50 protein-coding genes (2 of these 50 only partly in view) are annotated in these 57671 nt (G+C 63.0%); 33 read left to right on the plus strand and 17 right to left on the minus strand.

What is annotated here, in order from left to right:
• The 8 genes from ptsN to kdsD form a co-directional block, all read right to left on the minus strand.
• Positions 1 to 291, minus strand: the 5' portion of a protein-coding gene (ptsN, locus tag NCR37_RS01410; RefSeq protein ID WP_350029039.1) for a PTS IIA-like nitrogen regulatory protein PtsN. 201 nt of this gene lie to the left of the window's left edge; 291 of the gene's 492 nt are visible here — the first part of the coding sequence; it begins with the start codon at positions 289 to 291; its stop codon lies beyond the left edge, outside the window.
• Positions 292 to 638: 347 nt separating this feature from the next.
• Positions 639 to 998: a ribosome hibernation-promoting factor, HPF/YfiA family gene (gene hpf, locus NCR37_RS01415; protein WP_159835157.1), complete on the minus strand. Its 360-nt coding sequence runs from the start codon at positions 996 to 998 to the stop codon at positions 639 to 641.
• A gap of 182 nt (positions 999 to 1180) precedes the next feature.
• Positions 1181 to 2698, minus strand: a complete 1518-nt coding sequence (locus tag NCR37_RS01420) for an RNA polymerase factor sigma-54 (protein ID WP_250471176.1) — start codon at positions 2696 to 2698, stop codon at positions 1181 to 1183.
• Positions 2699 to 2870: 172 nt separating this feature from the next.
• Entirely contained in the window at positions 2871 to 3638 is a 768-nt protein-coding gene (gene lptB / locus NCR37_RS01425; RefSeq protein ID WP_250471177.1) for an LPS export ABC transporter ATP-binding protein, read from the minus strand.
• A gap of 11 nt (positions 3639 to 3649) precedes the next feature.
• Entirely contained in the window at positions 3650 to 4360 is a 711-nt protein-coding gene (gene lptA / locus NCR37_RS01430; protein WP_250471178.1) for a lipopolysaccharide transport periplasmic protein LptA, read from the minus strand.
• A gap of 29 nt (positions 4361 to 4389) precedes the next feature.
• Entirely contained in the window at positions 4390 to 4992 is a 603-nt protein-coding gene (lptC, locus tag NCR37_RS01435; RefSeq protein WP_175939336.1) for an LPS export ABC transporter periplasmic protein LptC, read from the minus strand.
• 4 nt (positions 4993 to 4996) lie between these two features.
• On the minus strand, positions 4997 to 5533 hold the full coding sequence (locus NCR37_RS01440; protein WP_250471179.1) for a KdsC family phosphatase: 537 nt from the start codon (positions 5531 to 5533) through the stop codon (positions 4997 to 4999).
• Complete coding sequence (gene kdsD / locus NCR37_RS01445) at positions 5533 to 6516, minus strand: arabinose 5-phosphate isomerase KdsD (protein WP_175939340.1); 984 nt, start codon at positions 6514 to 6516, stop codon at positions 5533 to 5535. The genes NCR37_RS01440 and kdsD overlap by 1 nt, the downstream gene beginning before the upstream one ends.
• 163 nt (positions 6517 to 6679) lie before the next feature.
• Here kdsD and NCR37_RS01450 point away from each other — a divergent pair, with 163 nt between their 5' ends.
• The 5 genes from NCR37_RS01450 (at position 6680) to purU (ending at position 11737) form a co-directional block, all read left to right on the plus strand.
• Positions 6680 to 8674 carry a monovalent cation:proton antiporter family protein gene (locus NCR37_RS01450; protein WP_250471180.1) on the plus strand — a complete coding sequence of 665 codons (1995 nt, stop codon included), beginning with the start codon at positions 6680 to 6682 and terminating at the stop codon, positions 8672 to 8674.
• Positions 8675 to 8727: 53 nt separating this feature from the next.
• Positions 8728 to 9303, plus strand: coding sequence for an adenine phosphoribosyltransferase (locus NCR37_RS01455; protein WP_284506747.1), 576 nt, complete (start codon positions 8728 to 8730; stop codon positions 9301 to 9303).
• Positions 9303 to 9917 (plus strand): LysE family translocator, encoded by a 615-nt coding sequence (locus NCR37_RS01460; RefSeq protein ID WP_250471181.1) that lies wholly within the window; start codon positions 9303 to 9305, stop codon positions 9915 to 9917. The genes NCR37_RS01455 and NCR37_RS01460 overlap by 1 nt, the downstream gene beginning before the upstream one ends.
• A 64-nt stretch (positions 9918 to 9981) precedes the next feature.
• The gene (locus tag NCR37_RS01465; RefSeq protein ID WP_250471182.1) at positions 9982 to 10827 is read left to right on the plus strand and encodes an NUDIX hydrolase; all 846 of its coding nucleotides are present in this window, start codon (positions 9982 to 9984) and stop codon (positions 10825 to 10827) included.
• 40 nt (positions 10828 to 10867) lie between these two features.
• A complete protein-coding gene (purU, locus tag NCR37_RS01470; protein ID WP_250471183.1) occupies positions 10868 to 11737 on the plus strand; it encodes a formyltetrahydrofolate deformylase in 870 nt (289 codons plus the stop codon).
• A 77-nt stretch (positions 11738 to 11814) separates the two neighbouring features.
• Here the strand turns inward: purU and NCR37_RS01475 are convergent, their stop codons facing one another.
• Both NCR37_RS01475 and uvrA read right to left on the minus strand, forming a co-directional pair.
• A complete protein-coding gene (locus tag NCR37_RS01475) occupies positions 11815 to 12903 on the minus strand; it encodes an AI-2E family transporter (protein ID WP_250471184.1) in 1089 nt (362 codons plus the stop codon).
• 63 nt (positions 12904 to 12966) lie between these two features.
• On the minus strand, positions 12967 to 15840 hold the full coding sequence (gene uvrA / locus NCR37_RS01480) for an excinuclease ABC subunit UvrA (RefSeq protein ID WP_250471185.1): 2874 nt from the start codon (positions 15838 to 15840) through the stop codon (positions 12967 to 12969).
• A 273-nt stretch (positions 15841 to 16113) separates the two neighbouring features.
• On the opposite strand from uvrA, the gene NCR37_RS01485 reads away from it, so the two are divergent.
• From NCR37_RS01485 to NCR37_RS01510, 6 genes are all read left to right on the plus strand, one after another.
• Positions 16114 to 17316 carry an MFS transporter gene (locus NCR37_RS01485; protein ID WP_250471186.1) on the plus strand — a complete coding sequence of 401 codons (1203 nt, stop codon included), beginning with the start codon at positions 16114 to 16116 and terminating at the stop codon, positions 17314 to 17316.
• A 117-nt stretch (positions 17317 to 17433) separates the two neighbouring features.
• On the plus strand, positions 17434 to 17958 hold the full coding sequence (locus NCR37_RS01490) for a single-stranded DNA-binding protein (RefSeq protein WP_250471187.1): 525 nt from the start codon (positions 17434 to 17436) through the stop codon (positions 17956 to 17958).
• Between the two features lie 327 nt (positions 17959 to 18285).
• The gene (locus tag NCR37_RS01495) at positions 18286 to 19044 is read left to right on the plus strand and encodes a response regulator (RefSeq protein WP_250471188.1); all 759 of its coding nucleotides are present in this window, start codon (positions 18286 to 18288) and stop codon (positions 19042 to 19044) included.
• A 171-nt stretch (positions 19045 to 19215) separates the two neighbouring features.
• Positions 19216 to 19845: a response regulator gene (locus tag NCR37_RS01500; RefSeq protein WP_350029037.1), complete on the plus strand. Its 630-nt coding sequence runs from the start codon at positions 19216 to 19218 to the stop codon at positions 19843 to 19845.
• A 96-nt stretch (positions 19846 to 19941) separates the two neighbouring features.
• Entirely contained in the window at positions 19942 to 20592 is a 651-nt protein-coding gene (locus tag NCR37_RS01505; protein ID WP_250471190.1) for a response regulator, read from the plus strand.
• A gap of 165 nt (positions 20593 to 20757) precedes the next feature.
• Positions 20758 to 23706: an ATP-binding protein gene (locus NCR37_RS01510; protein WP_502800466.1), complete on the plus strand. Its 2949-nt coding sequence runs from the start codon at positions 20758 to 20760 to the stop codon at positions 23704 to 23706.
• 6 nt (positions 23707 to 23712) lie between these two features.
• On the opposite strand, the gene NCR37_RS01515 is transcribed toward NCR37_RS01510, so the two are convergent.
• Positions 23713 to 24648, minus strand: coding sequence for a LysR family transcriptional regulator (locus NCR37_RS01515; RefSeq protein WP_250471192.1), 936 nt, complete (start codon positions 24646 to 24648; stop codon positions 23713 to 23715).
• A gap of 433 nt (positions 24649 to 25081) precedes the next feature.
• On the opposite strand from NCR37_RS01515, the gene NCR37_RS01520 reads away from it, so the two are divergent.
• From NCR37_RS01520 to NCR37_RS01530, 3 genes are all read left to right on the plus strand, one after another.
• Entirely contained in the window at positions 25082 to 26233 is a 1152-nt protein-coding gene (locus tag NCR37_RS01520; protein ID WP_250471193.1) for a porin, read from the plus strand.
• Between the two features lie 220 nt (positions 26234 to 26453).
• Positions 26454 to 26846 carry a CHRD domain-containing protein gene (locus tag NCR37_RS01525; RefSeq protein ID WP_502800468.1) on the plus strand — a complete coding sequence of 131 codons (393 nt, stop codon included), beginning with the start codon at positions 26454 to 26456 and terminating at the stop codon, positions 26844 to 26846.
• Between the two features lie 36 nt (positions 26847 to 26882).
• Positions 26883 to 27803, plus strand: coding sequence for an alpha/beta hydrolase (locus tag NCR37_RS01530; RefSeq protein ID WP_250471195.1), 921 nt, complete (start codon positions 26883 to 26885; stop codon positions 27801 to 27803).
• Here NCR37_RS01530 and NCR37_RS01535 read toward each other — a convergent pair.
• Entirely contained in the window at positions 27773 to 28621 is an 849-nt protein-coding gene (locus NCR37_RS01535) for an EcsC family protein (protein WP_250471196.1), read from the minus strand. The two genes, NCR37_RS01530 and NCR37_RS01535, sit on opposite strands and share 31 nt — an antisense overlap.
• A 107-nt stretch (positions 28622 to 28728) precedes the next feature.
• On the opposite strand from NCR37_RS01535, the gene NCR37_RS01540 reads away from it, so the two are divergent.
• Complete coding sequence (locus NCR37_RS01540) at positions 28729 to 30324, plus strand: MFS transporter (protein WP_250471197.1); 1596 nt, start codon at positions 28729 to 28731, stop codon at positions 30322 to 30324.
• Positions 30325 to 30344: 20 nt separating this feature from the next.
• A complete protein-coding gene (locus NCR37_RS01545; RefSeq protein ID WP_250471198.1) occupies positions 30345 to 30809 on the plus strand; it encodes a MarR family winged helix-turn-helix transcriptional regulator in 465 nt (154 codons plus the stop codon).
• Here NCR37_RS01545 and NCR37_RS01550 read toward each other — a convergent pair.
• Entirely contained in the window at positions 30806 to 32080 is a 1275-nt protein-coding gene (locus tag NCR37_RS01550; RefSeq protein WP_250471199.1) for an amino acid deaminase, read from the minus strand. The genes NCR37_RS01545 and NCR37_RS01550 overlap by 4 nt on opposite strands.
• A 141-nt stretch (positions 32081 to 32221) precedes the next feature.
• On the opposite strand from NCR37_RS01550, the gene NCR37_RS01555 reads away from it, so the two are divergent.
• The 5 genes from NCR37_RS01555 to NCR37_RS01575 all read left to right on the plus strand — a co-directional run bounded on the left by NCR37_RS01555 (position 32222) and on the right by NCR37_RS01575 (position 40297).
• Positions 32222 to 33109 carry a MurR/RpiR family transcriptional regulator gene (locus tag NCR37_RS01555; protein ID WP_250471200.1) on the plus strand — a complete coding sequence of 296 codons (888 nt, stop codon included), beginning with the start codon at positions 32222 to 32224 and terminating at the stop codon, positions 33107 to 33109.
• A 2-nt stretch (positions 33110 to 33111) separates the two neighbouring features.
• The gene (locus NCR37_RS01560) at positions 33112 to 34590 is read left to right on the plus strand and encodes an N-acyl-D-amino-acid deacylase family protein (protein ID WP_250471201.1); all 1479 of its coding nucleotides are present in this window, start codon (positions 33112 to 33114) and stop codon (positions 34588 to 34590) included.
• 30 nt (positions 34591 to 34620) lie between these two features.
• Positions 34621 to 35007, plus strand: a complete 387-nt coding sequence (locus NCR37_RS01565; protein WP_250471202.1) for a RidA family protein — start codon at positions 34621 to 34623, stop codon at positions 35005 to 35007.
• 567 nt (positions 35008 to 35574) lie between these two features.
• The gene (locus NCR37_RS01570) at positions 35575 to 39456 is read left to right on the plus strand and encodes a type VI secretion system Vgr family protein (protein ID WP_250471203.1); all 3882 of its coding nucleotides are present in this window, start codon (positions 35575 to 35577) and stop codon (positions 39454 to 39456) included.
• A 175-nt stretch (positions 39457 to 39631) separates the two neighbouring features.
• Positions 39632 to 40297 (plus strand): hypothetical protein, encoded by a 666-nt coding sequence (locus NCR37_RS01575; protein ID WP_250471204.1) that lies wholly within the window; start codon positions 39632 to 39634, stop codon positions 40295 to 40297.
• A 148-nt stretch (positions 40298 to 40445) separates the two neighbouring features.
• Here NCR37_RS01575 and queF read toward each other — a convergent pair whose 3' ends face one another.
• Genes queF through NCR37_RS01595 form a run of 4 tightly spaced genes read right to left on the minus strand, consistent with a single transcriptional unit; the run spans position 40446 to position 44045 of the window.
• Positions 40446 to 41270: an NADPH-dependent 7-cyano-7-deazaguanine reductase QueF gene (gene queF, locus NCR37_RS01580; RefSeq protein WP_250471205.1), complete on the minus strand. Its 825-nt coding sequence runs from the start codon at positions 41268 to 41270 to the stop codon at positions 40446 to 40448.
• Positions 41267 to 42178 carry a 5'-nucleotidase gene (locus NCR37_RS01585; RefSeq protein ID WP_250471206.1) on the minus strand — a complete coding sequence of 304 codons (912 nt, stop codon included), beginning with the start codon at positions 42176 to 42178 and terminating at the stop codon, positions 41267 to 41269. Before NCR37_RS01585 ends, queF begins: the two co-directional genes overlap by 4 nt.
• A 13-nt stretch (positions 42179 to 42191) precedes the next feature.
• Positions 42192 to 43715, minus strand: a complete 1524-nt coding sequence (gene ilvA / locus NCR37_RS01590; protein ID WP_250471207.1) for a threonine ammonia-lyase, biosynthetic — start codon at positions 43713 to 43715, stop codon at positions 42192 to 42194.
• 12 nt (positions 43716 to 43727) lie between these two features.
• Positions 43728 to 44045 (minus strand): hypothetical protein, encoded by a 318-nt coding sequence (locus tag NCR37_RS01595; RefSeq protein WP_250471208.1) that lies wholly within the window; start codon positions 44043 to 44045, stop codon positions 43728 to 43730.
• A 195-nt stretch (positions 44046 to 44240) separates the two neighbouring features.
• On the opposite strand from NCR37_RS01595, the gene NCR37_RS01600 reads away from it, so the two are divergent.
• From NCR37_RS01600 to nudB, 12 genes are all read left to right on the plus strand, one after another.
• On the plus strand, positions 44241 to 48335 hold the full coding sequence (locus tag NCR37_RS01600; RefSeq protein WP_250471209.1) for a DUF3683 domain-containing protein: 4095 nt from the start codon (positions 44241 to 44243) through the stop codon (positions 48333 to 48335).
• A gap of 36 nt (positions 48336 to 48371) precedes the next feature.
• The gene (locus NCR37_RS01605) at positions 48372 to 48806 is read left to right on the plus strand and encodes an HIT family protein (protein ID WP_250471210.1); all 435 of its coding nucleotides are present in this window, start codon (positions 48372 to 48374) and stop codon (positions 48804 to 48806) included.
• 20 nt (positions 48807 to 48826) lie between these two features.
• On the plus strand, positions 48827 to 49237 hold the full coding sequence (locus NCR37_RS01610; RefSeq protein WP_250471211.1) for a gamma-butyrobetaine hydroxylase family protein: 411 nt from the start codon (positions 48827 to 48829) through the stop codon (positions 49235 to 49237).
• 82 nt (positions 49238 to 49319) lie between these two features.
• Complete coding sequence (gene ubiE / locus NCR37_RS01615; protein ID WP_250471212.1) at positions 49320 to 50051, plus strand: bifunctional demethylmenaquinone methyltransferase/2-methoxy-6-polyprenyl-1,4-benzoquinol methylase UbiE; 732 nt, start codon at positions 49320 to 49322, stop codon at positions 50049 to 50051.
• A gap of 25 nt (positions 50052 to 50076) precedes the next feature.
• A complete protein-coding gene (locus tag NCR37_RS01620) occupies positions 50077 to 51066 on the plus strand; it encodes a Tim44 domain-containing protein (RefSeq protein WP_250471213.1) in 990 nt (329 codons plus the stop codon).
• Positions 51067 to 51220: 154 nt separating this feature from the next.
• Complete coding sequence (locus tag NCR37_RS01625) at positions 51221 to 51913, plus strand: ubiquinone biosynthesis accessory factor UbiJ (protein WP_250471214.1); 693 nt, start codon at positions 51221 to 51223, stop codon at positions 51911 to 51913.
• Positions 51914 to 51935: 22 nt separating this feature from the next.
• Complete coding sequence (gene ubiB / locus NCR37_RS01630) at positions 51936 to 53510, plus strand: ubiquinone biosynthesis regulatory protein kinase UbiB (RefSeq protein WP_250471215.1); 1575 nt, start codon at positions 51936 to 51938, stop codon at positions 53508 to 53510.
• Positions 53511 to 53565: 55 nt separating this feature from the next.
• Complete coding sequence (locus tag NCR37_RS01635; RefSeq protein ID WP_250471216.1) at positions 53566 to 54192, plus strand: methyltransferase domain-containing protein; 627 nt, start codon at positions 53566 to 53568, stop codon at positions 54190 to 54192.
• 134 nt (positions 54193 to 54326) lie between these two features.
• Complete coding sequence (locus tag NCR37_RS01640) at positions 54327 to 54692, plus strand: FmdB family zinc ribbon protein (protein ID WP_250471217.1); 366 nt, start codon at positions 54327 to 54329, stop codon at positions 54690 to 54692.
• A gap of 133 nt (positions 54693 to 54825) precedes the next feature.
• A complete protein-coding gene (locus tag NCR37_RS01645; protein ID WP_159835203.1) occupies positions 54826 to 55488 on the plus strand; it encodes a DUF502 domain-containing protein in 663 nt (220 codons plus the stop codon).
• A gap of 88 nt (positions 55489 to 55576) precedes the next feature.
• Positions 55577 to 57379, plus strand: a complete 1803-nt coding sequence (gene aspS, locus NCR37_RS01650; protein WP_250471218.1) for an aspartate--tRNA ligase — start codon at positions 55577 to 55579, stop codon at positions 57377 to 57379.
• A gap of 102 nt (positions 57380 to 57481) precedes the next feature.
• Positions 57482 to 57671 carry the 5' portion of a dihydroneopterin triphosphate diphosphatase gene (gene nudB / locus NCR37_RS01655; protein WP_175940585.1) on the plus strand. The gene runs 287 nt beyond the window's last position, so only the first 190 of its 477 coding nucleotides appear in the window; it begins with the start codon at positions 57482 to 57484; the stop codon falls past the right edge of the window.

Consider the following 57671-nt stretch of genomic DNA (forward strand, 5'->3'; position numbering starts at 1 on the left):
CTCGGCCAGGCGCACGAAGGCGGCGAGCGGTTGCTTCAGCCCCTTGATGCGGCCGTGCGGAATGGCGACGCCTTCGCCGAGCCCGGTCGAACCCAGGCGCTCGCGGGCGAAAAGGTTGTCGGTGACGATGCTGCGGGCGATGCCGTTCTGGTTCTCGAAAATCAGGCCCGCTTGCTCGAATACACGCTTCTTGCTGGTGACGGACAGTCCGAGAACCACGTTCTCGATGGGAAGAAATTTGGCTAAACGATTCATGTTGGCAGGCTGATGCGTGGCCTGATAGCTCCTCATCGTGGCTGCTGTCTGAAAGCGCTCACGGCGATGGTAATACGGAAGATGCGCTTGCGGCGTTCCCTGCGGCGTTCCTGTACTGCGGACCCCGATCATAACCGGTTCATTATAGAACAGGGGAAGCACGATGGTGCGGCGCGCCATTGCAGTAGCCGCAATCGAATGTGCAGTACAAAGCCCGAAAAATCAATGCTTTGTGCCACGCCGACATGCACTATGCAACAAAAACGCCGCCAATGGGCGGCGTTTGTCGGAAGCGGGCGTTTCTGTGGCGCTTTTCGATTCGAGGAATGCCTCGAATCGCGCCCGCCGATGGCCGGCGGGCTGCGTCGTATCGCGCGCGCCGCTCAGGGCGAGGGTGCTTCCAGTCCGTGCGCTTCTTCGCGGTACTTCGCGGCTTCGTGCGCGTGACCCTGGATCTTGTCCTTGTGGCGAATGACCTGGCGATCCAGTTTGTCGACCATCAGGTCGATGGCCGCGTACATATCAGCGTCACAACTCTCGATGAAAATGTCCTTGCCCTTCAGGTGCAGATTGATTTCCGCCTTGTTGCGCTTGTCCTTGTCCCTATGAGTGTCGACCGAGAGGACAACGTTGCCATCCATCACCTGATCAAAATGACGGAGCACTCTGTCCAGCTTCGTGATCACAAACTCGCGCAACGCAGGCGTCAATTCGAGGTGGTGTCCACTGATCTTCAGATTCATAGTTGCTCTCCAAGCTAAGGGCCGTTGAACCACGGCGGCTCGTCCGATACCGGTCGGCTACGCGTCCCGCCGTGCACGATGTTTGTACGCGCAAGGAACGGGCCGCTTGGCCGGCTCGTCCGCGCTTTCGCGATGCGGCCGGTAAAAGTCCACCGCGGTATGCGGTGAACCACAGAGACGGGTCAAAGAGACTTGCGCAGATTGACTGCGGGGATTTTCAGCGCCTCGCGGTATTTGGCGACGGTGCGCCGCGCAACCACGAAGCCTTGTTCCGCCAGCAGTTCGGCGATGCGGCTGTCTGAAAGAGGAGTTTTGGGGTCTTCCGCTCCTATCAGTTGCTTGATGAGGGCCCGGATCGCCGTGGACGATGCGGCGCCGCCCGTGTCGGTGGAAACGTGCGATCCAAAGAAGTACTTGAATTCAAGCGTCCCGAATGGGGTGAGCATGTACTTCCCGGTAGTCACACGAGAAACCGTCGATTCGTGTAAACCCAGCGTATCAGCAATCTCCCGCAAAACCAAGGGCCGCATGGCGATTTCACCATGCGCAAAAAAGTTCTTCTGACGCTCGACGATCGCCTGCGCGACGCGCAGAATCGTCTCGAAACGCTGCTGGATATTCTTGATCAGCCAGCGTGCTTCCTGAAGCTGTTGACGCAATGAACCACTGCCCGGATCGCCACGGTTGTTGCGCAGAATGTTCGCGTACAGATGGTTGATCCGCAGCCGCGGCACGATTTCCGGGTTCAGTTCCGCAGTCCATCCGCTCGCGGATTTGCGCACCAGAATGTCCGGCACCACGTAGTCCGCTTCGCTCTTGCCGTACGCGGCGCCGGGAAACGGCTCCAGCGACCGGATCAGCACATGCGCGTCCCGCAGCGCGTCGTCGCTTGCCTTCAGCTGCTTGCGCAAGCGCGTGAAGTCGCGCGCGGCGAGCAGTTCCAGATGGTTCGTGACGATTTCGAGTGCAAGCGTGCGCGTGGCCGACGGACCGAGCCGCAGCAATTGCAGCTTCAGACACTCCGACGCCGACCGGCCGCCGACACCCGGCGGGTCGAAGCTCTGGAGCAAGGCCAATGCCGCGCTGAGTTCGTCGACATCAACTTCGAGTTCGTCCGGTAAATCGGCCTGAATTTCTTCCAGCGACGACGTGAGATACCCGTCCTCGTCCAGCGATTCGATCAGGAACGTGATAAGCGCGCGGTCGCGCTGATTTGCCTGCGTCATGCGCAGTTGCGCGGTGAGATGGTCGCGCAGCGTCGTCGTCGATTCGTGGATTTGCAGCGGCGGCAGGTCGTCGTCGTCGGAGGCGTTGTTCGAGCGGCCGTAGTCTTCGAGATTCCAGTTGCTGGAATCGGTGCCGCCGTCGGACGCCATGCCGTTGTACTCGTCGACGCCCTGCGGCTCGCTGCTTTCCGATCGTTCGGAACTCGACGAGCTGGATGTGGAGCCGTTGCTCATCATCGGCTCCGGCGCGGCACTGCTCGCGCCGGCCGTGGCAATCAGCGAGCCGTCCGCGGCCACGCGAAGCGGGCTCGCGATCCAGTCGTCGTCGTTTTCCAGCAGCGGGTTTTGCGCGACGGCCATCGCCACTTCCTGCTGCAGTTCGAGCGTCGACAACTGCAGCAGCCGGATGGACTGCTGTAGTTGCGGGGTGAGCGCAAGATGCTGCGATAGGCGAAGTTGGAGGCTGGCTTTCATGGCAAGGTTTTATTTCATTGTAGAGAGTTTGCCACGCGCGCGAAACCTCGCGGCCAATCCAAAATTAGCGTAAAAAAGCGCGTGCCGCCTCGAGGGCGGCACGTAAGTTTTGCTGTTCTCGCCCGACGAAGCGCGGTAAATCAACGCATGCGCCGTGCGCCTCGCGTAGCCGCTACATGCGGAAATGCTCGCCGAGATACACGCGTCGCACGTTCTCATTCTCGATGATCTCGCTCGGCGCGCCGGCCGCGAGCACGCTGCCGTCGCTGATGATGTAAGCGTGATCGCAAATGCCGAGCGTCTCGCGCACGTTGTGGTCCGTGATCAGCACGCCGATGTTGCGCTGCTTCAGGAACTTCACGATCTTCTGGATTTCGAGCACGGCGATCGGATCGACGCCCGCGAAGGGTTCGTCGAGCAGAATGAAGCTGGGATTCGTCGCGAGCGCCCGAGCGATTTCCACGCGCCGCCGCTCGCCGCCCGAGAGCGACAGCGCCGGATTTTCACGCAAGTGCGCAATCTGCAGTTCGTCCAGCAGGGCCTCGGCGCGCTGCGTGATGCCGTCCTTCGACAGCCGCTTGCCCGATTCGTCCGTTTGCAGTTCCAGCACGGCGCGAATGTTCTGCTCGACGGTCAGCTTGCGGAACACGGACGCTTCCTGCGGAAGATACGACAGCCCGAGATGCGCCCGCTGGTGGATCGGCAGCAGGCTGATCGACTTGCCGTCGAGATCGATCTCGCCGGCGTCGAGCGGCACGAGGCCGACGATCATGTAGAACGACGTGGTCTTGCCCGCGCCGTTCGGGCCGAGCAGACCGACGACTTCGCCGCTCTTCACGTCGAGCGAGACGTCCTTCACGACGGTGCGCGAACCGTACCGCTTCTTCAGATTGCGGACGACGAGCGAACTCGTCTTGCCGTCCGGCTTGCTGGGGGACATGGCGGGCGAACTCACTGCTGCGGCGTCCCTTGGATGGTGTTCGACGGCGCGAGGGTCGCGGGCGAGCCGTTGAGCGGCGCCGCGCCGCCGGAGCGGGGCGCGAGCATCGCGCGAACGCGGCCGCTCGGGTTGCCGGGGCCCGCCACGTCCTTGCCGGCGCTGGCCGTGTAGAAGTCCTTCTGCCCGTCGTACGTGATGACGCTGCCGCGCACTTCGTCCTGCACCGTGGTCAGACCTTGCAGGCGGCGCACCACGGCGCGCGTCGTGAGCTTGGTGAAGTCGCTCTTGCCGTCATAGTCGATGCGCACGGCATTGCCTTCGATGTATTCGTCGACGCCGTCGCGCTTCTGGCGGAAATACGAGAGGTTGCTGCCGGTGGACGTGCCGGTCGCGTACTGATAGCCCTGCGGATCTTGCGTGACATCCACGCGATCCGCCTTGATGACGATGGTGCCCTTGGTCGCGACGACGTGACCGGTGAAGACGTTCTTCTGGTTCAGGTCGTCGTAGGACATGTTGTCCGCTTCGATGTTGAGCGGCTTGTCGCGGTCGGCTTTTTCGGCGTGCGCGGCGGGCGCGAAGCCCGCGAGCGGCAGCGCGACCAACGCGGCGGCGGCTGCGGCCAGCGCGGCCCGCATCACACGCCTCGCGCGCGCGGTGGTGCGATGCGCGAACGTTGCGCCCGCGGGGCCGCCATCGGGACGAGGGAAGCTGTGGTTCATGCAGTCAAGATCAGGATGGAATCCCGGGTTCACTTGGAGGAGCCGCCATTGATATCCGTGGCCGCGATCGCGCCGCGCACGTTACCGAAGAGCTTCATTTCCCGGGTGACGTTGTTGTAGTTCATGCCGTTGGCGGTCATCACCGACGGACCGCGCTGAAGTTTAACCGGCTTTTCCGTTTCGATGACATCGTCGTTCACCAGCACGCGAAAATGCTGCGAATCCGCCTGCATCTGCGGATCGCCGTAACCGGCTGCGCGCAGGATGCGGGCGTTGTCGTAAAGATCGACGATGGACACGTCGCCATTCACCGTGCCGCGCTGCGCCGTGGCCGTCACGATCGGCTTTTGCGGCTGGAACATGCGCACCGCGGGCAGCGTCAGGTCGCTGTTCTCGTCGTCCTCGTAATGGACCATGGATTTGGCCGTCAGCCGGTATTGCGTCGTGCCGGTGGAATCCAGTTCGGAGACGGAGAAGTTATCGGCGAAGTAGTCGGGCGTGTGGCGCTTGGGTTGCTCGGGCGCTTGCGGCGCGGAAGGCAGCGTAGCCTGCAACAGCCAGTACGTGATGCCCGCGAGCGCCGCCATGGCCAGAAGCGGCAACAGCGAGGCGAGGCGTCGGGTGGGCGGCATGGCGTCAGTCTCCGAGCGCCGCCGCGAGCAGCGCGTCATAGCCATTCTGCGCGCGCAGGATCGCATCGCACACTTCGCGCACGGCGCCGTGTCCGCCGCGTGCTTCGGTTACCCAATGCACGCGCTCTTTCACTTCCGCATGCGCGTTGGCCGGCGCGGCGGCGAATCCGCAGCGGCGCATCACGGCGAGATCGGGCCAGTCGTCGCCCATGTAGCCGCATTCGGCGGCGGAGATGCCCGTCGCGTCGAGCAATTGCGCGAGCGCCACCGTCTTGTCCGCAACGCCCTGATATAGATGCGTGATGCCCAGTTCTTTCGCCCGCGCCGCGACGATTCGCGACTGCCGTCCGGTGATGATCGCCGTCTGCACGCCGATACGTTCGAGCAGCTTCACGCCCTGGCCGTCGAGCGAATTAAACGACTTCATGGTGTCGCCTTCGGCGCTGAAGTACAGGCTGCCGTCGGTGAAAACGCCGTCGACGTCGAACACCATCAGCTTGATGCGGCTCGCGCGCTCGGCGGGGAAAGGCTTCTGCGCCATCAGATTACCTTCTTGGAGAAGAGGTCGTGCATGTTCAGTGCGCCGATCAGCGTCGCATCGGCGTCGACGACCAGCATCTGATTGATGCGATGTCGCTCCATCAGTTCCACGGCTTCGACCGCGAGATGGTCCGGACCGATGGTGCGCGGATTGCGCGTCATCACGTCCGCGAGCTTGAGCGAGCGAAAGTCGCCGTCGCGCTGAAGAATGCGGCGCAGGTCGCCGTCCGTAAAGATCCCTTCGACGTGACGATTGCCGTTGATGACCGCCGTCATGCCCATGCGCTTGGCGGTGATCTGGAAGAGGGCGTCTGAAACGGTCGCGTCGAGCGGCACGACGGGAACCTCGTCGCCCACGCGCATCACGTCGCGCACGTAAGTCAACAAACGCCGGCCGAGCGCGCCGCCGGGATGCGAGCGGGCGAAATCGTCGGGACCGAAGCCGCGTGCGTCGAGGACCGCGACGGCGAGCGCGTCGCCGAGCGCCAACGCGGCGGTCGTGCTGGCGGTCGGCGCGAGGTTCATCGGGCAGGCTTCTTTTTCGACGCGTGCGTTCAGGTGCATGTCCGCGAGTTGCGCGAGGCTCGACTCCGGACGGCCGGTAATGGCGATGAGTTTCGCGCCGAGGCGCTTGATGAGCGGGAGAATGGCGACGAGTTCTTCGGTCTCGCCGGAGTTCGACAGCGCGATAAAAATGTCGTCGGCAGTGACCATGCCGAGATCGCCGTGACTGGCTTCAGCGGGATGCACGAAAAACGCCGGCGTGCCGGTGGAGGCGAGCGTGGCGGCGAACTTGCGCGCGACGTGTCCCGACTTGCCGATACCCGACACGACCACGCGGCCGCGACAGCCGAGCAGGGCTTCGACTGCGTTCGTGAAGTTGTCGTCGAGAAGGTCCGAGAGACCGCGAACCGCGTCCGCTTCGATCTGGATTACGCTGCGAGCCAGCGCCAGTGCCCGGTCGCCATTGATTTTCGCTATCATTCGCGGAAGTATAGCAAAGGCGTTTCTTCGCCGCGCCTTACGGTGCGCGGCGCGCCGCCGCTTGATCCGCCCCCGCGAGCCCTGGCATCAGGGGCTTCCCACGACACCGAAAACGCCGCGCCGGACACGTATCGGCACGCTGACGAACGAGGACGCTGGACGGATGACTTCTCCGCTCGAAATGACGCTGTTGTTGCTGCTGTGTTCGGTGGCGGGCGTCGTCGTATTTCGTTTTTTTAATCTGCCGCCGATGCTCGGATATCTGGCGGTCGGCATCATCGTCGGTCCGCACGCGGCCGGTATCGCACCGGATACCGAGCGCGCGCAGCACCTCGCCGAATTCGGCGTCGTGTTCCTGATGTTCTCCATCGGTCTGGAATTCTCGCTCGCGAAGCTGCGCTCGATGCGGCGCATCGTCTTCGGGCTCGGCGCGAGCCAGGTCGGCGCGACGATCGTGTTCGCGCTCGTCGTCGGGTGGATCGCGCATTTCTGGACGAGCATCTCGTGGCAGGCGAGCTTCGCGCTCGGCGGCGCGCTTTCCATGTCTTCCACAGCCATCGTCAGCAAGCTGCTCGCGGAGCGGCTCGAACTGGAAGCAGAGCACGGCCGCAATATCTTCGGCGTGCTGTTGTTTCAGGATCTCGCGGTCGTGCCGCTTCTCATCATCATCGCGGCGTTCGCGAACGGCAATTCGTCGCAACTGGCGATGTGGCTCGGCATCGCGGCGGTAAAGATCGTCGTCGCGCTGACGGTTTTGCTGTTCGTCGGCCAGAAGTTCATGACGCGCTGGTTCGATCTGGTCGCGCGGCGGCGCTCGCAAGAGCTGTTCATGCTGAACCTGCTGCTGGTGACGCTCGGCGCCGCGTTCATTACGGACAAGTTCGGGCTGTCGCTCGCGCTCGGCGCGTTCATCGCGGGCATGCTGATCGCGGAAACGCCGTACCGGCATCAGGTGGAAGAAGACATCAAGCCGTTTCGCGACGTGCTGCTCGGCGTCTTTTTCGTGACGACGGGCATGCTGCTCAATCCGCGCGTGATCTGGGAGCACCCGTTTCTCGTGCTCGCGTTCTTCGTCGTGCCGATTCTATTGAAAGCCGTGATGATCACCGGCCTCGCGCGCCTGTTCGGCTCGCCGCCCGGCGTCGCCATGCGCACCGGGCTCGGGCTTGCGCAGGCGGGCGAATTCGGCTTCGTGCTCCTGAACCTCATTCTGGATTCGCATCTGGTCGATGCCACCATTCTCCAGGCGCTCCTTTCTGCGATGCTGCTCTCGATGCTCGCCGCGCCGTTCATCATCCAGAACGCGGACCGGATCGTGCTGCGCCTTTCTTCGACGGAGTGGATGCTGCAATCGCTGCAAATGACGAAGATCGCGACGCAAAGCCTCAAGCAAAGCGGCCACGTCATTATTTGTGGATACGGCCGCGCCGGGCAGAACCTCGCGCGCATGCTGGAGCAGGAAGGCATTTCGTATGTGGCGCTCGATCTCGACCCGGATCGCGTGGCGGCGGCCGCGGCGGCGGGCGAATCGGTCGTGTTCGGCGATGCCGGGCGGCGCGAATCGCTCGTGGCTGCCGGGCTGAATCGCGCGGCGACGGTCGCGATCACGTACGCGAACACGCCGTCCGCCATGCGCGTGCTGCACAACATCCACGAACTCGCGCCGACGCTGCCGGTGATCGTGCGCACGGTGGACGACGCCGATCTCGAAAAGCTGACCGCCGCCGGCGCGACGGAAGTGATTCCGGAGATCGTCGAAGGCAGTCTGATGCTCGCGTCACATACGCTCGTCCTGATGGGCGTGCCGATGCGCCGCGTCGTGCGGCGCGTAGAGGAAATGCGCGATGCGCGCTACAGCCTGTTGCGCGGCTATTTTCACGGCGCGGACGATCTCGACGACGACGATGGCCACGAGCAGGTGCGGCTACAATCCGTACCGATCGACGAACATTCGGAGGCGGTCGGGCATTCGCTCGACGATCTCGGGCTCGTCGGCAACGGTGTCGAAGTGACCGCTATTCGCCGTCACGGCATCCGGGGCGTCCAGCCGGACCCCGAAACCAGGCTCCGCGCGAACGACATCGTCGTATTGCGCGGCCTGCCCGAAGTGCTCGCGCAGGCCGAGGAACGGCTTTCGCGCAATCGCCGGGCAGCCTAACGTTCTCTTCATCAGGTGAGCGCGGCCTCACAGCGCGGATTTCCGGAGAAGTCATGTCCACCATTTCATCGAGCGCTTCGTCTGCATCGTCAGATGCGGCGCGGTTCATCAAGGAGCGCGTGCGCACGGTCGAAGACTGGCCGCAAGCCGGCGTCCAGTTTCGCGACATCACGCCCGTTCTGCAGGACCGCCGCGCGTTGCGCACGCTCATCGACCTGTTCGTGCAGCGTTATATCGACGCGAACCTGAACGTCATCGCGGGCATGGATGCGCGCGGGTTCATCATCGGGCCGATTCTCGCGTACGAGCTGAGTCTGGGTTTCGTGCCCATTCGCAAGAAGGGCAAGCTGCCGTACAAGACGCTCTCGCAGTCATACGAACTGGAGTACGGCAGCGCGACGGTCGAAATTCACGAGGACGCGTGCCAGCCGGGCGACCGCGTCGTGATCGTCGACGATCTGGTGGCGACCGGCGGCACGATGATGGCCGGCAAGATCCTGCTGGAGCGGCTCGGCGCGCAGGTCGTCGAAGCGGCGGCGATCATCGACTTGCCCGATCTCGGCGGCTCCAGGCTGCTGCGCGACGGCGGCTTGCCGCTCTACACGGTCTGCGAGTTCGGAGGCCATTGATGCCGAACATACTTTTGTTTCTGGCGACATCGGTCGCAATCACCATCGCGCCGGGGCCCGACAATCTTCAGGTGCTCGCCCGCGGCATTTCGCAAGGCAGGCTCGCGGGCGTGGTCGCGGCGCTGGGCTTCGCGTGCGGCGTGATCTTTCATACGACGCTCGCCGCCTTAGGCGTCGCGGCGCTCTTGCGCTCGTCGCCGCTCGCGTTTCAGGCGGTGAAGCTCGCGGGCGCGGCGTATCTCGTGTGGATCGGCATCAAGGCGCTGCGCAGCCACGGCCTCGCGACGGCGCATGCGCGCCCGAGCCAGCCGCTGTCGAGCGTGTTTCGGCAGAGCGTGCTCGGCAACATGCTGAATCCGAAAGTGACGCTGTTCTTCATCGTGTTCCTGCCGCAGTTCGTCGATCCGCACGGCACGCAAAGCGTGATGCTGCAAATGTTCGAGCTGGGCGGCGTGTTCATGCTGCAAACGGTCGCCGTGTTCTCGCTCTTCGGCATCGGAGCAGGAATGATCGGCGCGTGGCTCAAGCGCCGTCCGCGCGTGGGCGTCTGGCTCGACCGGCTTGCGGGCTTGACATTTATCGCGCTCGGCATTCGCGTGGCGCTGCGCGACTGACTTCGCTTTTGCCGCACCGCGCCTGCGCGCGTCGTTCGTTCATCACGGTCTCGCCGGAGCCTTCATGACTTTGCCTTGCCTCGTCGCCGCTCGCCGTTTCGACGCCGCCGCGCACGCGCCGTTCTTTATCGGCGATGAACGCGTCGGCTGGATTCGCAAGACCGATGTCGCCTTGCTCGCGCGCTGGCCAGAAACGTTCGTGGTCGACGACGACGCCGTGCGTCTGAATCCGTCGCTCGACGAGACTGACGCGCGCAGCGCGGCGCTCGCCGCCGTCATCGCTGTGCTGCACGCGGACGGCAGCATCCCCGGCTGGCGCGACGAGACGTATGCGATCCGCAATCACTTCGACGCCGCGCCGCTCGCGTTCATCGAGCGAGCGGCCTCGCGCTTCTTCGGCACCATCACTTACGCGGTGCACGTGAACGGCATCGTAAAATATCGGGATAGCGCGCCGCGGCTCTGGATCGCGCGGCGCAGCCACACCAAGTCGACCGATCCCGGCATGCTGGACAACATGGTGGCGGGCGGCATCGGCTGGGGCTACGGGCTCATGCCGACGCTCGCCAAAGAATGCTGGGAAGAAGCGGGCATGCCTGAAGTACTGGCCATGACCGCGACGCCCGGCGGCACGTTTCACGTTCTGCAGTCGGCGCCGGAAGGCACGCAGGCCGAGCAGATCTTCGTGTATGACATCGCGCTGCCGCCGGACTTCACGCCGCGCAATCAGGACGGCGAAGTCGCCGAGCATCGCGAGGCGAGCATCGACGAAGTCGCGCGCTGGATCGAAGAAGGCGAGATGACCGTCGATGCGAGCCTCGCCACGCTCGACTGCCTGCTGCGCCATCGCTGGATCGACGAAGACGCCTGCCAGGGCATCGAGGCGCTTTACGCGCCGCCGCCCGTTTGAACATCGAGCATCAACGCATTGAGGAAGGAGTAACCGGTTCATGTCGACCGAACATAGTTTCATCCTGAAGTTGTCGTGCCCGGACCGGCCGGGAATCGTGCATGCGGTCTCCGGTTTTCTGTTCGATCTCGGCGCGAACATCCTGGATTCGGCGCAATTCGGCGACAGCCGCACCGGCGAATTCTTCATGCGGGTGCATTTTCAGGAAGTGGGCGGCGATCCCGGTCTCGACGCGCTGCGCAAGTCGTTCGCCACGCTCGCCGATGAGTTCGGCATGCGCTGGGAATTGCACGATGCGCTCGCGAAACCGCGCGTCGTCATCATGGTGTCGAAGATCGGCCATTGCCTGAACGACCTGCTGTTCCGCTATCGCACGGGACAATTGCAAATCGAGATTCCGGCAATCGTCTCGAACCACAAGGATTTTTATCAGCTCGCCGCGAGCTACGACATTCCGTTCCATCACTTGCCGCTCAACGGCGGCACCGCGCAGGCGAAGGCCGCGCAGGAAGCGCGCATGATGGAAATCATCGACCAGCACGACACCGATCTCGTCGTGCTCGCGCGCTACATGCAGATTCTGTCGCCCGACATGTGCGACAAGCTCGCGGGCCGCGCGATCAACATTCACCACTCGTTCCTGCCGAGCTTCAAGGGCGCGAAGCCGTACTATCAGGCGTTCGACCGCGGCGTGAAGCTGATCGGCGCAACTGCGCACTATGTGACGACGGATCTGGACGAAGGCCCGATCATCGAGCAGGAAGTGGAGCGCGTGGACCACAGCATGACGCCGGATCAACTGACGGCGATCGGCCGCGATGTCGAGTGCGTGACACTCGCGCGTGCGGTGAAATGGCATGTGGAGCATCGCATCGTGCTGAACGGAAGCAAGACGGTCGTGTTCCGCTAGACGCTGCCAGACGCCAAGAGCAAGAATGCCCGCTGATCTTCGGATCGAGCGGGCTTTTTGCTTCTGGGCGGCTGTGGTCAGACGAGCCGCAGATAGATCAGCTCGCGCTTGATGTACGCGTAGAAAATCGGCGCGGCGATGACGCCCGGCAAGCCGAACGCGGCTTCCATCGCCAGCATGGCAAGCAGCAGTTCCCACGCGCGCGCCTCGATCTGCCCGCCGATGATCCGCGCGTTCAGGAAGTATTCGAGCTTGTGAATGACGATCAGGAACCCGAGCGACGCGACCGCCGTGCCGAAGGACACCGAAAACGAGATCGCGACAATGATGGTGTTCGAGATCAGATTGCCGATGACGGGCAAGAGGCCGAGGATGAACGTGATCAACACGAGCGTCTTGGAGAGCGGCAGGCGCTCGTGAAAGAGCGGCAGCGCGACGAGAAGATAGAGCGCGGTGAACGCGGCGTTGATCCCCGAAATCTTGATCTGCGCGAACACGATGCGGCGGAAGGCGTCGGCAAAACGCGAAACGCGCGTGACGAGCGCCGTCGAAAGCGGCAGCCGATGCGTCTGCTTCGGCGCGCCCACCGCGACGATCGCGCCGATGATCATGCCGATCAGAATGTGCCCGAAGCCGCGCGCCATGTCGCGGCCGCCTTCCTGCAATTGCTCCGAGTGCTTGCGCATGAGCTCGGCGGCGCGCTCCTTCATCTGGCCGGCGTCGACCGGCAGATAATTGGCGATCCAGTCCGGCACGCGCAGCCGCGCGTGCGACGTGACGCTCACCAATTGGTCCAGCAGCCGCTGGAGGCTCGGGACGTCGTGCTCGAAATGCTCGATCGTCGCGATGGTGAGGCCGGTCAGCCCGCCGATGATGATCGCCGAGATCAGCACGACCGCGATCAGCCGCGCGCCCTTGCTCATCACGTGTCGCTCGATGACGGGCGCGATCATGTGCACCAGCTGGAACACAAGCATGCCGGCCAGCAGCGCGCCCAGCAGCTTGAGATGCAGCACGAGGAACATGGCGAGGAACGCCGCGATGTAACTGCCAATCTCCACGGCCGGGAGCTTTGGCAGGCTCATGTCGCTCGTCAGCCTGACGGGGCGCGCCGGCAAGTCCCGTACGCGTCGCTCCTCGTTGGCCGCTTCGTTGCGCTTCGCCATGACTGCGTATCCTTTTTGCTGCTGCCTACCACGGTTGTTCTTGCCGCCGGGCTGCGGCGGTTGTCAGGCGGCCGACTTCGGACGCTGGAGCAGCGGCGCAAGGTAGCGGCCCGTGAAGCTCGACTTCGACTTCGCAACCTGCTCCGGCGTCCCCTGCGCGATGATCTGCCCGCCGCCCGCGCCGCCTTCCGGACCGAGGTCGATCACCCAGTCGGCGGTTTTGATCACGTCCAGATTATGCTCGATGATGACGACCGTGTTGCCCTGATCTCGCAACCGGTGGATCACTTCGAGCAAGAGCGCGATGTCGTGAAAATGCAGGCCGGTCGTCGGTTCGTCAAGGATATATAGCGTCCGACCGGTATCGCGCTTGCTCAGTTCCAGCGAAAGCTTCACCCGCTGCGCTTCGCCGCCCGAAAGCGTGGTCGCCGACTGGCCGAGGCGGATGTAGCCGAGGCCCACCTCGAGCAGCGTCTTCAGCTTGCGCGCGACGACCGGCACCGCCTTGAAGAACTCGTGCGCGGCTTCCACCGTGAGGTCGAGCACTTCGCTGATGTTCTTGCCTTTGTACTGGATGTCGAGCGTCTCGCGGTTGTAACGCTTGCCGTGGCATACGTCGCAAGGCACATAAACGTCCGGCAGAAAGTGCATCTCCACCTTCAGCACGCCGTCGCCCTGACAGGCTTCGCAGCGTCCGCCCTTGACGTTGAACGAGAAGCGGCCCGCTTCGTAGCCGCGCTCCTTAGCGGCCGGCACGCCCGCGAACAGTTCGCGGATAGGCGTGAACAAGCCGGTATAAGTCGCCGGATTCGAGCGCGGCGTGCGGCCGATCGGCGATTGATCGACGGCGATCACCTTGTCGAAGTGCTCCAGACCTTCGATGGATTCGTACGGCGCAGGCTCCGTCGACGAGCCATACAAATGCTGGGCGACCGCGTGCTGAAGCGTGTCGTTGATGAGCGTCGACTTGCCCGAACCCGAGACGCCTGTCACGCATGTCAACAGGCCGACCGGAAGATCGAGCGTCACGTGCTTGAGGTTATTGCCGTGCGCCTCGACGATGCGCAGTCGCCGCTCGTCCGGCGCGTTGCGCTTGTCCGGATAGCTGATCGTGCGCTTGCCGGACAAATATTGTCCCGTGATGGAGTTCGGGTCTTTCTGCACCTGAAGCGGCGTGCCCTCCGCGACGATCACGCCGCCATGTTCGCCCGCGCCCGGTCCCATGTCGACCACGTAATCGGCCATGCGGATCATGTCTTCGTCGTGCTCGACGACGATCACCGAATTGCCGATATCGCGCAGATGCTTGAGCGTGTCGATCAGGCGGTCGTTGTCGCGCTGATGCAGGCCGATGGACGGCTCGTCCAGCACGTACATCACGCCTGTCAGCCCCGAGCCGATCTGCGACGCGAGCCGGATGCGTTGCGCCTCGCCGCCGGAGAGCGTCTCCGCGCTGCGTTCCAGCGACAGGTAATCCAGTCCGACGTTATTCAGGAACGACAGCCGCGCGACGATTTCCTTGATGACCTTGTCGGCGATTTCGCCCTTCGCGCCGTCCAGACGCAGCGTCTGAAAGTAGCCGAGCGTGTCGCGCAGCGGCCAGCCGCTCACTTCGTAGATGCCGCGCGCCTGATCGCCCGAACCGACCTTGACGAAGCGTGCCTCGCGCCGCAGACGCGTGCCTTCGCACGCCGGGCACGGCTGATTGTTCTGGTATTTCGCCAGTTCTTCGCGCACGGCGGTGGAATCCGTCTCGCGGTAGCGCCGCTCGAGGTTCGGGATGATGCCTTCGAATGCATGCTCGCGCACCGAAGCGCGACCGCGCTCGTTAATGTACGAAAACGGAATGGCCTGCTTGCCCGAGCCGAAGAGCAGCGTCTTGCGCACCTTCTCCGCCAGTTCCTCGAACGGCGCGTCGATATCGAATTCGTAGAACGCGGCGAGGCTTTGCAGCATCTGGAAATAGAACTGATTGCGCCGGTCCCAGCCCTTCACCGCGCCCGCCGCCAGCGACAGCGACGGATGCGCGACCACGCGCTTCGGATCGAAAAACGTGATCTGGCCGAGGCCGTCGCATTCGGGACACGCGCCCATCGGGTTGTTGAACGAGAAAAGACGCGGCTCGAGTTCCTGCAGCGAGTAGGAGCAGATCGGGCACGCGAACTTCGAGCTGAAGAGCTTCTCGTGGTCCGTGTCCATTTCGAGCGCGATGGCGCGGCCGTCGGCGAGGCGCAGCGCGGTCTCGAACGATTCCGCGAGACGCTGCTTCATGTCGGGGCGCACTTTCAGCCGGTCGATCACCACGTCGATCGTGTGCTTGTCATTCTTCTTGAGCTTCGGCAGCGAATCGACTTCATAGATTTTCGCGACGCCTTCGTTCGCCGTGCCGCCGCCCGAGCGAATCCGAAAGCGGATGAAGCCCTGCGCCTGCATTTCCTCGAATAACTCGACGTGCTCGCCTTTGCGGTCCGCGACCACGGGCGCGAGAATCATCAGCTTGGTTTCTTCGGGCAGCGCGAGTGCCGCGTCCACCATTTGCGAGACGCTTTGCGCTTCCAGCGGAATCAGATGGTCGGGACAATATGGCGTGCCGACGCGCGCATATAGAAGACGCAGATAATCGTGAATTTCCGTGACCGTGCCGACCGTCGAGCGCGGATTATGCGACGTGGCTTTCTGCTCGATCGAAATGGCCGGCGACAAACCTTCGATCAGATCGACGTCCGGCTTTTCCATGAGCTGTAGAAATTGCCGCGCGTAGGCCGAGAGACTTTCCACGTAACGGCGCTGGCCTTCGGCGTAAAGCGTATCGAACGCGAGCGACGACTTGCCCGACCCGGACAACCCCGTAATCACGATCAGCTTGTGACGCGGCAAGTCGAGACTGACGTTCTTCAGATTGTGGGTGCGCGCCCCACGAATACGAATTTCTTCCACGAGTTTGTTCCGGCGACGAGCGGGGAATGAGGGGGGCCAAACCTGCTACTATAACGACTTTTGCAGGGCGCGGCGCCCGCGCACCCCGTGCCGCGGACGGGCCCAGGCCGCTTGCCGCGGGCCTTGCGGCGGTCTTGCCGGCGCAGCGAGCAGCGGCCATGCGCGCCGAGTCGTCCGCTGCATATGGTGCCGTTTCGAGCAAGAACAAGGCGGCCGCGCCTGACGTCGCAACAGGCCGGGCCAGACGCGACCCTCATTCATTTCCCGTCTCTGATGTCCAATCCGTCTGCCACGTCCGCACGTCTCTCCGCGCCGGAATTGCGCGCGACCGTGTCGCTTGCCGCCATCTTCGCGCTGCGCATGCTCGGTCTCTTCATGATCATGCCGGTGTTCTCCATCTACGCGAGAACGATTCCCGGCGGCGACAACGTGCTGCTCGTCGGCATTGCGCTTGGCGCTTACGGCGTCACGCAGTCGATGCTCTATATCTTCTACGGCTGGATCTCCGACAAGCTCGGTCGCAAGCCGGTCATCGCGTTCGGGCTGCTGGTCTTCGCAATCGGCAGCTTCGTGGCGGCCGTCGGGCATTCCATGGCGTGGATCATCGCCGGACGCGTGATCCAGGGCATGGGCGCGGTGTCGTCGGCGGTGATCGCGTTCATCGCGGATCTGACGCACGAGGAAAACCGCACCAAGGCCATGGCGATGGTGGGCGGCAGCATCGGCGTGTCGTTCGCGGTGGCGATCGTCGGCGCGCCGATCCTCTTCCACTGGATCGGCATGAGCGGGCTTTTCACGGTGATCGGCGCGCTGTCCATCGTGGCGGTCGGCGTCGTGCTCTGGATCGTCCCCGATCCGCCGGCGCGCCCGGTGCACGTCAAGGCGCCCTTCAGCGAAGTGCTGCATAACGTCGAACTGTTGCGCCTCAATTTCGGCGTGCTCGTCCTGCACGCGACGCAGACGGCGCTCTTTCTCGTCGTCCCGCGCATTCTGGAGGCCGGCGGACTGCCCGTGGCGTCGCACTGGAAAATCTACCTGCCGGTCATGGGGCTCGCTTTCGTCATGATGGTGCCGGCGATCATCGCGGCCGAGAAGCGCGGCAAGATGAAGGCCGTCATGCTCGGCGCAATCGGGCTTATCCTGTTCGGACAGTTGTTATTGGGCGCGGCTCCCCATACGCTATGGTCCGTGGCCGCGATTCTGTTCGTGTATTTCCTGGGCTTCAACGTGCTGGAGGCGTCGCAGCCGTCGCTCGTGTCCAAGCTCGCGCCGGGCACGCGAAAGGGCGCGGCAGCGGGCGTCTACAACACGACGCAGTCCATCGGCCTTGCCCTGGGCGGAGTGGTCGGCGGCTGGCTCCTGAAGCTGGACGGACCGAGCGCGGTGTTCTACTCGTGCTCGGCGCTCGTGCTCGCGTGGCTTGTCGTTGCAATGTGGATGAAGCCGCCGCCGCGCAAAGCCGGGCGCGCGGCTTGAAGAGACGTTTAATCATTTGAATCCAGTCAGTCGTGCTGTCCGGCTTCGCACGGGAGCGACGCCTGCGCGAACAGCGCCGCACGTCTGACAGTAGGCAAAGAATCAACCGGAGAAATCATGGCATCTGTCAACAAGGTCATTCTCGTAGGCAATCTGGGCGCGGACCCGGAAACGCGCTACCTTCCGAGCGGCGACGCCGTGGCCAACATTCGTCTCGCGACGACCGACCGCTACAAGGACAAGGCGTCCGGCGAGATGAAAGAGCTCACCGAGTGGCACCGTGTCGCGTTCTTCGGGCGGCTCGCCGAAATCGTCAACGAATATCTGAAGAAGGGCTCGTCGGTGTACATCGAGGGCCGCATCCGCACGCGCAAATGGACCGATCAATCAGGACAGGAACGCTATTCGACCGAAATCGTCGCTGACCAGATGCAAATGCTGGGCGGACGCGGCGGCGCGGGCGGCGGCGACGATGGCGGCTACAGCCGCAGCGCGCCGATGGAGCGCTCCGGCGGCGGTGGAGGCCGGGCGCCTTCGGGCTCGGGCGGCGGACGCGCGGGCGGTCCCGGTGGCGGCGCGAGCCGTCCGAGCGCGCCCGCCGGCGGCGGCTTCGACGACATGGACGACGACATTCCGTTCTGATAACGCTCCGGCACGCGACGCATCGACGAAACGGGCCTCCTGCTTCTGGCAGGAGGCCCGTTTTTTATTTCTCTCAGTGTATTTTGGCAAGTTCCTACGTGCATTCGCTATTTATCGGCGGCGATTGGAAGGCTGCCGGTTTAATCGCTGTCATTCGGCATGAATTCAAATCAGGCGTAATCGGACTAGTCCGATGGTTTCGACTTAGCGCACAAATTATTTTGATGGAAAATATTTTGAAATGCTGAGAGAGCTATGTCTGCGGTCTGTCATCAAATGGCGGGAACGCAATGCAGCGAGTACCTAAAACTGAATAACGCTGCTTGAATGCGTGTTCGGATTTTACGTGCGCGTCAGCGCGTTAATCCGCGCTTCGCGGCGTTGCGACGTCGCGAGCGTCGAAAAGCGCCACTAAACATAGAAATAGCCGAGGGCCTATTGATGCTTCGTGTAGTGTTGGCCGACGACCATCCTTTCGTAGTCCTTGGAATGAGGGCGCTTATCAATGCGGACGACGGATTGTTCGTCACGGGCGAAGCCAAAAATACCAGTACTTTGCTTGCTGAACTCCAAAAGGCACCATGCGATGTGCTCGTCACCGATTTCGCCATGCCCGAGCCGGGGCGCGACGCACAGGACGGGCTTTTCCTGATCCGCAAGGTCAGGCAGGATTGGCCAGGCATCAGCATTGTCGTGCTGACCAGCGTCAGCAATGTTGCCATTCTTCGCTCCATTCTTAATGCCGGCGCAATGGGCCTCGTCGACAAGGCCGAACCCATTGAACTTGTCCCGACCGCCGTGAAGCAAGCGAGCGTCGGCCGCCGCTACGTGAGTGCATCGTTTCGCGCGGCGCTCGCCGAGGCTGGCGCCGAAACGCATTCCTCGCCCGATGCGCCGCGCCTCTCCCCGAGGGAAATCGAAGTGGTGAAGCTATTCGCGAAAGGCCGTTCCATCACCGAGATCGCGAGAGAGTTGCAGCGGGACGTGCGCACCATCAGCCGACAAAAACGCGATGCAATGAACAAGCTCGGAGTGAAGAACGATCCCGGTCTCTTCGCGTTCGTGCGGGCACGCGGACTATGCTGATCTGCGCAGGACCGCATTTCCAATTCAGATGCATCTTATGTCTTTTAGGGGGTTGGTGCCCGATGCTTATATTCGGGATCAGGTCCGCGTGTCGGACTTCATAACTAAGGGTTTGTGTCGATGGAATTCGGGAATGGTAGCGAGGTCTTCTCGCGTGCGCGGCGTATAAGGTTGGCAATTGCGGACGACCATCCGCTCGTCATTCTGGCAATTGAGCGGCTAGCGGCGAACTTTCCCAACGTGGAAGTCGTCAGCCGAAGCGCCAATTCCACGCAATTGGATGATTCGCTGACACGCGGCGATTGCGATGTCGCTCTTGTTGATTTTTATATGCCGGGCGGCCGATATGGCGACGGCATACAGCTCATTCAGCACATTGCGCATTGTTATCCGGACGTTCGCATTATCGTTCTGTCGCGCAACGACAATGCGGCACTCGTCAGGCAAGCATTGGACGCCGGCGCGCACGCGTTCCTGAGCAAGGAAGACCGGCTCGATCTGGTGTACGTCGCCATCGTATCGGCCATCGCCAACGAAACGTATCTGGGCCCGGCGGTCCGTCGAACCATGTCGGTAGCCAATGTCGAAAGCCGCGCGCGCTTCATCCGGCAGCGCCTGACAACGCGGGAACTCGAAGTCATCGAGCGTTATGCGCGAGGCGCGAACGTAACGGAAATCGCAAAAGAACTGGACCGCAGCGTGAAGACCATTAGCGCTCAGAAGTGTGCAGCCATGCGCAAACTGGAGCTATCGACTGACGCCGATCTTTACCGGTTCATTGCCGACAGCGATCTGCTCTGAGAGCAAGCAGTAACCGCCCCGAAATAAAAGCGAGTGCGGGGAGCGCAACGCGCCGTCCAACGGACGGTTACTCGCTATTAGACCAATAAGATGCAAATGAGAGAACATTCGCCGCTGAGGGCCATCGTTGCAGACGATCATCCCGCAGTCGTCAAGGGGATTACGACGTACCTGGAGCGGGACGGCGTCATTCGAGTGGTCGCCACTGCGCAAAACTCGTCGCAATTGGCCGAAGCGGTCGCATCCGTGCCGTGCGATTACATCTTCGCCGATATCGGCATGCAAGGCATCGAAGGGGAAAGCAATTCGATCGCGTTTCTCAAACGTTTCTTGTGGCAGAAAACCCGGCCCCGCGTGATCGTCGTCACCATGATGTCGCATAACCGCATGTTGGCCGGTCTGATTCAAATGGGAATCGACGGCATCGTCGACAAGCGCGATTCCCTCGAGTGTCTTCTGGAAGCCATATCCGCCACGCGGGAAGGTCGCTGCTTCCTCTCCCCTTCAGTGGACCAAGCGGTCGCCCGGCTACCCGGCACGGCGCCGGCGCTGGCCGGGGTACTGAGCAAGCGCGAGTGGGAAGTCTTCCGGTTGTACGCAAGCGGTCTGCTAGTGCATGAAATCGCCAGGCGCTTCGGCAGAAGCAGCAAGACCATCGCCACGCAGAAGCGCAGCGGAATGCGCAAGCTCGGGCTCGAGTCGGAAGGCGAACTCGTCGAATACTTGCGTCAAGTCGGGCTCGTCTGAGCGACATCCCGCATTTTTCGGAGCGTCATAAGAAGTATTTCGGACGCCTCTGATTTTACTCTGTTACACGCACGATCAGACTCTGAAGTTGGTCATCGCGATTGCTCGATGCAGTCCGCGCCATAAGGCAGCGCATCGGAACGCGCATCTTCTGAGAGAGTCGAATTGAGATCGTTGCTCGCACGCTGTTGGTTCGTTGTCAGCCTCCTTGTCTCACCGCTATGCTTCGCGTCCGGCGCGGCGCAGTCGCGGCCTGCAAGCGCGCCGCTTGCGGCGGTCTGGGACATCAGCGCGCTTCGTTTGCTGCCGGTGTTGATCGGCGTCGCGGCCGTGCTGGCGGTCACGCTGCGGGCGTTGATTCTCCTCCAGCGGGAAATGAACCGTCGCATCGAGACGGAGCAGCGTCTCGCGACCCAGTTGAGCTTTCAGCAGACGATGATGGAAGTGGTTCCGTTTCCGCTCGTCGCGAAGGACATGGAGAACCGATACATCGCGGTGAACCACGCGTTCGAAGCGGCGCTCGGCGTGCGGCGCGAGGACGTCATCGGGCGCACGAGCATCGAAGCGGGCGCGTGGGGCGAGAAACACAGCCGGCTCGTGAACGAGATATCCGCCGCCACGCTGCAGTCAGGGCAGGGACAGGAGGTCGAGGCGGAATTCGTCGATAAGCGCGGCCGCTCGCGTTACGGACTCTTCTGGACGGGCGCGTTCTCGGCGTCCAACGGTGAGCGCATGGGCGTCGTCGGGACGATGATCGACATCACCGACATTCGCGACGCCGAAATGCACGCCCGTCAGACCGAGCAGCGCCTTCACGACGTGACCCGATCCCTGCCGGCGGTCGTTTTCCAGTTGCGCCGCACGAGCAGCGGCAAATACAGCCTCCCGTACATCGACGGTGACACGCGGCAACTGCTCGGCCTCGATCTCGCGGCCCTCGCCGCCGATCCAACCACAATTCTCCAGCACGTCGACGCCGAAGACAGCGGGCGGCTCTTCCTCGAGATCGAAGCGTCGTCGCGCACGCTGGACCCCGTGCACACCGAATTCCGTTCCACCGTGAAGGGCGTCACGCGCTGGATACGCGCCGATCTGGTCGCGCATCGCGAAGACGACGACTCGGTCGTCTGGAGCGGCTATTGGGCCGATGCCAGCGTCGAGCACGCGCGTGCCGAGGAGCTTGCCCGTGCGCGAGATGCGGCCGAAGCCGCCTCGCGCGCGAAGGACGATTTCCTCGCGATGATGAGCCACGAGATCCGCACGCCGATGAACGGCGTGCTGGGACTCGTCGAGGTCATCGAGAACACGCCGCTCAATCCTGACCAGTCGCAAATGCTCGGCATGATTCAGGATTCGGCGAGCGCGCTGCTGCAGATCCTCGACGACCTGCTCGACTACACGAAGATCGAGGCCGGGCGCCTGGTCATCGAATCCACGCCGATCGACTTGCGCGAACTCGTCGACAGTGCAGTCGGCTTGCTCGCCGGGCGCGCGCACGAGAAGGGCTTGAGGGTGCGCGTGGACGTCGCGCCGGATGTGGCGGCGTCCGTTCGCAGCGACAGCGTGCGCCTGCGTCAGATTCTCTTCAATCTGATGAGCAACGCGATCAAGTTCACGATCCAGGGCGAAGTCTCGCTCCACGTAAGAGCGGTCGAGCAGCGTCCGACAGAACAGGTCATCGAACTGAGCGTGAGCGATACAGGCATCGGCATTCATCCCACAGCGCAGGCACGGCTCTTCGAACCTTTCGTGCAGGCCGAAACTTCTACCACGCGCCGCTTCGGCGGCACAGGGCTCGGACTGACCATCTGCCACCGGCTCGTCGACCTCATGGGCGGCACGCTCACGCTGCAAAGCGAAGTGGGCGCCGGCACGTCGATGACCGTTCGCCTCAAGATGCCGGTCGAGACTCGGCAATATCAAATGGAAGGCCTGCGCGGGAGGCGTGGCATCGTCGCGATCGACGACTCGCGCGTCGCGGCGGCGCTGCTCGGGCACGGTCAGGCGCTCGGACTCGAGCTCGAACGCATGGAACCTGACGATCCTCGCTTGCGCCGGCTTCAAACGTTCGATGGCGTCGATCTCGTCTTTTTCAGCGATACGCGCAAGGACACGCTGCCGCTCGGCTCGCGCGTGATCCATGTGACCGAGAAGCCGAAGCCCACGGGCTATCGCATTCTGGAAGACGACATTCGCGTCAGCGTGAATCCGCTATCGTGGCGCGGCCTCGGCGCGGCGTGCGTGGCGGCGCTCACCGGCATGCCGCAAGTCGCGGCGCACGGCACGCTCGGCCAGGAGGCGCGCATGGAAGCGCCCGGCCGCGAAGACGCGCTGCACAACGGCAAGCTCGTGCTCGTCGCGGAAGACCATCCCGTGAATCAGGAATTGATCCGGCATCAGCTTTCGCTGCTCGGATTTGCGTGCGATGTCGTGCAGGACGGCGCTGAAGCGCTGGCCGCCCTCGAGACGACGCGTTACGGCTTCCTGATTACCGATTGCCACATGCCGAACATGACCGGCTACGAGTTGGCGCGGCGCGTGCGGGCGAAAGAACGGGGCACGTCGCATCACTTGCCGATTCTCGCCATCACCGCGAGCACATGTTCGAGCGAGGCGACGCGATGCCGCGAAGCCGGCATGGACGATTTCCTCATCAAACCGACGCGGCTCGCCACATTGCGCGAGCATCTGAACCGCTGGAAGGCGTCGGGGCGTCGGGAGCGCAGACACGAAACGCGAAAGCAACGCGCGGTGGACGCAACGCCCGACCGCGACGCCGAAATAGACCTGAGCGGCATGGCGCAACTCTGGGGCAGCGAGGCCACCGTGAAGGCATTGCTCGATGCCTTCGTCACCTCGTTCCGCGACGACCTCAAGGCGCTGGAGCCGCTGCTGGAGCGCGGCACCGTCGAGCATCTGCGCGAATGGCATCACCGGGTGCTGGGCGCGGCGAGCGTGCTGCAATACAGGCCGTTGCTGGATGCGCTCGAAGCATTCCGGCGCGATTTGCCGAACAAGAGCCGTGAAGTCAGGCGGCGCGAAGGGCTCGAGCTGATCGCGCGATGCACCGAACTGCTCGGGCGCATCGAGGTGCAGAGCGCCGCAATCCAATAAGTACGCTCACTCCGATGACGGGACGAGGCCCGCGTCGACAGGCGCGCGGTCCCGGAAGTACGACAACGCGAAGTCCACGAATGACCGCGTCTTCGCCGAGACGTGCCTGCGGCCCGGATAGACGATGGATACTTCCTTGTCGGCATCCTTGAGCCGGTAGCCGGCGAGAAGCCGCACAAGCGCGCCGGCCTGGATATCGCGTTCCACGTAGCTTTCGGGGAGCACGGCGATGCCGATGCCGGACATCGCCGCCTGACGCAACATCGGCGAGCTGTTCACGGTGTATGCCGGATCCAGTGAGACCTCTTCCGACACGCCCGAAGGACCGGTGAAGGTCCACGTCGAGCCGTGTATGTCCGCTGACGGCGCAAGGAAATCGTGCTTGGCGAGCGATGCCGGCCGCGCGGGCGTGCCGTGGCGCTCCAGATATTCCGGCGAGGCGACGACCGCCGCCGCGACCTTGAAGAGCGGTCGGCTGATGAGCGTGCCGCTGTTGACGAGATGCGGCACGACAATGCCGGCGTCGAAGCCTTCATCGACGAGATCGACCGGACGGTGCAGCAGCGTCAGACGCAGCTTCACGCTCGGATAGCGGTCTCTAAAGGCGCGCAGCATTGGCGTGAGCTCCAGCAACGAGAACGATGCCGAAGCCACAAGCTTCAATGTCCCCGAAGGATCGACGGAACTGTTCGCAACCGATGCCTCGATTGTTTCCACCTGTTCGATGACAGCGCGACAACCGTCGGCGTAGCTCTTTCCGGCTTCAGTCAGCGACACGCTGCGCGTCGTGCGGTTGAGCAGGCGCGTATTGAGATGCGCTTCGAGCAGCGAAACATAGCGCGTGACGACCGCATTGGAAAGATCGAGCGCCGCCGCCGCGCGCCCGAACGACTCGGTTTCGGCGACTTTGAGGAAGACGCGCATCGCTTGCAGTTGATTCATGGTGAGACGAAGTGCCGAGCGATGCGGGACGCTCTTTCCCTGATGGACACGAGCGGAGAATGCGCCGCCCTCGCGTGCGCGATATTAGTGGGACGGGAAATAGAAAGTAATCAGAGGAGTCCGACTGTTTGCGTGTGTGGTGTTCGGGCCACTGTCGCATGTCCGCAACTGAACACACTGACCGGCGCGCGCGGCAAGATTTCAGTGCATTGGTAAGTGCAAGAAGCCTAAGCGTTAACTCATATTGAAATTCCATTTTTTGAATTGTTCGAAAAGATTTTTGTGTGTCCTTGGGCTGGTCGCCGCAAAGGCGAGCCATACACTTTGGGCTGCCGAATATCGGTGAAAGGCATAAGGCGGGACACCCTCCCGAGATGTCGAGACGCCGCGAGCAACCCTATCGAGTCATACGACTCTTTCTAAGGAACACACAATGAAGAAGACTCTGATTGTTGCGGCCGTCGCCGCATCGTTCGCAACTGCCGCGAGCGCGCAGAGCAGCGTTACGCTGTATGGTCTGGTCGATGCTGGTTTCACGTTCGTGAACAACGTGCAAGCACCGCGAAGCGCCGACAACTACAAGACCAACTCGTGGAGCATGCAAAGCGGCAACGTCCAGATGAGCCGTTGGGGCCTGCGCGGCGCCGAGGATCTGGGCGGCGGCATGAAGGCGATCTTCACGCTGGAGAATGGTTTCAACGTTGCTAACGGTAACGGCGTGGATAGCCGCATGTTCAGCCGCCAGGCATATGTTGGTTTGTCGACGCAAGCCGGCACCGTGACGCTCGGCCGTCAGACCGACGCAGTCGCCGACTACCTCGGCCCGCTGAGCGCAACGGGCTCGTGGGGCGGCACGTACTTCGCTCACCCGGATGATCTGGACAACCTCGACGGCAACGCGTTCCGTGTCAACAACTCCGTCAAGTTCGTGAGCGCGAACTACGCTGGCTTGTCGTTCGCAGGCGCCTATGCGTTCTCGAACGGCGCGGGCAGCTTCGCGGACAACCGCGCATACAGCCTGGGTGCTGGCTATGCAAATGGCCCGTTCAAGGTCGGCGCAGCGTACACGCAAGCGAATGGCTTCAATGCGAACAACAACGGCGCCATCACCGAAAACGTTGTCGCAGCCAATGCATTCTCGCCGGTGCAAGATACCGCTCGTCTGCGCACGTTCGGCGCGGGCGGCAGCTTCTCGGCCGGCGCGATGACGTTCGGCCTGCTGTGGACGCAAACGCGTGAAGACAACAACTCGATCGAGAGCTACTCCAGCATCGTCAATAACTACGAGGTCAACGGTCGCTATGCGCTGACGCCGGCGCTCTCGCTCGGTGCTGCGTACACGTTCACGAACGCGAAGACCAACTTCGCGGGCGACACGGGCCGTGCGCGCTTCCACCAGTTCGGTCTGCAGACGGACTACGCTCTGTCGAAGCGCACCGACATCTACGCTGAAGGCGTGGTGCAAATCGCTAGCAGCCAGGACAAGGAAGTCTATCCGTTCGCAGGCATCAACGGCGCGCCGGGTGGCCCGTCTTCGAGCAGCCGTCAGGTTCTCGTGACGACGGGTATCCGTCACCGCTTCTAAGCAGTCTCGGCAGTATCGAACTGTAGCTAGCTAGCAGAGAAGGGCGCCGCGAGGCGCCCTTTTCGCGTTTGCGGGTGGTTCGTCCGCTGCCAACTGCGTCCCGACTCCGAATGCACTACCATGAAGACGCGGCCGACGCGCCGCCATGAAAACGGAGAACCGGGAAATGATCTCGACACGCACGCCGCATGTGCTCTACTGCGCAGCCATCGCCGCCGCGATGCTCGCATCGACGATCGCCCATGCCGACACGGTCGCGCTGAAAGCGAATCTTCAGCCGTCGAGCGAAGTGCCGCCGCGCGTGAGCAAAGGCCACGGCGCACTCGACGCCACTTTCGACACGAATACCAGGCAACTCACCTGGACCGCGACGTACGCCGACCTCTCCGGCCCCGTCACGATGGCGCACTTCCACGGGCCCGCGCCCGTCGGGCAGAACGCGAAAGTGCAGGTTCCCGTCGATAAGCGCGCACTCGCCAGTCCGATGACGGGGCAGGCGACGCTCACGGAACAGCAGGTTTCCGATCTGATGGCCGGGCAGTGGTACTTCAACGTTCACACACAAGAGAACCCGACCGGGGAGATTCGCGGTCAGGTCATGCCGTCGAACTGACGTGAGCGACATGACCGGCCGTCCGGAGCGCGCGCGATGAGTTGGCAAAGCGCATTCGCGTGCTGGGTCTTGCGGCGCCGGATGCGTCCGGAGACCGCGAAGCCCGTGCTCGATGTCGGACGCGCCCGCGCGTACACGTCGCGCCGGCTATGGTCGCCGCCGGTGCCGAAGGGCTGGCAACTCGAAGTCGGCGCGAACGGAGAATGGCTGCGCTCGGCGGCGTCGCGCAGAACGATTCTGTATCTGCACGGCGGCGGCTATTACTTCTGCTCACCGCGCAGTCATCGCGCGATCAGTTTCGGGCTCGCCGTGCGCGCGCAGGCCAATGTGTTTTCGCTGGATTACCGGCTCGCGCCCGAGCACCGCTTTCCCGCCGCAGTGAATGACGCCGTCGCGGCGTATCGCGCGTTGCTCGCCGATGCCGCGCCGCAAACAATTGTGATCGCTGGCGACTCCGCCGGCGGCGGTCTCGCGCTCGCGACGCTGCTCGCCTTGCGCGATGCCGGCGACGCGCTTCCGGCGGGCGCCGTCCTGTTTTCGCCGTGGGCGGACTTGACGGGCAGCGGCGCGTCGATGACGAGCAACGAGGGCCGCGATCCGATGTTCCACGCCGCCGTCTTCCCGAAGGTCGCCGCGCAATATCTGGGCGACGCCGACGCCGCGCATCCTTATGCGTCTCCGCTTTTCGGCGATTACGACGGCTTGCCGCCGTTGCTGATTCAGGCCGCCGACACGGAACTCCTGCTCGACGATTCCACGCGCGTCGCGAAGAAAGCGCGAGCGGCGGGCGTTCGCGTCGATCTGGAGATCTGGCGCAACGTGCCGCATATCTTCCCGATCTGGGCGCCGTTCATGCCCGAAGCGCGGCAGGCGCTCGCGCACGGCGCCCGGTTCATCGACGACGTGACCGGCGCGCCCGCGCCGCATCATCGGCTGCCCATGACCTCGATCGTCTGATACGCGCGTTCGACCGCCGCGGTGCCGTATTGCCGCTCCAGCCGCCGCACGGTGAAGTGGCCGTGCGCCATCTGCTGAAAGTGATCGATGAAGACGGTGTTGACCATCGCGCCGAGCACCGCGCCGATAGCCGGGATCGACTTCGCCGCCACCTGCTCGCTGACCTGCACGGAGAACCGCGAGGCGATCGTCTGTAGAAATTTGAGCAGCGCCGTCGATCCGTGGCCGCTGAGTCCCTTCGCGGTGATCTCGCTCGTCGCCCGCGAGACGGACTGCGCCAGCGCGCCGCGCACGATGAAATAACCGAGATCGGCGTTGTCGTCGTCCTTACGCGTGCCGCCCATGCCGAGCACCATCAGGCATTGCAACTGCGTTTCCACGCGATGCACGTCCTCGCCCTCGCTGCGGGCAATATCGCAGATGGAGCGGAACATGAGCGTGGTCGTGACCGGCAACTCGACCGGCAGCGCGAAGAGGCCGAATGCGCCGCCCGCCGCGCCGGTCGTCGCCACTGCGAGCTTGTGGAGCAGGTTGTTCGGCTTGTCGGGCGGCGGCGCGAGCAGCGAGCCGGCGGGCGCGCTCTTGCCGAGCGTTCGCAGCGCGAGTTGCAGGCATTTCTTCAGCGCGAGTTGCGTCGCTTCGTCGACTTTTTCCTGCGCGGCGCCGGGCAGGCGGCCCATCAGCTTCTCGATGGGCGCGCCGATCACGCTGGCCAGTTTCATCGTGAGCGACGGACTTTCGAGCGCTTCCTTGGCGCGGGAGAGGGCGGCGAAGTCCTCCGGCGTGAGCGGGGAGGTGATGATGGGCGTCGGTTCCATGCGTCGTTTCTTTGATCCGAAAAGGGTGATTGACCACGCAGCTTAGAGCGCGGCACCGTGCTATGATTCCATTTAAGTTGACTAGTCAATCATTGCTCTTACAAAAAATGGCCGTTCATACAGCCGCGCATCATTCGACCGGGCAGGTCCTCCCGTTTCGCGAATCCCTCATGGCGATGCTGGGCATCTCCTTCGTGACGATGCTCGTCGCGCTCGACCAGACGGTCGTCGGCACCGCGCTGCCGACCATCGTCGCGGAGCTTAGGGGCTTCGAGCTCTACGCGTGGGTCGCGACTTCCTATCTCCTGACATCCGTCATCACCGTGCCGATTTTCGGACGGCTCGGCGACTACTACGGCCGAAAGCCGTTCGTGATCGCGTCGATCGTCGTGTTCACGGTGGCGTCCGTGCTGTGCGGGCTCGCCAACAGCATGATGTTCCTCGTGCTCGCTCGCGGCTTGCAGGGCATCGGCGGCGGCATGCTCGTCGGGACGGCGTTCGCGTGCATCGCGGATCTCTTTCCCGACAACGTCGTGCGCCTGCGCTGGCAAGTGCTGATGAGCTCGGCGTTCGGCATCGCGAACGCGGTCGGGCCGTCGCTCGGCGGGTTCCTCACGCAGTACTACGGCTGGCGCTCCGTTTTCTATGTGAATCTTCCGGTCGGCGTGCTCTCGCTGTTCTTCGTGTGGCGCTTCCTGCCGCATCTTCGGCATGTCGCGCATAAGGGCAAGATGCGGCTCGACTGGCCCGGCGCGGTGCTCATCGCCGTTGCGCTCGGCGCGTTGCAATTGTTCGTCGAACTGTTGCCCAAGCATGGCGTGAGCCTGGAGACGGCGACGCTGCTCGTGGCGAGCGCCGCGGCGGGCTTCGTGCTCTGGAAATGGGAGATGCGCTGCGATTACGCGATTCTTCCCATCGACATGTTTCGGAACCAGAGTCTCGCGGCGCTCTTCACGCTGGCGATTCTCGGCGGTTTCACGATGTTTTCGCTGCTCTTTTACGCGCCGCTCCTGTTTCAGGGCGGGTTCGGCATGTCGCCGCAGGGCGCGGGCATGATGATCACGCCGCTCGTGGTGTTCATCACCATCGGCAGCATTTTGAACGGGCGTATCGTCACGCGGCTGTCGAATCCGAACCGCATGCTGTATATCGGCTTCGGATGCCTCGCGGTGTCGTGCCTCGGCGTGGTCGTCGCGACGCACACCATGCCGCGCGCGCTGCTGCTCGTCTTCATGCTGCTCGGCGGTCTCGGCCTCGGGTTCGTGATGCCGAACCTGACCGTGTTCGCGCAACAGACGGCGGGCCGCCAGCATCTCGGCATCGCCACCGCGCTCTTGCAATCGCTGCGCATGATCGGCGGGATGATCGGCACGGCGCTGACCGGCACGCTCGTGAGCCATTTGTACGCGAGCGGCGTGAGCCTCGCGCTGGAGCGGGATCACGCGATGCGTTGGTTCGCCGACCTCTCGGACCCGCAGATTCTCATCAACCACGAAGGACAGCAGACGCTGCTCGCGCAACTCTCGGCGGCGGGCCACAACGGCGCGATGCTGCTCGAAGCGGCGCGCGAGGCGCTGGTCGCGGCGATTCACATCGGTCTCGCGGTCGCGGCGGTGGTGGCGGTGGTGTCGGTGTGGCAATCGCGCCGCGTGCCGCTCGTGCGCTTGAAACGCCAGTCTGAACCGGTCATCCTCGCCGAATGACGATTGAGGGAAGCACAAGCATGAACGAACAGGATCGGATCGCCGTGGTGCAACAGTTCGGGCGCACTTATCGCGCATTCATGTCGGCGTTCGAGCTGGCGGTCGGCCAGCCGATGCCGCGCTGGCGCATTCTGCTCGCGCTGCACGAGCATGCCGGCGTCCTGTCGCAGAAGGCGCTGGTTGAGCGGTTGCGCGTCGATCCCGGCGCGCTCACGCGACAGTTGAAGACGCTGGAATCGCTCGGCTGGATCGTGCGCAGCGTCGATGCGCGCGACAATCGGGTATCGAATGTCGCTTTGACGGCGCAGGGCCGCGCCGCCACGGAAGAAGGCCTGCCGCGCCGCAACGCGTTTCTGCACGACACCATGGCCGCGATGCCCGACGACGCGATTGAGGCATTGTCGGGCGCCCTTCAGATGCTCGAATCGCGCATACAGGAAGTGGCCGCGGCGAGCGCGGCAGCCACCGCCGACGACAAGGCTTAGAAGAACGTTTCGATCACTTCGGTCACGCGATACTTCCGGTCGACGACGAGCACTTGCCGCCATTTGTCGAACGTCAGGCACGGGTGCGAGATGTCGAACGCGATCATGTCGCCGACCTTCACATCGTCGCCGGGCTTGATCCGCATGTACGCGTGCTGATCCATCAGGCCGAAAACCTCCCAGCCTTCCTCCGCTGACACATCGCGCGGCGCGTCCGCGCCCGGACGATAGTGCTTCGCGGGCTCCGGCATGCCGGCATCGAACGCCGAGTCGCGCTTGCCGAGCCCGATGATCGCGCGGTCCGGCTCCGGAATCGACTGTACGTAGGCCCACAACTGCAGCGCGGGTTTTAGCCCCTGTCCCATGCTCTTGGCGATGGGATTGCGCGCGAAAATCTCGTTCTGCGCTTTCTTGTAGATGCCCACGTCGTGCGTCAGATAGCAGCCGGGGCGCAACACCACTTCGATAGCGTCGCTGTTCGCTTTCGCGAATTCGTCTGCGACCACGTCATACCACGCCGATCCCGCGCCGGACAGAATCGCCGGCTTGCGCGCGATCTTTCCCTCGTCGATCAGCTTGCGCGTGACATCGACGGCGCTCTTCAGGAACTCGCGCACTTTCGACTCGTCCTGCAACACGCCTTCGTAAAGTTCGACGCCCGCCAGTTCGATCACGCCCGGCCAGCGCGCAATCGCGGCGAGCACGGCTTCGCGCTGCGCGTCGTCGCGCACGCCGGTGCGGCCGCCCGGCACGCCCATTTCGATCAGCACGTTCAGCTTCTTGCGCACGTCTGTGAAGAATGCGCCGAGTTGATCCACGCCATCGGCTGAATCCACGAGGCAGAAGAATTCGAAGCTCGGATCGGTGAGCAACTCCGCGATCATGCCCATGTTGCGCTTGCCGACCAGTTGATTGGCCATCAACACGCGATGCACGCCGCCGCGATACGCCGCGCGCACCTGATGCGCGGTCGCCAGCGTGATGCCCCACGCGCCGGTATCGAGCTGACGGCGAAAGAGTTGCGGCGCCATCGTGGTCTTGCCGTGCGGCGCGAGCTTGACGCCGTATTGCTCGACGAACGCCTGCATCCACTTCAGGTTGTGCTCGATGCGCTCGGCATACAGCACGGCGGCGGGCAGGCTCACGTCTTCTTCGAGCAGATTCCATTGCAGACGCCCGGCTTCGCCCAACTGGATGCTCGTGCCGGGCACCATGCCGAGACCCTTGCCGAACGGGTCGATCGTCGCGCTCTGATAGTTTGTAACTTTCATGTGCTGCTGCTCCATCGGTCCGAATAGATGCGTTTGTGTACGCGCTTAAAATCCTTCACGGTTGACGGCACTATGGTACCCAAAGTAGGATCGGCGTTGAATTGTTATTTAGTAACACGCGCTCCGAGTAAACCCGACACCATGAACGGCCCAGCCGACCCGCAGAGCTTCGACATCGTCGCGCGCATCGCCGAGCGCGCGCCCCTGCTTCGCAGCGCGGAGCGCAAGGTCGCCGCGCTGATTCTCGACGATCTCACGGGCGCGTCGCGGGCGAGCATCGGCGCGCTCGCCGAGCAGGCGAATGTGAGCATTGCCACGGTCACGCGCTTCGCGAAAGCGGTCGGCTGCGAGGACGTGCGCGAACTGAAGCTGCGGCTCGCTCAAGCGGCGGCGGTCGGCCAGCGGTTCTTGAAGCGCGAGCCGGACGCGTTGCCGGATTCGCTCGCCGCGCGCATCTTCGAGGAGGTGCAGACGACGCTCGCGCAGAATCAGGGCGCGCTGCGCGCCGCGCCGGTCGCCGAAGCAGCCGATGCCCTCGCCGCCGCGTCGATGATCTACGTGTTCGGCATGGGCGGCGGATCGACCGCGCTCGCCGACGAAATGCGCTTTCGGCTCGTCCGCCTCGGGCGGCCCGTCGCGTCTTATCAGGACGGGCTCTTGCAGCGCATGGTGGCGTCGACGTTGTCGAGAGAGCATGTCGTCGTCGCGCTTTCGGTGACGGGGCAGACGCCCGAGATGGTGGAGAGCTGCCGGCTCGCTCGCGAATACGGCGCGCGCGTCATCGCGCTGACCGCGCCCGCTTCGCCGCTCGGCACGCTCGCGGACTGGCTCATTCCCGTCATCGCGATCGAGACGGATTTCATCTACAAGCCGTCGTCGTCGCGCTACGCGATGATGATGGCGCTCGACCTGCTCGTCACCGAACTCGCGGTGAAGCAGGCCGACCGCAGCCGCGAACTGCTGCGCCGCATGAAACACGCGCTCGACGCGCATCGCGGCGGCGGCGAGCGCCAACCTTTGGGAGATTGATCATGGAAAAGTGCGACACGCTGATCGTCGGCGCGCGCGTGATCGACGGCACCGGCGCGCCCGCCGTCGAACGCGACGTCGCGGTGCGCGACGGCCGCATCGTCGCCATGGAGGCGCCGGGCGGCTTGTCGCACTGGAGCGCCGACGACGTGTTCGACGCGCACGGCAAAGCGCTCGCGCCCGGTTTCATCGACGTTCACACGCATGACGACACGCACGTGATCCGCTCGCCGCAGATGATGCCGAAGATCACGCAGGGCGTGACGACGGTGATCGTCGGCAATTGCGGGATCAGCGCGTCGCCGGTCACGCTGAAGGGCGATCCGCCCGATCCGATGAACCTGCTCGGCGATGCCGCCGCGTTCCGCTATCCGACCTTCGCGGCGTATGTCGATGCCGTGAACGACGCGCGTCCGGCTGTGAACGTCGGCGCGCTGATCGGCCATACGGCGCTGCGCAACAACCACATGGACCGGCTCGACCGCGCCGCGACCGCCGATGAAATCGCCGGCATGCGCGCGCAGCTCGAAGAGGCGCTGGACAACGGCGCGCTCGGTTTGTCGAGCGGGCTCGCGTATGGATCGGCGTTCAACGCGCCGCCCGAGGAAGTGCAGGCGCTGGCCGAGCCGCTCGCGAAAGCGGGCGCGCTCTACACGACGCACATGCGCACCGAGTTCGATGCCATTCTCGACGCGATGGACGAGGCGTATCGCGTCGGCCGTCATGCGCGCGTGCCGGTGGTGATTTCGCATCTGAAATGCGCGGGGCCGTCGAACTGGGGGCGCAGCGTGGAAGTGCTGAAGTCGATCGAAACCGTGCGCGAAGGACAGCCGGTCGGTTGCGACTGCTATCCGTATAACCGCAGTTCGTCGACGCTGGACCTGAAACAGGTGACGGGCGATATCGACATCACGATCACGTGGTCGACGCCGCATCCGGAGATGGCGGGCAAGCTGATCCGCGACATCGCAGCGGTTTGGAACGTGAGCCAGCAGGAAGCCGCGAAGCGCCTGCAACCGGCGGGCGCGGTGTATCACAACATGTCGGAGGACGACGTGCGGCGCATTCTGTCGCATCCCGCGACGATGGTCGGCTCCGATGGCCTGCCGAACGATCCGCTGCCGCATCCGCGCTTGTGGGGCGCGTTTCCGCGCGTGCTCGGGCACTATGCGCGCGACACGGCGCTGATCTCGCTCGAAGAGGCCGTGCGCAAGATGACGGGTCTCTCGGCGCGGCGCTTTGGTCTTGAGCAGCGCGGCGAGGTGAAGGTGGGCTATCACGCCGATCTTGTCGTGTTCGATCCGGAGCGCGTGCGCGACGCCGCGACGTTCGCGCGGCCGGAGCAGGCGGCCGATGGCATCGACGCGGTCTGGGTGAATGGCGTTTTGACGTATCGCGAGGCGGCGCTTACGGGCGAGCGCGCGGGACGTTTCGTGGCGCGCGGCGCGGCATCGAAGCTGGATGCGGCGGGCGCGTTTTAAGACTTATTGCGTACCAAAAGGAGTGAAAAGATGAAGCGTTATGGCGTGGAAGGCGGCAAGGGACAAGGCGGCGCGCATATGCCGTTCGCACGCGCGGTCGAGGCCGATGGCTGGCTCTACGTGTCGGGCCAGACGCCGATGCAGGACGGTGAAGTGATCAACGGCGGGATCGTCGAGCAGTCGCACAAGGCGATTCAGAACGTGATCGCCATTCTGGAAGAAGCGGGCTACGGCACCGAGCACGTGGTGCGCTGCGGCGTGTGGCTGGACGATCCGCGCGACTTCGCTTCGTTCAACAAGGTGTTCAAGGAGTACTTCGGCGCGAACCCGCCGGCGCGGGCGTGCGTGGTGTCGTCGATGGTGATCGACTGCAAGGTCGAGGTGGATTGCGTGGCTTATAAGAAGCCGGGGGGGTGATGTTCCCTTCGCGCTGAAGCTGACAGAAACCTTGCGCGAATAACCGCGCGCTGCCTAAGATCCCGCCAGCCGTTAGCTTGCGGGATTCTTTGCTTTTAGCGCGACGCGTAGTATGGTCCTCGCTTGCGATTAAGACTAGTCCCATGGCCACGGGCAGTTACGCACGGTCCAATTGTCGAGTCTATTGACTAAAAAAAGGACTACGAATAATGATAAAGATGGCTGTCCGTGATGTCGCTCGTCTCGAAGGCTCGAATGATTGCCGGGAAGGACTGAACGAGTTAGTAATCGACCTCATGCCCACCGGCTTCCACATACCGCACAGCAGCCACCTCACCGAACGCACGCAGATGAGCGGAGCCTGTTCCATCATTGCGGCCGGCTTCATAACGCGCCAACGTGTCAGCGTGACCCCAACGAGTGGTGGGTCCGTAGGCGGTGCGATGAATGTCGGAGTGTGATGTGCATATGCCGTGGACGGTTCAATCACACACTGTTACCTTCAGAAGTCGCGCACTGCCTGAGATCGTAAGCCAAGAGGCCGACGGGACGGAGTCTCGACGGCAAATGCTGACGGTGCGCAGCGTTCGCGGTCGCGAGGCAGTGGGGCAGTTGTACGAGTACGTCGTAATTGCGGAAGTAGAGGACTTGGATCTGTTGCTCGACCCGCTCGACGCAGCACAGGTCGATCTTGAAAAGATAGTTGGCACGTCCGGAACGGTCGCCATTGAGGTGACCGGCATCGGCACCTTCCGTCCTGGCCAACGAGGATATTCGGGATACGCGAATCGTGGGGCAGACACGCGCTATATCAGCGGTCAGATAACGTCCGCGAGAATCATCTGCGCAGAGAATCGTTGCGCGATCTATGAGTTCGTGCTTCGTCCTGCCGTGTGGCGGGCCACGCAAAACAAGAACTCGCGCATCTTTCGAGGTTCGGTCGACGAGGTTCTCCGAAAGATTCTAATGCCGTACGGCACGACCGAGTGGAGAATCGCCGGTCCCTCGGGAGGAAAGGGATATTATCCGCCACGGGATTTCCTTCGTCAGGCTTGGGAGTCGGACTGGTCGATAGCCATGAGACTCATGGAGGAGTGGGGACTATTCTTCTGGTTCGAACATGACAAGGATGGCCACACGCTCGTCGTCTCGGACGCGCTCAGCGGCTTTCATCGCCACGGTGTTGCCTACGAAACACTGCGCTATCACACTGGCGGACGCATCGATGAAGAGCATATCGACGAATTGTCGGTGACTTACTCTCTCACGGCCGGCAAAGCCACTGTGAACGACCACGACTATATGCAGCCTCGCTTGAGACGGGCAAATGCCGCATTGCGAGAGGAATTCGTGGACGCGCATGGCACTGCAAGCGCGGGAATCGAAATCTACGCGCCAGCGGAATTCGCACAGCCTGAAACCGATCCGCCGCTGACTGATCGGAACGATCTGCGTCAGGAGGGTTTGCACCTTGCGCGCGTCAAGTTGCAGGCTGTGCGCTGCGCGAGCCTGCGCGTACATGGAAAAGGACGTTTGCGCGGTCTTCAGCCCGGCCGCACGTTCAGGCTGGTGAATTATCCGCAGAGGAGCGCCAACCAAGAATACATCGTGCTTTCTAGCGAACTCGAGCTCACTGAGGTAGGGACATCGTCCGGATCGTGGCGCCAGTATTCCGTTGATACCCAGTTCGAATTGCAACCAAGCACCGAGATTTATCGGATGCCGCAATCGACACCGAGACCTCATGTCGATGACGAGTACGCCGTCATCGTCACGCCAGAGCACCACAAGAACGAGCACTATGAGGTGTGGGTCGACGACAAGAACCGCGTGCTCATTCAATACGATTGGGATCGGCAGGCGCAGTTCGACGGCGCGACTTCCGTGTGGCTTCGCCTCGCTACGCAGTGGCAAGGTAGCCAGATGGGCGTCGTGACGCCCGCACGCGCCGGCCAAATGGTCATCGTCTCTCATGTTCACGGCGATCCAGACAGACCTTATGTGTCCGCATTCGTGGTGGACCGCTGGAACATGCCGCCGTGGGAAATGCCGCGCAACAGTGCGTTGAGCGGCTTGCGCAGTCAGAGCTTGGGTGAAAGTAGCGATTCGAATCACATTGCACTCGACGATACGCACGGAAGACTACAAGCGCAGCTCGCGAGCGACCATGCGAAGTCAAGTCTGACGCTGGGTTTCAACACCCGCATTGACGGTAACAAGGGACGACAGGAGGCGCGCGGTCAAGGCTTCGAACTGCGTACTGATGGGCATGGCGTGGCGCGTGCGGCAAAAGGGTTACTGCTGACTACGGAAGCTCGCGAGAACGCCCGCGGCCATGCGCTCGACATGGGTGAGACTATCGCCAAGCTCACCCAAGCACATGGAATTCATGAGAGCCTGTTTGATGTTGCCCAACAACATTGTGCGCAGAACGCGGTTGATGACCAGCGCGCCGTTGCGAGAGCGATCGAAACGGCCAACGAGGCCATACGCGGCAGGAGCGATCTGGATGCCGGCCAAGGCCAATTTCCCGAGTTTGAAGCGCCCCACCTGACGCTTTCGAGTCCGGTTGGCATTCAGTCGACGACGGGCGGCAGCACGCACATTTCAAGCGGCGAAGACCTCGCCGTTACCAGCGGGCGCCACGTCAGCTTTGCGGTGGCTCGGTCGGTATTTGCGAGTGTCGTTGAATCGGTCGCCGTCTTCGTGCAGAAGGCGGGAATAGCGCTCACGGCGGCGGCGGGAAAGATTCGGCTGGAAGCGCAGAGAGACGGTGTCCAGCTTATTGCAAAGAAGGACGTCCAGATCATCAGTACGGGCGACGGCATTGACATTACTGCGGCCAAGCGAATCCGCCTGAACGCCGGCGGGACGATGCTCGAAATCAGTCCGGACGGCCTGCTCGGATTCACGAATGGGCAGTTTCTCGTTCATGCGGCGACTCATGGGACAGAAGGGCCTCACGAAAAGCCGGTCAAAACGCCGCTGACTAATATCGATGACGCCAAAGTGGCTGAGCCGTTCATATTGATCGATCCAATCGCGGGCTTTGGAATCCCCAACCAGCCATATCGCATCGTGCTGGACGATGGAACTCTTCTAGAAGGGAGAACGAACGACGCGGGCGAGACAGCCTTGGTGCTTTCGGATTCGGTCCAGCGTGCAACGATCGAGATTCTGCACAACGACGGTACGAACAATCCGTCCTCGGTTCTTTCCGCCATGCTTGTTCAATCGGCGGACGCGCATGTGCCGGAAGTCTCTTCGCAGAAGAAGCGCGAGACGACCAAAGTCAATGATCGCGAGTTGCAGGCACGAGACGAGACAACGTCAAGCGCAGGCAAATCACCGTACTTTGCACTATGCGAGCCGTATAACTGGGGGATGCGTTATAGCGAGAAGGATCGGAAGGACGCGAGAAGACTGGCATACCCGGTTGCCGAGCGGTTCGCGAAGGAGATGGCGCAGGCCCTGATTGAACAGGTGCAGTGGGGAAGCAATTACTTCGGAAAGGAAAAGCCGACTCTCTATGCGAAGTTGATCGACGGCTCGAATTGTCTATCAGACCAAACGTGTCAGAAACTGGCCAAAGTCATCTCGCTTTCAGTCAGGAATGCGTTGACGGCGATGCAGTCGGGCAATTTCGCATTGCCGGAGCAAGCCTTTCCGACGATTACCGTGACTAACGATACCCTCGTTGGAAACGCCAAAGGCACATTTGACCCGGCCCATTGGACCTTGTCCATCAATACCGATCCATTTAGTCCGCTCTTCGCACCTTGCGCTGTCACAGATCAGAGTCAGCGGGAAACACAAGCGCGGGTAGTGCTTAAAAACTTAGTCGATACGGTATTCCACGAGACCCGGCATTGCCAGCAGGACTTCTGGATTTATGCGCTGGTCCAGCAGCGCGCTGCGGATTTTCCGGATACGCCTAACATCCGTCAATGGCCGGCACAAGCCTCGCAGTTCAGTGAGTTGGCAAACGCGGTTGTGAGAGCGTCCGCTAGCCAGGTTTTGCCTGACGACAATGCCAATCTGCTCGGGATTAAGCAGATGGCGGTTGCGAAATATGTGTGGAATCTCCACGCTTTCACGGTTGCTAAGTGGTATCCCACGTACGCAAGCGATCCCGTTTCATTACGCGAGGAATACGATCGTGCAAGAAAGCAAGCAGAAACGTTGCTCGGTAGCGCTGGCGCCGACCGATCGGCCATTGACGTTGACGATATGGTTGTTGACAGCGGATATCAGTCGCGTCCGTGGGAAGATGACGCGTTCGTATGCGGTGAAATTGAGAGCTCTTATTGGAGTTCCGATCGTGCGCCGGATGATATGGTTGTCAATCAGTGCAGCCGTAAGTATGCCCTCTCTTATAACAGCCGCCGAGCCACGAAAGCCGCTACAAGCGCCGGCGTTTCAGGTAACGCCTCAAGAAACGGAGGTTGAACGAATGTCAACTGAGCGATTGCAACGCCCCAGGCAGACTCCGCTTACAGACGAGCAAATCTCAACGGTCTTTCGCGTCTCGGAGCTAGGTCTACAGTGGGTGGCGGGAAAGACAGACATCGAGACAATCGAATCAACTATAGGCAACCTTGAAAGTTCGCGTATCAATGGCGAAATGAGCTATTACTACGACAAAGGCGATTTCGGAGCAAACTTCGACTTGCTTGAGAAAAACGAGGAGCGGCGGATTGGCGTAGGACGGTCGTTCGGGATGCGAAGTAATGTCTTTAAGTCGGCCCTCATCCCTCGAGAAACGTTGGAGCAACGGCTCGGCCTCCGTCGAGACGCGCCGGGTGAATTAATGGACGGCGTTCGCCGCGAACACTTGACGTATATGGCGAAGCCCATCCTGGAAATGCAAACACCGGACGAAATCATCTTCAACTTGCGCTTGCCTATGCCGCCCGATTCGCCATTTGATGTCCGCGTGCGGCTCGTGTATAGAACCATCTCCGACCGGCCGAGCGAGTCAGACTTCGAGGCTGCCGAAAACCTCCGTTCGCTGATTATCGAGCGCTGGTATCTCACGCCTGCTGAACTGCAAGAGCGCGAAGACGCAAAGCGCAGGAAATACGGCCAAATGGATCTGCGAACGGGCAAGTTATGTCCCGAAACAGGTTGGTGGGAAGGATGGACCACGCACAACGTCGTCGACAAACAAGTTATACGAATGGGCGATACTTTTCCGCAAGCTCGAATACCGCCGGGCAGCGCACTCAATGGCGCGTGGTTCGCGGACGCACATTGGATGTGGCATTGTCCTTACGAAGTAACGGGCTGAGCGGTCGGGCGGCGCTACATTGCCTCACTAGGTTGCGGACCAACGCCGGCGTCGGCTGGGCGTCGGTTCGCAGGTTTGGCAGTAATGCGTGTTTTCCTTCGATGAGGACTCGGGAGGAGGTGAATGCTCCGACTTCTCCATCGTCCGTTCACTGCCTCCCCAACCGCGCATTATCCGGCATCGGCAAATTGAAATTCGTCCGAAACGGATTGATATCCAGCCCGCCGCGCCGCGTATACCGCGCATACACCGCGAGCCGTTCCGGTTTGCATTCCCGCATGATGTCCATGAAGATGCGCTCGACGCATTGCTCGTGAAACCCGGTATGTTCGCGATACGACACGATATACCGCAGCAAACCCGCGTGATCGATCTGTCCGCCGTAATAGCGGATCTGCACGCTGCCCCAATCCGGCTGTCCGGTGACAGGACAATTCGACTTCAGCAGATTGGAAAACAGCGTCTCGTCGACAGGCGCTTCGTCGTGCGATGCCGACAGCAGCGACGGGTCCGGCGCATAAATCTCGCAATCGAGGTCCAGCCGGTCCAGCGACAAGCCGTCGAATTCTTCCATTGTGAGCTTGCCGAAATCGGCGGGCGGCACGAGCTGCACCGATACCGTCGCGCCGCACGTCGCCGTCACATCGCGCTTGATGGCGGCGCGCACGTCGTCGATCGAATCGAACTGCGTCTGCGCGAACGATCCGAGATACAGCTTGAACGACTTCGATTCGACGATGTTCGGCGACTCCGCCGGCACGAAGAACGTCGCGACTGCGATCTGCGGCTTGCCGCGCCTGTTCAGCCACGAAAGCTCGTACGCATTCCAGACGTCGGTGCCGAAGAACGGCAGGCGCGCAGGCACGCCGATTTCGTCGCGGGCGCGCTTGCGGTCGATCGGAAAGAGCAGCGCGGGATCGTACTGTTCGGTGTAGTTGACGGCTTTGCCGAGCGGAGATTGGTCGGGTGTCATGATGCGTTCGCTATGCCGCTGAGAACGTGCCCCGTCGCTGTCACGACGCGGGCCGACTCGCAGTGGCGGATTTGGTCGTCGAAGAAGAAGTCGGGTTCGAATTCGCGCAGGAATTCGCCCTTGTCGAGGCCGCCCAGGAACATCGCTTCGTCGATTTCGATGTTCCACGCCATCAGCGTCCGGATCGCGCGTTCGTGCGCGGGAGCGGAGCGCGCCGTGACGAGCGCAGTGCGTATGTGCATCGGCGACTGGCTTTCGTTGTCGTCGGCAATGCGTTGCAGCTTGTTCAACGCCGCCAGAAGCGGCTTGAGCGGTCCGCCGGGAAGCGGCGAATCCTTCTTCTCTGTCTCGTGGCCGACGAACGCGCCCAAACCCTCGGTCTGAAACACGCGTTCGGCTTCATCGGAGAACAGAACGGCGTCGCCGTCGAACGCGATGCGGATTTCATCAGCATACCGGCTCGCGGCGCGCGGCGTTTCGGGCAGCACGCGGGCGGCGGGAAAGCCCGCGGCCAGCGCAGCGCGCACGTCGTCCGGATTCGCCGACAGAAATAGCGACGCGCGCAGCGGTTTCAAGTACGCGAACGGCGAGCGGCCGCGCGTGAACACGCCGCGCTCGATCGCGAGTCCGTGCTCGCGGCACGAATGGAACGCGCGCAGGCCGCTGATCGGATCGCTGCGCGACAGAATCACGACTTCGACGCGCTGCTCGTGCGCGTTCAACGCCAGCAGCTTGCGAATCAGTCCGAACGCGACGCCGGGCTTCGCGGGCGTGTCGAGCCGCGAGCGTTGCAGCGCCTCGTAGCGAGCGAGATCGCCGGTCTCGTAGACGCGGTTTTCCTCTTCGAAATCGAAAAGCGCGCGCGACGAAATCGCGACCACGAGCTTGTCTTCGAGCGTGAAGGCCATCGGCTGCTCGGCCTTACGCGAGGAACAGCTTGTAGACCGGGTTCGCTTGCTCGTCCCACCACGGATAGCCGAGCGTCGCGAGGAAACGCTCGAATTCGGCGTTATCCGACTGCGGCACCTGAATGCCGACCAGAATCGAGCTGTAATCCGCGCCCTGATTCCGATAGTGAAAGAGGCTGATGTTCCAGTTCGGCGCCATCGACGACAGGAACTTCATCAGCGCGCCCGGCCGCTCGGGAAATTCGAAGCGCAACAGGCGCTCGTCCTGCGCGAGCGGCGAATGGCCGCCCACCATGTAGCGAATGTGCTGCTTGGAAAGCTCGTCGTGCGACAGATCGACGGTCGCAAAGCCGTGCTCGATGAACGACGACATCATTTGCGCCGTCTCCTTGCGCGACTTGATCTGCACGCCGACGAAGATATGCGCGGCGCGCGCATCCGCGATGCGGTAGTTGAATTCAGTGACGCTGCGGGTGCCGACGAGTTCGCAGAAGCGCCGGAAGCTGCCGCGCTCTTCGGGAATCGTCACCGCGAACACCGCCTCGCGCGCCTCGCCCACTTCGGCGCGTTCCGCGACGAAGCGCATGCGGTCGAAGTTCATGTTCGCGCCGGAAGTCACGGCGATGAGCGTCTTGCCTTCGATGCCTTCGCGTTCCGCATACAGCTTCGCGCCCGCGACGGCGAGCGAGCCCGCCGGTTCGAGCACGCTGCGCGTGTCCTGAAACACGTCCTTGATGGCGGCGCAGAGCGCGTCGGTATCGACGGTGAGCACTTCGTCGAGCAGTTCGCGGCACAGCCGGAAGGTTTCCTCGCCGACGAGCTTCACCGCCGTGCCGTCCGAAAACAGGCCGACTTCGCCGAGCGTCACGCGTTCGCCCGCCGTAATCGACCGCGCCATCGCGCACGAATCCTCGGTCTGCACGCCGATCACCTTGATCTCCGGACGCACCGCTTTCACGTACGCGGCGACGCCCGCCGCCAGTCCGCCGCCGCCTATCGGCACGAAGATCGCGTGAATCGGGCCCTGATGCTGGCGCAGAATCTCCATCGCAACCGTGCCTTGCCCGGCGATGACGTCCGGATCGTCGAACGGATGCACGAAGGTGAGGCCGCGCTCTTCCTGAAGTTCGACGGCGCGCGCGTAGGCGTCGCTGTACGATTCGCCCGCCAGCACGACTTCGACGGTCGGCCCGCCGTGCGTGCGGATGGCGTCGATCTTGACTTGCGGCGTGGTGGTCGGCACCGCGATCACCGCGCGGCAGCCGAGCCGCGCCGCCGAGAGCGCCACGCCCTGCGCGTGATTGCCCGCCGATGCCGTGATAACGCCGCGCGAGAGCACATCCGCCGGCAAGTTGGCCATCTTGTTGTACGCGCCGCGAATCTTGAACGAGAAGACCGGCTGATTGTCTTCGCGCTTCAGATACACGGAGTTGCGCAGGCGCGCCGACAGATTGCGCGCCGGTTCCAGCTCGCTTTCGCGTGCGACGTCGTAGACGCGCGCCGTCAGCACTTTCTTCAGGTAATCGGGATGGTTCATGCGGAGGACTCGTCACGCAGGCCGGCTGCGCTTTTTCAGGGCGAAAAGATCAATGATAGCCGCAAAGGATCGGGTTTCCGGCTCTCCGCGGCTTTGACCGACCGGCCGGACGCCTAAAGGCGCGCAAAAACGCCAAACCGCGGCGAAAATGGGCGCGCAAAAGCCCCTTCGTCGTGCTAGCGGCCGCCAACGGCGAATTTCGCGATGGGTTAGAATTTCTTTTTGCAAATCAGCAATCAGGACCGGCAGATGCACTTGCAGCTTCGGATCGAATTTCTGGCGCATGTTCCCCGCGCGCATTACGCGGCGGCCGAGCGGCATGCGCGCCATGCGCGATCGTGGCGTTGATCTCGGGCACATCGAAGGCGGCGCCGTGAGGCGCGCGGCATCCGCGCAAGCCGGCGCTTTCGGGCGAATCGCCCGCCTTCGCAAACAAAAGTCTCATTCGAAAATCTGCGCCCCACGCGCACCGTCGGCGTCTCTCGCTTTCCGAGGCGCACACGCCGAACCACCGAACCGTCGAACATGAACGCACCTCAAGCCTTCGATCCGAACGGCGCCCATGCCGCCTTGGCGCTCGATATCGAGCCCCGTCTGCGCGAAATTCCCTATAACTACACGTCGTTTTCGGACCGCGAGATCGTCATGCGGCTCCTGGGCGACGAAGCCTGGGCCGCGCTCGACGAACTGCGCGCCGAGCGCCGCACCGGCCGCTCCGCGCGCATGCTGTACGAAGTGCTGGGCGACATCTGGGCCGTGCGCCGCAATCCGTATCTGCAAGATGACCTGCTCGACAACCCGAAGCGTCGCGCGATGCTGGTCGAGGCGCTGAACCATCGCCTGACCGAAATCGAGAAGCGCCGCAGCGCGGACTTATCCGAGCACAGCGAAGAAGCGGGCAGCCGCGAGCGCGCTGAACGCGTGCAACTGCTCATCGCTGCCGCGCGCCGCGCCGTGGACGACTTCGCCTCCGAATTCGGCCGCATGGCCGATCTGCGCCGCCGCGCGTCGCGCGTGCTCGGCAAACAGACGCAAAAGGACAACATCCGCTTCGACGGCCTCGCGCGTGTTTCGCACGTCACGGACGCGACCGACTGGCGCGTCGAGTATCCGTTCGTCGTGCTGACGCCGGATACGGAAGCCGAGATCGCGGGTCTCATCAAGGCGTGCTTCGAACTGGGCCTGACCGTGATTCCGCGCGGCGGCGGCACCGGCTACACCGGCGGCGCCATTCCGCTCACGCCGTTCTCGGCGGTCATCAACACGGAAAAGCTGGAACAGCTCGGGCCGGTCGAGATGACGGACCTGCCGGGCGTCGATCACAAGGTCGCAACGATTTTCTCCGGCGCGGGCGTCGTCACGCGCCGCGTTACGGAAGCGGCCGAGCAGGCGGGCTTCGTGTTCGCGGTCGATCCGACTTCGCTCGATGCATCGTGCGTCGGCGGCAATGTCGCGATGAACGCGGGCGGCAAGAAAGCGGTGCTGTGGGGCACGGCGCTGGACAATCTCGCCTGGTGGCGCATGGTCGATCCCGAAGGCAACTGGCTCGAAGTCACGCGTCTGGACCACAACTGCGGGAAGATTCACGACGTCGAAGTGGCGCGCTTCCGGCTCGACTGGTTCGACGGAAACCGCGCGCCCGGCGAGAAGCTGATCCGCAGCGAAAACCTCGACATTGCCGGCCGCACGTTCCGTAAGGAAGGGCTCGGCAAGGACGTGACCGACAAGTTCCTGTCCGGCCTGCCGGGCGTGCAGAAGGAAGGCTGCGACGGCCTCATCACGTCCGCGCGCTGGATTCTGCACAAGATGCCGGCGCATACGCGCACGGTCTGCCTCGAATTCTTCGGGCAGGCGCGCGACGCCATTCCGAGCATCGTCGAGATCAAGGACTACCTGTTTGAAACGTCAAAGCAGGGCGGCGCGATTCTCGCGGGCCTCGAACACCTCGACGAGCGTTATCTGCGCGCGGTCGGCTATGCGACCAAGAGCAAGCGCAACGCGTTTCCGAAGATGGTGCTGATCGGCGATATCGTCGGCAATGACGCCGATGCTGTCGCGCAGGCCACCTCCGAAGTCGTGCGCATGGCGAACGGCAAGAGCGGCGAAGGCTTCGTCGCGGTGAACGCGGAGGCGCGCAAGCGTTTCTGGCTCGACCGCTCGCGCACGGCCGCGATCGCCAAGCACACGAACGCGTTCAAGATCAACGAAGACGTCGTGATTCCGCTCAACCGCATGGGCGAGTACACGGACGGCATCGAGCGCATCAACATCGAGCTGTCGATCAAGAACAAGCTGCAATTGCTGGATGCGCTCGAAGCGTTCTTCCGCAATGGCAAGCTGCCGCTCGGCAAGAGCGACGACGCGAATGAAATACCGAGCGCCGAGCTGCTCGAAGACCGCGTGCAGCAGGCGCTCGATCTGCTCAAGCGCGTGCGCGAGCGGTGGACATTCGTCGGCGAGAAGCTGGATTTGCCGCTGCGCGAGGCGCAGCACTATCTGGTGACGCTCGGCTACGAAGCGCTCGCCGAGAAGTTCGCGGATCGCGTGGACGTGCAGCCCGACGCCACGGTGTTCCATCTCGCGCAGGATCGCACGCTGCGCATTTCGTGGAAGCAGGAGATTCGCGCGGAGTTGCGCCAGATTTTCAACGGCGGCGAATTCAAGCCGATCCTCGACGAAGCTCAGGCCATCCACAAGCACGTGCTGCGCGGGCGTGTGTTCGTCGCGCTGCACATGCATGCGGGCGACGGCAACGTCCACACGAACATTCCGGTCAACTCCGACAATTACGAGATGCTGCAGGACGCGCATCACGCGGTGGCGCGCATCATGAAGCTCGCGCGTTCGCTGGATGGCGTGATCTCCGGCGAGCACGGCATCGGCATCACGAAGCTCGAATTCCTGACGGACGAGGAAATCGGCGATTTCCGCGCGTACAAGAAGCGCGTGGACCCGCAAGGGCGCTTCAACGCGGGCAAGCTGCTGGAAGGCGCGGACTTGCGCAATGCGTACACGCCGTCGTTCGGGCTCATGGGCTATGAATCGCTCATCATGCAGCAGTCGGATATCGGCGCCATTTCCGATTCCATCAAGGACTGCCTGCGCTGCGGCAAGTGCAAGCCGGTCTGCGCCACGCACGTGCCGCGCGCGAACCTGCTGTACAGCCCGCGCAACAAGATTCTCGCGACTTCGCTGCTTGTCGAAGCGTTTCTGTACGAAGAGCAGACGCGTCGCGGCGTGTCCATCAAGCATTGGGACGAGTTCAACGACGTCGCGGATCACTGCACCGTCTGCCACAAGTGCGCGACGCCGTGCCCGGTGAAGATCGACTTCGGCGACGTGTCGATGAACATGCGCAATCTGCTGCGCAAGATGGGCAAGAAGAAGTTCAACGCGGGCAACGCGGCGGGCATGTTCTTCCTCAACGCGACCAATCCGCAGACCATCAACGTCGCGCGCACCGCGATGATGGGCGTCGGCTACAAGGCGCAGCGTCTCGGCACCGAAGTGCTCAAGAAGATCGTCAAGAAGCAGACCGCGCATCCGCCGGCCACGACCGGCAAGCCGCCTGTCGTGCAGCAGGTGATCCACTTCGTCAACAAGAAGATGCCGGGCAATCTGCCGAAGAAGACGGCGCGCGCGCTGCTCGATATCGAGGACAACAAGATTGTCCCGATCATCCGCAATCCGAAAACGACGACTGTCGATTCGGAGGCCGTGTTCTATTTCCCCGGCTGCGGCTCGGAGCGCCTGTTCTCGCAGGTCGGCCTCGCCACGCAGGCCATGTTGTGGGAAGCGGGCGTCCAGACCGTGCTGCCGCCGGGCTATCTGTGCTGCGGCTATCCGCAGCGCGGCGCGGGCCAGTTCGACAAGGCGGAGAAGATCGTCACGGACAACCGCGTGCTGTTTCATCGCGTGGCGAATACGCTGAACTATCTCGATATCAAGACCGTCGTGGTGTCGTGCGGCACGTGCTACGACCAGCTCGCGGGCTATGAATTCGAGAAGATCTTTCCCGGCTGCCGGATCATCGACATTCACGAATTCCTGCTGGAGAAAAACATTCGGCTGGAGGGCGTGAAGGGCACGCGCTACATGTATCACGATCCTTGCCACTCGCCGATCAAGACGGTCGATCCGGTGAAGCTCGTCAACGATCTGATGGGCTCGCAGAACGACGGCTACAAGATTCAGAAGAACGATCGCTGCTGCGGCGAGTCGGGCACGTTCGCGGTCACGCGCCCGGACATCGCGACGCAGGTGCGCTTTCGCAAGGAAGAGGAAGTGCGCAAGGGCGCGGCGAATTTGCGCGGCATTCCGCTGACGTCGGTTGCCGGTTCGAACGCGATCAATCCGATGAACGCGTCGGCAGGCACGGCGGGCGCCGCGCCCGGCTCCGTGCTCTCGGCGGGCGACGGCGCGCAAACCGAGGGCACGGACGTGAAGATCCTCACGAGCTGCCCGTCGTGCCTGCAAGGGCTCTCGCGCTACAACGAGGACGCCAACGTCGAGGCGGACTATATCGTCGTCGAAATGGCGCGCAAGGTGCTCGGCGAAAACTGGATGGAGCAGTACGTCGAACGCGCGAACAATGGCGGTATCGAGCGCGTGCTGGTGTAATAGCGAAATCGAGGTTTGATTCGCTAGAGGTTTGAGATGGACTGTGTGTTTTGCCGCGAAGACGGCGGCGAAGTGCTGTGGTCGGACGACGCGTTGCGCGTCGTCCTCGCCGACGAGCCTGACTGGCCCGGCTTTTGTCGCGTGATCTGGGGCGCGCATGTCGCCGAAATGTCGGACTTGGCCGACGCCGACCGCGCGCGCGTGATGACCGCCGTGAACGGCGTCGAACGCGCGATGCGTCGCGTGCTCGTGCCCGAGAAAATCAATCTGGCGAGCCTCGGCAATCAGGTGCCGCATTTGCATTGGCACGTCATCCCGCGTTTTTCCAACGATTCCCGTTTTCCGTTGCCCGTCTGGGCGCCGCGCCAGCGCACGGTGTCCGAGGCGCAGCTCGCCAAGCGCCGCGCACAGGCGACGCTTCTGCGCGAAGCCATTCGCCGCGAGCTGAATCAGGCGTTCGGCCAACACTAACTTAAGAGATAAGGCTCACCATGAGCGGACTGACATCGACGACGCCGATTCCCACCGGCGTCGTTCTGCATTCGAAATCCCGCGTGCTGGAGTTGCAATACGGCGAGAAGGAGTCGTATCGCGTGCCGTTCGAACTGTTGCGCGTCTATTCGCCGTCCGCCGAAGTACAAGGCCACGGGCCGGGGCAGGAAACCCTGCAGACCGGCAAGCGCGAAGTCGCCATTACGGGCATCGAGCCGGTCGGACATTACGCGCTCCAGTTGAATTTTTCGGACGGGCACAATACCGGCATCTATTCGTGGGACATCCTTTACGATCTCGCGACGCGTCAGGACGAACACTGGCGCGACTATCTGACGAAGCTGCAGGCCGCCGGCATCGACCGCGATGCGCCGATGGCCGCAAAGCCCGCGGGCGGGCACTGTCACTGAACGAAATATGCGCGGCATAACGCCGCGGGCCGGCGCGACGATTGCGCAGGCAGATACGAACAACATGCGAGGAAAGAGCGCAATGAGCAAGACCCACTTCGGATACGAAACGGTCGACGAGCAGGAGAAGGCGAGCAAGGTGGCGGGCGTGTTCCACTCCGTCGCGAGCAATTACGACCTGATGAACGACCTGATGTCCGGCGGGCTGCATCGCATCTGGAAACATTTCACGATCGGGCAGGCGAAGGTGCGCGCGGGTTACAAGGTGCTGGACATCGCCGGCGGCACCGGCGATCTCGCCATGGCGTTCGCCAGGCAGGCCGGCACGACGGGCGAAGTCTGGCACACGGACATCAACGAATCGATGCTGCGCGTGGGCCGCGACCGTCTGCTGGACAAGGGCGTCATCACGCCGACGCTGCTGTGCGACGCAGAGAAGATTCCGTTTCCCGATAACTACTTCGACGTGGTGACGGTGGCCTTCGGCTTGCGCAACATGACGCACAAGGAGCGCGCGCTGGCCGAAATGTACCGCGTGCTCAAGCCGGGCGGCCGTCTGCTCGTGCTGGAATTCTCGAAAGTGTGGGAACCGCTTAAGAAGCCGTACGACATCTACAGCTTCAAGATTCTGCCCTGGCTCGGCGAAAAGGTGGCAAAGGACGCGGAGAGCTATCGCTATCTGGCCGAGTCCATCCGGATGCACCCGGACCAGGAAACGTTAAAGACGATGATGGAACAAGCAGGACTGGATCGAGTCGAATATTACAATTTGTCAGGTGGCGTGGTAGCGTTACACGTCGGGACAAAATTTTGATGTTCCACTCTCTTAAGGATTCGATATGTCCGATTCGCGCACACCCCAATCCCGGGGTTTTCTGAGCTCCATGTTCAGAAAGGCCGGTATCTTGGCGCTCGCTGGCGTTATCACGGCTGGCGCAATCTTCGCGGACGACGCCGAGGCGCGCCGCATGGGCGGCGGCCGCAGCATGGGCCGCCAGTCGGCCACGGCCACGCAGCAGCATCAGGCGACGCCGCCGTCGCAGTCCATGCAGCCGAGCCAGTCCATGCAGCCTCAGCGCGCGCAGCCCGCGCCCGCCGCACCGCCCGCCGCTCAACCGGCGCGTAACCGCTGGCTCGGGCCGATCGCCGGCCTTGCCGCTGGTCTGGGCATCGCGGCGCTGCTGTCGCACTTCGGGCTCGGCGGCGCGTTCGCCGGCGCGATGGCCAACATGATCATGATCGCGTTGATCGTGCTCGCGGCCGTCATGCTGTTCCGCTTCTTCATGCGCAAGCGGCAGGGCGGTGCCACGCCGGCGTATGCAGGCGCGGGCGCGTCGCCTTACGGCGCGTCGGCGCGCAGCGGCCTGAATCAGGAACCGCCGCGCGCGTCGCAGCCTGCGGGCTTCGGCGCGGACTATATCGATTCGCCCGCGACGCAAGCCGCGCCGGTCAACGTTCCGGCGGGCTTCGACACCGAAGCGTTCGTGCGTAACGCGAAGGTGTACTTCGTGCGCCTTCAGGACGCGTGGGACCGCGGCAACGTCAACGACATTCGCGAATTCACCACGCCGGAAATGTTCGCTGAAGTGAAGCTCGACATCGACGCGCGCGGCGGCGCGCCGAATCGCACAGACGTGGTTCAGCTCAACGCCGACGTGCTCGGCGTGGAAGATCGCGGTTCCGAGTATCTCGCGAGCGTGCGCTTCCACGGCCTGATCCGCGAATCGGAAGGGGCGGCGGCCGAGCCGTTCGTGGAAATCTGGAACCTGTCGAAGCAGAAGTCCGGCAACGAAGGCTGGCTGTTGGCCGGCATTCAGCAGGTCAGTTGAGCGTGCCCCCGCACGCCGGCGCGGCGGCATGGCGCCGCACGTCGGCAGCGGGGCGCGCGTCGAGAAGCGGCTTCGCGTTCGCGGAGTTTGCCTAGACCGTAGAATAGAACCCGCGCGAGCGACCGCTTGCGCGGGTTTTTTCATCTCAGAGCCGATGACGAACGCACACGAACCTTCCCGCTCAGTTGTAGATCCTGCCGTCAAGACCGCGTCCGGTGCGTTCGCGGCTGTCGTGAATCATCTTCTCGCCCGCGAGCCGTGGGCGCGCGAGCGCCTTCAGCCGTACGCCGGCAAGTCTGTCCGGCTCTCGTGCGCGCCGTTCGTGATCGCGCTCGTCGCGCAGGCGGACGGCCTTTTCGCCGCGACGAACGAGGCGCAAGCCGGCCATTTCGACGTCAGCATCGCCGTTCCGTTCGATGCGCTTCCCGCGTTCCTGCAAGGCGGTCAGGCGGCGGTGATGAAGCACGTGCGCATTGAAGGCGATGCCGAGTTCGCGCAGACGCTCGCCAAGCTCGCCGAGCATCTGCGCTGGGATCCGGAGGAAGACTTGTCGCGCGTGATCGGCGATGCGCCTGCGCATCGCATCGGCATGATCGCGCGGACGATGCAGGCGCAGGCTCAGCGCACAAGCCGCAATCTTCTCGACTCCGTGGCCGAGTATTTGCTGGACGAGCGCCCGCAACTCGTGCGCAAGAGCGCGCTCGACGCGTTCAACGCCGAGTTGTCGCAGGCGCGCGATGCGCTCGCGCGCGTCGAAAAGCGCATCGAGCGGATTGAACAACGAGAGTCGGCCCGCGGCGCTTCAGCGCGGACCGGCGGCGAGTCCGAGCGCGACTCGCGCAAATAACGAGCTGAAGCGAACTCCGACCATGCGTTTTCTGCGTTTCCTCAAGATTTTCTTCACGATTGTCCGCTTCGGCCTGGACGAACTGGTCATGAGCGGCATCAACGACCGCCGCGTGCGCTACCTCATGCGCGTGACGACGTTCGGCCGCCGCTTCGACGTCGAGCGCGGCATCCGGCTGCGCCTCGCGCTGGAAAGCCTCGGACCGATCTTCGTCAAATTCGGTCAGGTGTTGTCGACGCGGCGCGATCTGTTGCCGGTCGATATCGCCAACGAACTGGCCAAGTTGCAGGATCGCGTCCCGCCGTTTGATTCGAACGTCGCCGTTTCGATCATTGAGAAAGCGCTCGGCGCGCCGATCGACGCACTCTTCGACGACTTCGAGCGCGTGCCGGTGGCGAGCGCGTCGATCGCGCAGGTGCATTTCGCGAAGATCCGGCATGGCGAGCACGCGGGCAAACCCGTCGCCGTGAAGGTGCTGCGGCCCGGCATGTTGCCCGTGATCGATTCGGACCTTGCGCTCCTGCGCGATATCGCCATCTGGGCCGAGCGTCTCTGGCCGGACGGCAGGCGGCTGAAGCCGCGTGAAGTCGTCGCTGAATTCGACAAATATCTGCACGACGAACTCGACCTCATGCGCGAGGCCGCCAACGGCAGCCAGTTGCGCCGCAATTTCCTGGGCCTCGATCTGCTGCTCGTGCCGGAGATGTACTGGGATTTGTCCGCGCCCACGGTGCTCGTGATGGAGCGCATGGTCGGCGTGCCGATCTCGCAGGTCGAAACGCTGCGCGCGGCCGGCGTCGATATTCCGAAGCTCGCGCGCGAAGGCGTCGAAATTTTCTTCACGCAGGTGTTTCGCGACGGCTTCTTTCACGCGGACATGCACCCCGGCAACATTCAGGTGAGCCTCGATCCGGCGACGTTCGGCCGCTATATCGCGCTCGACTTCGGGATCGTCGGGGCGCTCTCGGACTTCGATAAGAACTATCTTGCGCAGAACTTCCTCGCGTTCTTCAAGCGCGACTACCACCGTGTGGCGACGCTGCATCTCGAATCCGGCTGGGTGCCGCCGAGCACGCGCGTCGAGGAACTGGAGAGCGCGATTCGCGCCGTCTGCGAGCCGTATTTCGACCGCGCGCTCAAGGACATTTCGCTCGGACAGGTGCTGATGCGGCTCTTTTCCACTTCGCGCCGCTTCAACGTCGAGATTCAGCCGCAACTCGTGCTGCTGCAAAAGACGATGCTGAACGTGGAAGGGCTGGGCCGCTCGCTCGATCCGGAACTCGACTTGTGGAAGACCGCGAAGCCCTACCTCGAACGCTGGATGAACGAGCAGATCGGCTGGCGCGGCTGGTACGAGCGGCTGCAAATGGAAGCGCCGCAGTGGAGCAAGACGATTCCGCAACTGCCGCGGCTGATTCATCACTTGCTCGCGGAGCGCCACGACGCGCCGCGCGGCAACAACGACGAAACCATGCGCCAACTGCTCGCGGAGCAAAAGCGCACGAACCGGCTGCTGACGACGCTGCTCGTCGTCGGGCTCGGCGTCATTGCCGGCGCGGGCGTCGTCATTGCGCAATTCTGGATGGGCCACCCCTGATCACGGCGAGCCGGCGCAGAGCCGGCGCATCTTGCAGCCGGCGTGAGGAGATTCGATGAGCAATTCCGGCAGTGCCGACGTTCCGTCCTTCGAGAACCGCGACCCGAATTCGCCCGGTTTCTGGGACGAACGGTTCAACCGACGCTTCATGCCGTGGGATCAGGCCGGCGTGCCCGATGCGTTTCGCGCGTTCGTGTCCGCGTTGGCCGCGCCCGAAGCCACGCGCGTGCTGATTCCCGGCTGCGGCAACGCGTACGAGGCCGCGTATCTGGCCGAGCGAGGCATGACTGTCCGCGCCATTGATTTTTCGCCGAGCGCGGTCGCAGCGGCGCGCGCTCAGTTGGGCGCGCACGCGGGCGTCGTCGAGGAGGCCGACTTCTTCACCTATCAGCCGCCGTTCGCGGCCGGCTGGATCTACGAGCGCGCCTTTCTGTGCGCGCTGCCGAAAGACCGCTGGACCGATTACGCAAAGCGCATGGCGGCGCTCGCGCGCCCCGGCGCCCTGCTCGCGGGCTTCTTTTTCATCGGCGCGACGCCGAAAGGACCGCCGTTCGGCATCGAGCGCAATGAACTCGACGCGCTTCTCGCTCCCCACTTCGAATTGATCGACGATCACGAAGTCAGCGGCTCGATACCGGTGTTTGCCGGCCGTGAACGCTGGCTGACATGGCGGCGCGCTTGAATAATTCGTCTTCGCCCCCATCTGGCGAAGAAGCCGCACGGCGCGGCGCCGGCCGAAAATGGCGGGCCGAAGCGGGTTTGCGGCTATAATTCAAGGCTTTGCAAGCGTCGACAGATCATTGTAGGAAGAGTGCCATGCCGATTTACGCATACCGCTGCGCATCCTGCGGCCACGAAAAAGACGTGCTTCAGAAGTTGAGCGACGCACCGCTCACGCAATGTCCCGCCTGCGGAAAGGACGCGTTCTCCAAGCAAGTGACCGCAGCAGGGTTCCAGTTGAAGGGCTCCGGCTGGTATGTCACCGATTTCCGCGGCGGCAGTAACGGTGCTGCGGCGCCGAAGTCGGGCGACAATGCGGGCAATTCGAATTCCGGCGATAGCGCGAAAGCGGGCAGTGCGTCATCGTCCGATGCATCGCCGCCAGCGAGCGCAGCGCCCGCCGCCGGCGCCTCGACGCCCGCGACACCGGCGACGCCCGCGGCGTCTTCTGGCGCAGCCTAAAAGCGCACACGTCACGCACGGCGCGAGTTTCGCGCCGGCTGCGCAATCCGTCCCGTACCGCCTGTCAGAGCGCGCGCCCTGAGCGCGCGCGGATCGCGGCCAACCCGACGCCCGTCACCCTAGCGACAACAACGTGACCACGAAAAAGACTACGCTGAAAACCGTGTTCCTCACCGGCCTCCTGGTGCTGGTGCCGCTCGCCATCACGCTGTGGGTGCTCGGCCTCGTGATCGGAACCATGGATCAGACGCTGCTCCTTTTGCCGTCCGCGTGGCAGCCGGAGCGTGTGTTCGGATTCCATCTGCCGGGACTGGGCGCGCTGCTCACGCTCGCATTCATCTTCGTCGTCGGCCTCTTTACGCAGAACTTCGTCGGGCAGAAACTCGTCGGCTGGTGGGACGCGATTCTTCGCCACATTCCGGTCGTCGGCCCGCTCTACACGAGCGTGAAACAGGTTTCGGACACGCTGCTCTCGTCGAGCGGCAATGCATTTCGCAAGGCGCTGCTGGTCGAATATCCGCGCAAGGGCTCGTACACCATCGGGTTCTTGACCGGCATTCCCGGCGGCGACGTGTTGAATCATCTGAAGGAAGATCACGTCAGCGTCTACGTGCCGACCACGCCGAACCCCACGTCCGGCTTCTTCCTGATGATGCCGAAAAGCGAGGTCGTCGAACTGGATATGACGGTCGACGCCGCACTGAAGTACATCGTCTCGATGGGCGTGGTCGCCCCCGCGCCGAGCGCGCCGCTGTCGGTCGCGCCCGCCCGCCGCCCCACCGAGCCGCCGATGTAATGCCGGCGCGCGTGCCGCGAATCGAGCCGACGAAGAGCGCGATCCGCACGCGAGCCGTTCATCAACGAACAACGAAAGACACAACATCATGTCGATGCGATCTGAATACTGCGGTCTGGTGACCGAAGCCCTGCTGGGCCAAACCGTCTCGCTGTGCGGCTGGGTGCACCGCCGCCGCGACCACGGGGGCGTTATCTTCATCGACTTGCGCGATCGCGAAGGGCTCGTCCAGGTCGTCTGCGATCCGGATCGCGCCGAGATGTTCAAGGTGGCCGAAGGCGTGCGCAACGAGTTCTGCGTGCAGGTGAAGGGCGTCGTGCGCAACCGTCCGGAAGGCACGGTCAACGCCAATCTCACGAGCGGCAAAATCGAAGTGCTGTGTCATGAACTCAACGTGCTGAACGCGTCGGTGACGCCGCCGTTCCAGCTCGACGACGACAACCTGTCGGAGACCACGCGCCTCACGCATCGCGTGCTGGACCTGCGCCGTCCGCAGATGCAGAAGAACCTGCGCCTGCGCTATCGCGTGGCGATCGAAGTGCGCAAGTATCTGGACGCGCAAGGCTTCATCGACATCGAAACGCCGATGCTGACCAAGAGCACGCCGGAAGGCGCTCGCGACTATTTGGTTCCGTCGCGCGTGAACGCGGGACAGTTTTTCGCGCTGCCGCAATCGCCGCAATTGTTCAAGCAATTGCTGATGGTCGCGAACTTCGACCGTTACTACCAGATCACCAAGTGCTTCCGCGACGAAGACTTGCGTGCGGACCGGCAGCCGGAATTCACGCAGATCGACTGCGAAACGTCGTTCCTGAACGAGCAGGAAATTCGCGATCTGTTCGAGAACATGATCCGCCACGTCTTCAAGGAGACGATGGACGTCGCGCTGCCGGAGAAATTCCCGGTCATGCTGTACTCGGAAGCGATGCGCCGTTTCGGCTCGGACAAGCCCGACCTGCGCGTGAAGCTGGAATTCGCCGATCTGACCGACGCGGTGAGGGACGTCGACTTCAAGGTGTTCAGCATGCCGGCCAATTCGAAGGACGGCCGCGTGGCCGCGTTGCGCGTGCCGAAGGGCGGCGAGCTGTCGCGCGGCGATATCGACGGTTACACGGAATTCGTGCGCATTTACGGCGCGAAGGGCCTGGCGTGGATCAAGGTCAACGACAAGACCCGGGGCCGCGACGGTCTGCAAAGCCCGATCGTCAAGAATCTGCATGACGCGGCGCTCGCCGCCATCATGGAACGCACGGGCGCGGAAGACGGCGACATCATCTTCTTCGCGGCGGATCGCACGAAGGTCGTGAACGACAGCCTGGGCGCGCTGCGCCTGAAAATCGGCCATTCGGAATTCGGCAAGGCGAACGGCCTGCTCGAATCCGGCTGGAAGCCGCTGTGGGTGATCGACTTCCCGATGTTCGAGTACGACGAGGAAGAGAACCGCTACGTGGCGGCGCACCATCCGTTCACGAGCCCGAAGGACGAGCACCTCGAATACCTCGAAACCGATCCGGGCCGCTGCCTCGCGAAGGCGTACGACATGGTGCTGAACGGCTGGGAAATCGGCGGCGGTTCGGTGCGTATCTTCCAGGAAGACGTGCAAAGCAAGGTGTTCCGCGCGCTGAAGATCAGCGCGGAAGAAGCGCGCCTGAAGTTCGGCTTCCTGCTCGACGCGCTGCAATACGGCGCGCCGCCGCACGGCGGTATCGCGTTTGGTCTGGACCGCATCGTGACGCTGATGTCCGGCGCCGATTCGATCCGCGACGTGATCGCTTTCCCGAAGACGCAGCGCGCGCAGGACCTGCTCACGCAAGCGCCGAGCGAAGTCGACGAGCGCCAGTTGCGCGAGTTGCACATCCGTCTGCGGCAACCCGAACAAAAGACGCAATAAGCGTTGTTAATGTTGTGACGAAAAAGGCGCCGAGTGCGCCTTTTTCGTTTTTTGCGCTACAGTCTTTGCCGGATACGAGACAACGCGCACGTTCACATGGTCATGCAGAAGCCACCGAAAATCCCCGAATCCGTGCTGGTCGTGATTCATACGCCCGACCTCGACGTGCTCATCATCGAGCGGGCGGATCACCCCGGTTTCTGGCAATCGGTGACGGGCTCGAAAGACCGCATCGACGAGCCGCTCGAAGAAACCGCCGCGCGCGAAGTGCAGGAGGAAACGGGCATTATCG

This window comes from Caballeronia sp. GAFFF1 (assembly GCF_023630705.1).
Taxonomy (GTDB): Bacteria; Pseudomonadota; Gammaproteobacteria; order Burkholderiales; family Burkholderiaceae; genus Caballeronia.

Excerpts from the sequence above, each read along its gene's own strand:
- hpf (WP_159835157.1), bottom strand. The coding sequence starts at position 998 with ATGAATCTGAAGATCAGTGGACACCACCTCGAATTGACGCCTGCGTTG.
- NCR37_RS01420 (WP_250471176.1), bottom strand. The coding sequence starts at position 2,698 with ATGAAAGCCAGCCTCCAACTTCGCCTATCGCAGCATCTTGCGCTCACC.
- lptB (WP_250471177.1), bottom strand. The coding sequence starts at position 3,638 with ATGTCCCCCAGCAAGCCGGACGGCAAGACGAGTTCGCTCGTCGTCCGC.
- lptA (WP_250471178.1), bottom strand. The coding sequence starts at position 4,360 with ATGAACCACAGCTTCCCTCGTCCCGATGGCGGCCCCGCGGGCGCAACG.
- lptC (WP_175939336.1), bottom strand. The coding sequence starts at position 4,992 with ATGCCGCCCACCCGACGCCTCGCCTCGCTGTTGCCGCTTCTGGCCATG.
- NCR37_RS01440 (WP_250471179.1), bottom strand. The coding sequence starts at position 5,533 with ATGGCGCAGAAGCCTTTCCCCGCCGAGCGCGCGAGCCGCATCAAGCTG.
- kdsD (WP_175939340.1), bottom strand. The coding sequence starts at position 6,516 with ATGATAGCGAAAATCAATGGCGACCGGGCACTGGCGCTGGCTCGCAGC.
- NCR37_RS01450 (WP_250471180.1), top strand. The coding sequence starts at position 6,680 with ATGACTTCTCCGCTCGAAATGACGCTGTTGTTGCTGCTGTGTTCGGTG.
- NCR37_RS01455 (WP_284506747.1), top strand. The coding sequence starts at position 8,728 with ATGTCCACCATTTCATCGAGCGCTTCGTCTGCATCGTCAGATGCGGCG.
- NCR37_RS01460 (WP_250471181.1), top strand. The coding sequence starts at position 9,303 with ATGCCGAACATACTTTTGTTTCTGGCGACATCGGTCGCAATCACCATC.
- NCR37_RS01465 (WP_250471182.1), top strand. The coding sequence starts at position 9,982 with ATGACTTTGCCTTGCCTCGTCGCCGCTCGCCGTTTCGACGCCGCCGCG.
- purU (WP_250471183.1), top strand. The coding sequence starts at position 10,868 with ATGTCGACCGAACATAGTTTCATCCTGAAGTTGTCGTGCCCGGACCGG.
- NCR37_RS01475 (WP_250471184.1), bottom strand. The coding sequence starts at position 12,903 with ATGGCGAAGCGCAACGAAGCGGCCAACGAGGAGCGACGCGTACGGGAC.
- NCR37_RS01485 (WP_250471186.1), top strand. The coding sequence starts at position 16,114 with ATGTCCAATCCGTCTGCCACGTCCGCACGTCTCTCCGCGCCGGAATTG.
- NCR37_RS01490 (WP_250471187.1), top strand. The coding sequence starts at position 17,434 with ATGGCATCTGTCAACAAGGTCATTCTCGTAGGCAATCTGGGCGCGGAC.
- NCR37_RS01495 (WP_250471188.1), top strand. The coding sequence starts at position 18,286 with ATGCGTGTTCGGATTTTACGTGCGCGTCAGCGCGTTAATCCGCGCTTC.
- NCR37_RS01505 (WP_250471190.1), top strand. The coding sequence starts at position 19,942 with ATGAGAGAACATTCGCCGCTGAGGGCCATCGTTGCAGACGATCATCCC.
- NCR37_RS01515 (WP_250471192.1), bottom strand. The coding sequence starts at position 24,648 with ATGAATCAACTGCAAGCGATGCGCGTCTTCCTCAAAGTCGCCGAAACC.
- NCR37_RS01520 (WP_250471193.1), top strand. The coding sequence starts at position 25,082 with ATGAAGAAGACTCTGATTGTTGCGGCCGTCGCCGCATCGTTCGCAACT.
- NCR37_RS01525 (WP_502800468.1), top strand. The coding sequence starts at position 26,454 with ATGCTCGCATCGACGATCGCCCATGCCGACACGGTCGCGCTGAAAGCG.
- NCR37_RS01530 (WP_250471195.1), top strand. The coding sequence starts at position 26,883 with ATGAGTTGGCAAAGCGCATTCGCGTGCTGGGTCTTGCGGCGCCGGATG.
- NCR37_RS01535 (WP_250471196.1), bottom strand. The coding sequence starts at position 28,621 with ATGGAACCGACGCCCATCATCACCTCCCCGCTCACGCCGGAGGACTTC.
- NCR37_RS01540 (WP_250471197.1), top strand. The coding sequence starts at position 28,729 with ATGGCCGTTCATACAGCCGCGCATCATTCGACCGGGCAGGTCCTCCCG.
- NCR37_RS01545 (WP_250471198.1), top strand. The coding sequence starts at position 30,345 with ATGAACGAACAGGATCGGATCGCCGTGGTGCAACAGTTCGGGCGCACT.
- NCR37_RS01550 (WP_250471199.1), bottom strand. The coding sequence starts at position 32,080 with ATGAAAGTTACAAACTATCAGAGCGCGACGATCGACCCGTTCGGCAAG.
- NCR37_RS01555 (WP_250471200.1), top strand. The coding sequence starts at position 32,222 with ATGAACGGCCCAGCCGACCCGCAGAGCTTCGACATCGTCGCGCGCATC.
- NCR37_RS01560 (WP_250471201.1), top strand. The coding sequence starts at position 33,112 with ATGGAAAAGTGCGACACGCTGATCGTCGGCGCGCGCGTGATCGACGGC.
- NCR37_RS01565 (WP_250471202.1), top strand. The coding sequence starts at position 34,621 with ATGAAGCGTTATGGCGTGGAAGGCGGCAAGGGACAAGGCGGCGCGCAT.
- NCR37_RS01570 (WP_250471203.1), top strand. The coding sequence starts at position 35,575 with ATGCTGACGGTGCGCAGCGTTCGCGGTCGCGAGGCAGTGGGGCAGTTG.
- NCR37_RS01575 (WP_250471204.1), top strand. The coding sequence starts at position 39,632 with ATGAGCTATTACTACGACAAAGGCGATTTCGGAGCAAACTTCGACTTG.
- queF (WP_250471205.1), bottom strand. The coding sequence starts at position 41,270 with ATGACACCCGACCAATCTCCGCTCGGCAAAGCCGTCAACTACACCGAA.
- NCR37_RS01585 (WP_250471206.1), bottom strand. The coding sequence starts at position 42,178 with ATGGCCTTCACGCTCGAAGACAAGCTCGTGGTCGCGATTTCGTCGCGC.
- ilvA (WP_250471207.1), bottom strand. The coding sequence starts at position 43,715 with ATGAACCATCCCGATTACCTGAAGAAAGTGCTGACGGCGCGCGTCTAC.
- NCR37_RS01595 (WP_250471208.1), bottom strand. The coding sequence starts at position 44,045 with ATGGCGCGCATGCCGCTCGGCCGCCGCGTAATGCGCGCGGGGAACATG.
- NCR37_RS01600 (WP_250471209.1), top strand. The coding sequence starts at position 44,241 with ATGAACGCACCTCAAGCCTTCGATCCGAACGGCGCCCATGCCGCCTTG.
- NCR37_RS01605 (WP_250471210.1), top strand. The coding sequence starts at position 48,372 with ATGGACTGTGTGTTTTGCCGCGAAGACGGCGGCGAAGTGCTGTGGTCG.
- NCR37_RS01610 (WP_250471211.1), top strand. The coding sequence starts at position 48,827 with ATGAGCGGACTGACATCGACGACGCCGATTCCCACCGGCGTCGTTCTG.
- ubiE (WP_250471212.1), top strand. The coding sequence starts at position 49,320 with ATGAGCAAGACCCACTTCGGATACGAAACGGTCGACGAGCAGGAGAAG.
- NCR37_RS01620 (WP_250471213.1), top strand. The coding sequence starts at position 50,077 with ATGTCCGATTCGCGCACACCCCAATCCCGGGGTTTTCTGAGCTCCATG.
- NCR37_RS01625 (WP_250471214.1), top strand. The coding sequence starts at position 51,221 with ATGACGAACGCACACGAACCTTCCCGCTCAGTTGTAGATCCTGCCGTC.
- ubiB (WP_250471215.1), top strand. The coding sequence starts at position 51,936 with ATGCGTTTTCTGCGTTTCCTCAAGATTTTCTTCACGATTGTCCGCTTC.
- NCR37_RS01635 (WP_250471216.1), top strand. The coding sequence starts at position 53,566 with ATGAGCAATTCCGGCAGTGCCGACGTTCCGTCCTTCGAGAACCGCGAC.
- NCR37_RS01640 (WP_250471217.1), top strand. The coding sequence starts at position 54,327 with ATGCCGATTTACGCATACCGCTGCGCATCCTGCGGCCACGAAAAAGAC.
- aspS (WP_250471218.1), top strand. The coding sequence starts at position 55,577 with ATGTCGATGCGATCTGAATACTGCGGTCTGGTGACCGAAGCCCTGCTG.